The following is a 57,671-nucleotide window of genomic DNA, read 5'->3' on the forward strand; positions in this document are numbered from 1 at the left end:
TCCACACGCTCAAGGGCAGCTCGCGCATGGTCGGCCTCACCGACTTCGGCGACGCCGCCTGGTCGCTCGAACAGGTACTCAACACCTGGCTGGCCGACCAGCGCGCCGCCACGCCGGAACTGCTGTCGGCCACCGAACGCACGATGAAGGACTTCAGCCAGTGGGTCGAGGCCATTGCCTCGGGCTCCGCACACGGCTGGCAGTCGGCACCGTTCAGCCGCGTGGCCAACGCGCTGCTGGCCGGCGAGCCCGTGCCCCCGCCGGTGCGCGTGGCCGATGCGGAGGCCCTGGCGGTCGCCGCGCGCCACATCGCGGCCGAAGCGCCTCATTCCGCGCCAGCGCCGCTCGAGGTTGCGGCGCCGGTGGCGGCCCAGCTGCCGCCCCTGCAACTGCCCGATCTGCCGGACCTGTCGCTTACCTCGGAAACTCCCGCACCAACACCGGCTGCGGCGCCCGAGGTGCCATTCGAAACCGTGGCCTGGCAGGAACCCGGGAAGGCTGCCACGCCCGAGCCCGACGACGATTTCGCATCGACCGACTTCATCGATTTCGAAGCGAAGCAGACCACCGAGCCTGCAGCGCTGGAAGCCTTGCCGAGCGGCGAGGAGTTCGATTTCCTGGCGCCCCCTGCGAAGACACCAGCGGCCGCCGAACCGGAGCCGGCAGAGCCCGCTCCAGTCATCGAATCGATCGAGGCCACCGTGCCGACCACGGCCGGCCTGCCCGACCTGGACTGGGAGCCCGAGCCGCTGCCCGTGCAGGCTGCTGCCGTTGTTGCAGCCGAGCCCGAAGTCATCGAAGCCGCGGCACTGCCGCTGCACGAAGAAGAGCCGGAAGAGCCCGTCGCCGCACCCGAGCCGCAACCGGTGGCTGAAGCAGAGCCGGAGCCCGAGCCCGAACTGCCCGCCCCGGCGGTTGCCGAAGAAGTGCTCGTGCCCATCTTCGAAGCACCCCCCGTGCCCGAAGAGCCGCAGATCCTCGTTGCCGACAAAGCAACAGAAGCAGAAGCGCCCGAACCCGTCGTGGCCGCTGCGCCCGTCGCGCAGCAGGAAAGCGCCGAAGACCAGGTCAAGGTCATCGGCCCGCTGCGCATCGGCATCCAGCTCTACAACGTCTACCTCAACGAGGCCGACGAATGGTCGCGCCAGCTCGCCACCGACGTCGGCGAATGGGCGCTCGAATCGCACGAACGCCTGCCCGACTCGACCGTTGCGCTGGCCCACTCGCTGGCCGGCAGCTCGGCCACGGTCGGCTTCCACAGCCTGTCGGGCATGGCCCGCCTGTTCGAAGCCGCACTGCAGCATCTGCAGATGCAGGGCAGCGGCACGCGTGAGCAGGGCATGGTGCTGGTGGCCGCGGCCGACGAGCTGCGTCGCCTGCTGCACCAGTTCGCCGTCGGCTTCCTGCGTGATCCGGCCGAAGGCACGCTGCAGGCGCTGCGCGACATCGCCAATTCGCCGATGCCGACCGAAGTTGCCATGCGCGCCGAAGTCCGGCCGCAGCAGCAGGTGGTGGTCAGCGATTCCGTCGCCGACGTGGCGCTGGACGATTCCGAAGACGCCATCGACCTGGCCGACGCGGTCGACGTCGACCTGTTCCCGATCTTCGAGGAAGAGGCGGCCGAACTGCTGCCCCAGCTCGGCGAGGCGCTGCGCCAGTGGGCGCATCACCCCGACGACAGCGCGCCGCGCGCCTCGGTGCTGCGCACGCTGCACACGCTCAAGGGCAGCGCACGACTGGCCGGCGCCATGCGCCTTGGCGAGCGCGCGCACCGCATGGAGTCCGAGATCGAAGTCCTGGGCTCCCAGGGCGCGGAACGGGCCGACATCGAAAAGCTGCTGACGCGCCTCGACGCCCTGCAGGCCACCTTCGACGCGCTGCGCGCGGCCGACGATGCCACGCAGGTCGAGCTGGCCCAGATCGTGGCCGCGGCCACCGCGACCGCATCCGCCGCCCAGCTGCTGCAGGTGGCGCCCGAAGCCGGCGTGCCGGCGAACGACGAAACCGCCGCCCCCGTGGCGAGCCTGGAAGACGCAGAATCCGTCGCTGCCGCACCGGCCGCACCCACGACGCTGCAACCGCGCCCTGCGCCCGCACTGCTCACGCCCCTGCGTGCCGCAACGGGCCAGGCCGTACGCATCCGCACCCAGCTGCTCGACCGCCTGGTCGCGCAGACCGGCGAGGTCATCATCACGCGTTCGCGCCTGGAGGCCGAGCTGGGCCAGCTGCGCGGCTCGCTGTCCGACCTCACGGGCAACCTGGACCGCCTGCGCCAGCAGCTGCGCGACATCGAAGTGCAGGCCGAAAGCCAGATGCAGTCCCGCCTGGCGCAAGCCAAGGACTCGCAGCAGGGCTTCGACCCGCTGGAGTTCGACCGCTTCACCCGCGTGCAGGAACTCACGCGCATGATGGCCGAGTCGGTGAACGACGTGGCCACCGTGCAGCGCACGCTGCAAAAGACGGTGCAGGCGACGGAAGACGACCTCAGCGTGCAGGCACGCCAGACGCGCGAACTGCAGCGCGGCCTGCTGCGCACGCGCATGGTGGAGTTCGAAGGCATCTCCGACCGCCTCTACCGCGTGGTGCGCCAGGCCTCGAAGGACACCGGCAAGCAGGTGCGCCTGGATATCGTCGGCGGCTCCATCGAAATGGACCGCGGCGTACTGGACCGCATGACGCCCGCCTTCGAGCACTTGCTGCGCAACTGCGTGGCCCACGGCATCGAGGATTCGGCCGTGCGCGAAAAGGCCGGCAAGGACGCCAGCGGCCTGATCGTCATCGACCTGCACCATGAAGGCAACGACGTCTCGGTGAGCTTCCGCGACGACGGCGCCGGCCTCGACAACAAGCGCATCGCCGAGCGCGCCCGCGCCCTCGGCCTGCTCGGCCACGACCAGGAACTGTCGGCCGAAGAAGCCACCGAGCTGATCTTCAAGCCCGGCTTCTCGACGGCGGGCCAGGTCTCCGAACTGGCCGGCCGCGGCATCGGCATGGACGTGGTGCGCGCGCAGATCGCGGCGCTCGGCGGCCGCATCGAAACGCACAGCAACCCGGGCCAGGGCACCACCTTCAAGCTGGTGCTGCCGCTGACCACCGCTGTGACGCACGTGGTGATGCTGCGCGCGGGCGAGGTGTCGATCGGCGTGCCGTCGAACCTGGTGGAGCTGGTGCAGCGCGTGGGCGGAACCGACCTCGAGGCCGCCTACCTGCACAACAGCCATCCCTTCGGTCACGAACAGGTGCCGTTCTACTGGGCCGGCGCGCTGCTGCAGGCCTCGACCCGCAGCGAGCATGCGGGCGCCAAGAACAACACGATCGTGGTCGTGCGAAGCGCCGCGCAGCGCGTGGCCCTGCACGTGGACGAAGTGCTGGGCAACCAGGAAGTCGTGGTCAAGAACCTCGGCCCGCAGCTCGCGCGGCTGCCCGGCTTGGCCGGCATCTCGGTGCTGGCTTCGGGCGCGGTGGCGCTGATCTACAACCCGGTGGCGCTGGCCGCAGTGCACGGCGAACAGGCGCGCGAGCGCCAGGCCGCTGCGCTGGTGGCGCCGGCGCATGCCGCATCGGCCACGGCCGAGCAGGGTGGCGCACCGCAGGAGCCGTTGCCGGTGCTGGCCCCGGTGGCACCGCAGATTCCGCTGGTGCTGGTGGTGGACGACTCCATCACCGTGCGCCGCGTCACGCAGCGTCTGCTGCAGCGCGAAGGCTATCGCGTGTCGCTCGCGGCCGACGGCCTGCAGGCGCTCGAACGGCTGCAGCAGGAACGCCCGGCGGTGGTGCTGTCGGACATCGAGATGCCGCGCATGGACGGCTTCGACCTGGCCCGCAACATCCGCGCCGACGCCGCATTGGCCGAGCTGCCGATCATCATGATCACCTCGCGCATCGCTGAGAAGCACCGCGACTACGCGCGCACGCTGGGCGTGAACCACTACCTCGGCAAGCCGTACTCGGAAGAGGAACTGCTGCGCCTGGTGCGTGCGTACACGAGCGAGTCGACGACGCTGGCTGCCGCCGCCTGACGCGCGGTTTTCAGGCAGCGATAAAGAAAAGGGCCTTCGGGCCCTTTTCTTTTTCTATTTCTGCAGCGCCTTCGCCCGCGCCACTCCGTAGCGCTGCAGCGTCTTCTCGCGCGCTTCGGCGTGGTCCACCACCGGCTTCGGGTACGTCTCGCCGAGCTTGATGCCCGCCGCCTCCAGCTCCACCGGCGACGCCGTCCACGGCGCATGGATCGCCGCATTCGACAGCCCCGCCAGCTGTGGCAGGTAGCGGCGGATGAATTTGCCCTCGGGGTCGAAGCGCTCGCTCTGCGTCACTGGATTGAAGATGCGGAAGTAGGGCTGCGCGTCGCAGCCGCTCGAACTGGCCCACTGCCAGCCGCCGTTGTTCGACGCCAGCTCGAAGTCGTTCAGATGCAGCGCGAAGTAGGCCTCGCCGCGCCGCCAGTCCAGCCCCAGGTCTTTGCACAGGAAGCTCGCCACCACCATGCGCAGGCGGTTGTGCATGTAGCCGCTCTGGTTGATCTGCAGCATGGCTGCGTCCACCAGCGGGTAGCCGGTGCGGCCCTGGCACCAGGCGTCGAACAGCTGGTCGGCGTGCTTGCCATGGTGCCAGGCGATCTTGTCGTACTCGGGCCGGAAGCTCTTCGACTCGCCGCCCCTGTGCACGTGCGGAAAGTGAACCAGGATCTGGAAGTAGAACTCGCGCCAGATCAGCTCGCTCAGCCAGGTCGCCGCCCCGGCGTTGCCCTGCAGCGAGAGCTGGTGCGCCAGGCTGGCCATCTGACGGATCGACACCGTGCCGAAACGCAGGTGCACACCCATGTAACTGGGCCCGCGCACCGCAGGGAAGTCGCGCGCCTCGTGGTAGCGGTCGATGCGCTCGAAGAAATCCTCGAACAGCAGGCCCGCGCCGCGCGTGCCCGTGGGAATTTCCAGCGCCGAGAGGTTGCTCTTCTCGAAGCCGATCTCCCGCAGCGTCGGCACCGGCTCGCCATAGGCCTGCGGCGAGGGCGCCAGCGCGTCGGCGTGGCTGCGCACCGGGTACGACTTGAGGAAGAACGCATCGACCTTCGCCAGCCAGGCCCGCTTGTAGGGCGTGAACACCGTGTAAGGCTGGTCGGTCTTGGTCATGACCTCGTCGCGGTCGAAGACGGTGGAGTCTTTGTAGGTGTGGAAGGCCACGCCGGCATTGGCCAGCGCGCCGAACACCTTGGCGTCGCGCTCCAGCGCGTCGGGCTCGTCGTCGCGGTTGGCAAATACCGCCTGCACGCCGAGCTCGCGCGCCAGCGCCGGAATTTCCTGCACCGCCGCGGCGTGCCGCACGATCAGCCCGCCGCCCAGCGCGCGCAGCTCGGTCTCGAGCTCCACCAGCGATTCGCGGATGAATTCGACCCGGCGGTCGACCGTGGGCAGGGCGTCGAGGATGGCCTTGTCGAAGACGAAAACGCAGACCACCTGGCGGCAGGCCCGCAGCGCGCGATACAGGGCCGCGTTGTCGTCCACCCGGAGGTCCCGGCGGAACCACATGAGCCCTTTGGGATAGGTCTTGTCAACGGCCAGTAAAATCGGAGGCATATGGCCGCCGATTCTGCCCCGATGAACCTTACGCATCACTTTTTGATAGCGATGCCCGGGATGGAAGACAAAACTTTCAACCGCAGCGTCGTGTACCTCTGCGAACACAGCGAGCGCGGTGCGCTCGGCCTGGTAATCAACAAACCCAGCGACATCAACCTGAGGGTGCTGTTCGAGAAGATCGAGCTCCACCTGGCCCGCCCCGAGCTGGGCGAAGCTCCCGTCTTCCAGGGCGGCCCGGTGCAGACCGAACGCGGCTTCGTGCTGCACGAGCCGGTCTTCACCCAGGCCGAGAAGCCCGAGGAATCGGTCTACGCCTCGACCATGACCATCCCCGGCGGGCTCGAAATGACCACCTCCAAGGACGTGCTGGAGGCCCTGGCCACCGGCGCGGGCCCGCGCAAGGTGCTGGTTTCGCTGGGCTATGCGGCCTGGGGCGAAGGCCAGCTCGAATCGGAACTGGCCGAGAACAGCTGGCTCACCGTGGGCGCCGACCCGGCCGTGATCTTCGACACCCCCATCGAGCAGCGCTACGACAGGGCGCTGCTGCTGCTGGGCCTCGAAGCGTGGAAATTGTCGCCAGACGCCGGACACGCATGAGCGCAGCCGCCATGCCAGACGCTCCCGCTCCTACTGCTTCTTCTTCCGTTCCCGCTGCTGCCGTTCCCGTCCCAGCCCATTTCCAGACCTTCCTGGCCTTCGACTTCGGCCTGAAGCGCACGGGCGTGGCCAGCGGCAACCGGCTGCTGCAGACGGCCACCCCCCAGCCCACCATCAAGGCCGAGGGCGACGCCCGCTTCGCGCAGGTCGAGGCGCGTATCAAGGAATGGCAGCCCGACGCGCTGGTGATCGGCGTGCCCTACCACCCCGACGGCACCCCGCACGAGAACACCCGCCGCGCGCAGAAGTTCGCGCGCCAGCTGCGCGGCCGTTTCAACCTCCAGGTGTTCGAGGTCGACGAGCGCTACAGCACCACCGAGGCCCTGGCTTCGGGCGCGCGCGATGCCGATGCCGCCTCGGCCTGCATCATCCTGGAGCAATTCTTGAGGAGTCTCACGTGAGTTCAATTCCCGATGCCGAAGCGCTCTACACCAAGCTGCTTGCCGGCGTTAAGACGCTGATGCGCCCTGAAACCAGGCTGGTCGGCATCACCTCCGGCGGCGCCTGGCTGGTCGAGCGCCTGCAGAAAGACCTGGGCCTGAGCGGCGCCCCCGGCGTCATCTCGTCGGCCATGCACCGTGACGACTTCGCGCGCCGCGGCCTCTCGGCCAGCGCGCAGACCGTGCTGCCCTTCGACGTGAACGGCACCGACGTGCTGCTGCTCGACGACGTGCTCTACACCGGCCGCACCATCCGAGCGGTGCTCAACGAGCTGTTCGACTTCGGTCGCCCCGCCAGCGTGCGCCTCGCGGTGCTGGTGGACCGGGGCGGACGCGAACTGCCCGTGGCCGCCGACTTCGCCGCCACCACGCTCACGCTGCCGAACACCCAACTGCTTGCCCTGGCCCGCGCCGCAGACGGCGCCTTCAGCCTCAAGGTGGAGGAAAGCAAGTAATGCTCTACAAGCGAAATCCGCAGCTCAACAAGAACGGCGAGCTGATCCACCTGCTGTCGATCGAAGGCCTGCCCAAGGACATCGTCACGCACATCCTCGACACCGCCGCCAACTTCACGAGCGTGAGCGACCGCGAGGTGAAGAAGGTGCCTCTGCTGCGCGGCAAGAGCGTGTTCAACCTGTTCTTCGAGAACAGCACCCGCACCCGCACCACCTTCGAGATCGCGGCCAAGCGCCTCTCGGCCGATGTCATCAACCTCGACATCGCGCGCTCCTCGGCCACCAAGGGCGAATCGCTGCTCGACACCATCGCCAACCTGAGCGCGATGGCCGCCGACCTGTTCGTGGTGCGCCACAGCGAGTCGGGCGCGCCGTACCTGATCGCGCAGCACGTGGCGCCGCACGTGCACGTGGTGAACGCCGGCGACGGCCGCCACGCGCACCCGACGCAGGGGCTGCTCGACATGTACACGATCCGCCACTACAAGAAAGACTTCTCGAACCTCACGGTCGCCATCGTCGGCGACGTGCTGCATTCGCGTGTGGCGCGCTCCGACATCCATGCGCTCACCACGCTCGGCTGCGCAGAAGTGCGCGTGGTGGGCCCCAAGACGCTGGTGCCGAGCGACATGGCCGGCATGGGCGTGCGCGTGTGCCACACGCTCGAAGAGGGCATCAAGGACTGCGACGTCGTCATCATGCTGCGCCTGCAGAACGAGCGCATGAGCGGCGCGCTGCTGCCATCGTCGCAAGAGTTCTTCAAGACCTTCGGCCTTACGCCCGAGAAGCTGCAGCTGGCCAAGCCGGACGCCATCGTGATGCACCCGGGCCCGATCAACCGCGGCGTGGAGATCGACTCCGCCGTGGTCGACGGCAAGCAGAGCGTGATCCTCCCGCAGGTCACTTTCGGCATCGCCGTGCGCATGGCGGTGATGAGCATCGTGGCAGGTAACGAAGCATGAACACACTGATCACCAACGGCCGCGTCGTCGACCCCGCTTCGGGCACAGACAAGAAGGCCGACATCGCCATCGCCGACGGCAAGATCGCCGGCATCGGCAGCATCCCTGCCGGTTTCAAGGCCGAGCGCACCATCGATGCCGCGGGCTGCATCGTCACCCCCGGCCTCGTCGACCTTGCCGCGCGCCTGCGCGAGCCCGGCTACGAACACGAAGGCATGCTCGAAAGCGAAATGGCCGCGGCCATTGCCGGCGGCGTCACCAGTCTCGTGTGCCCGCCCGACACCGACCCCGTGCTCGACGAACCTGGCCTGGTCGAGATGCTCAAGTTCCGCGCCGAGAAGCTGCAGTGCGCGCGCCTGTTTCCGCTCGGCGCGCTCACGCGCAACCTCGCCGGCGGCGTGCTGACCGAGATGGCCGAACTCACCGAGGCCGGCTGCATCGGCTTCAGCCAGGCCGACGTGCCGCTGGCCGACACGCAGGTGCTGCAGCGCGCGCTGTCGTACGCCAGCACCTTCGGCTACACCGTGTGGCTGCGTCCGCAAGATCGCGACCTCGGCAAGGGCGTTGCGGCCAGCGGCCCGCTCGCCACGCGGCTCGGCCTCGCGGGCGTGCCCGTGTCGGCCGAGACGATCGCCATCTTCACCATCGTCGAGCTGATGAAGGCCACCGGCGCACGCGTGCACCTGTGCCGCATCTCCAGCGCCCGCGGCGTGGCGCTGGTGCGCGAAGCCAAGGCGCAGGGCCTGCCGCTCACCTGCGACGTCAGCATCAACTCGCTGCACCTGGTCGACACCGACATCGGCTACTTCGACAGCCGTGCACGCCTGAACCCGCCGCTGCGCCAGCAAGGCGACCGCGAGGCGCTTTCTGCCGCGCTGGCCGACGGCACCATCGACGCGCTGGTGTCCGACCACACGCCGGTCGAGGCCGACGCCAAGACGCTGCCCTTCGCCGAAAGCGAAGCTGGCGCGACCGGGCTCGAGCTGCTGCTGCCGCTCGCGCTGCAATGGGGCGAGCGCAGTGGCGCGGGTATGGCACGCGCCGTCGAGGTCATCACCTCTGCACCAGCGCGCCTGCTGGCCGCCGAAGACGCGGGCACCGGCATCGGTCGCCTGGTGGAAGGCGGCGTGGCCGACCTGTGCATTGCCGACCCCGGGCTCGAATGGCAGGTGCTGCCCGATGCGCTCAAGAGCCAGGGCAAGCACACGCCGTTCGCCGGCTATCCGATGCAGGGCCGCGCACGGCACACGCTTGTGGCGGGCCGGATCGTGCACGGCTGACAGACAGAAAGAAAGAACGACGCCCCGATGGTTCATTCGTTGAAAGCCTGCTGGCGCCTGCTGCACGCGGTGGGGCATGCGCTGGTCGGCTGGTGGACGATTCGCTTCACCTTTCCCAGCCTCGAGCAGGCAGAGCGCAATGCGCGCGTGCAGGCATGGTCGAAGCGCATGCTCGAGATCATGGGCATCACGCTCAAGGTGCAGGGCACGCCGCCGCCCGAGGGGCCGGTGCTGCTCATTTGCAATCACCTCTCGTGGCTCGACATCACCTGCCTCCATGCGGCGCGCCATGTGCGCTTCGTGTCGAAGTCGGACGTCAAGAACTGGCCTCTGATCGGCACGCTTTCCAACGGCTCCGGCACGCTCTACATCGAGCGCGAACGCCGCCGCGACGCACTGCGCGTGGTGCACCACATGACCGAGGCGCTGCGCAACGGCGACCTGATCGGCGTGTTTCCCGAAGGCACGACCAGCGACGGCCGCGGCCTGCTGCCGTTCCACGCCAACCTGCTGCAGGCGGCCATTTCTTCCGGCGCGCCGGTGCTGCCCGCCGCGCTGCGCTTTGCCGATGCCGCCACCGGCGAGACCAGCCAGGCCCCGCGCTACATCGACGACGACAGCCTCGCCGCCTCGCTGTGGAATACGCTGCGCGCGCCGCCGCTGCTGGCCATCGTGCGCTTCGGCGAGCCGCAGGACCCGCACGGCCGCGAGCGCCGCGCCTGGGCGCAGTCGCTGCACGAAGACGTGCAGCAGTTGCGCCGCGAAACACACTGAAGTCAAAAAAAAGCGCTCCTCGAGGGAGCGCTTAACGACGCAGGAATGCGCCGTGAGGAGGAACCGGGAGCCCTTCGGCAAATGCTGCCTGCCGAAGACCTTCAAGCCTCCACTTTGACCGCGTGCGCGGCCCGTGCCTGCGGGATAAGGCAGGCCGGGCGCGTGGGTGCTTGCCTACAGTCAGCCCAGCAGGCCGTGCAGGATGTTGGTGACCGGGCTCACGACGTGGTTCACCGTCTGCTCGACCTGGCTGGTGATCGGCGCCACCACTTCGGTCAGGCCCGAGCCGACGGCATGGCCCGCGCCTTCGACCACGCTGGCCACCGTGTCGACCACCGGCGCCACGACACCCGTGGCCCCTGCCAGGATGTCCGTTGCCGGAGCCGCGGCGTGGGAGACCGTGCTGCCCACGGTCTCGACTGCCGGAGCGACTGCGTCGCCCGCCGGCTGCAGGACGTTGGCCACGGCGCCGTCGCCGCCCAGCGCGCCGAGCAGACTGCCGACGAGACCGTCCGCGCCCAGCAGACCGCCGACCAGGCCGTCGCTGCCCAGGAGGTTGCCCACGATGCCGTCCTCGCCGAGAACACCACCGAGCAGGCCGCCACCGCTGCCACTGCCGCCGCCGAGTACGCCGCCAAGGAGGCCATCGTCACCCAGGACACCGCCCAGGAGACCGCCGTCGCCGCCGGTCACGCCGCCGAGCACGCCACCCAGCAGGCCATCGTCACCCGGGACACCGCCCAGGAGACCGCCGTCGCCGCCGGTCACACCGCCGAGTACGCCACCCAGCAGGCCGTCGTCACCCAAGACACCGCCAAGGAGGCCACCGTCCCCGCCGAGTACGCCGCCCAGCAGACCGCCTTCGCCCAAGACGCCACCGAGGAGGCCACCGTCGCCGCTGAGTACGCCACCCAACAGGCCGTCGTCACCAAGGACACCGCCGAGGAGACCACCGTCACCACCGAGTACGCCGCCCAGCAGACCGCCTTCGCCCAGGACACCGCCGAGGAGACCGCCGTCGCCGCCGAGCACTCCGCCCAGCAGGCCGCCATCACCCAGGACCCCGCCGAGGAGGCCGCCATCGCTGCCAAGCAGACCGCCCAACAGACCACCGTCACCCAGTACGCCACCGAGCAAGCCGCCGTCACCGCCCAGCAGGCTGCCGAGCGGGCCTTCGGCTCCGAGAAGGCCGTCGTCGGCCAGAACGCCACCCAGCAGGCCATCGTCACCGAGAAGGCCGCCCAGCAGGCCGTTATCGCCCAGCACGCCGCTGAGCAGGCCGCCATCTCCCCCGAGCAAACCGGCCAGGGGTGTCTCGCTCAGCAGGTCGCCGACCACGCCGTCGGGTCCGAGCAGGCTGTCGACCAGCCCGCCTTCGCCAAGCAGGCCGCCGGTGAGGCCTTCGCTGCCCAGCAAGCCGGCGAGCGAGCCGTCGCCGCCGAGCACGCCGCCCAACGGGCCATCGTCGCCGAGGAGGCCGTCAACACCGCCGAGCACGCCGCCAAGCAAGCCACCGTCACCGCCAAGCAGACCGCCCAGCAGGCCGTCGTCACCCAGCACGCCGCCAAGCAGGCCGCCGTCGCCGCCGAGCACACCGCCCAACAGGCCGTCGTCACCCAGCACGCCACCGAGCAAGCCGCTGTCACCGCCGAGCAGGCCACCCAGCAGGCCGTCGTCGCCAAGCACTCCGCCAAGCAAACCGCCGTCGCCGCCGAGCAGACCGCCCAGCAGGCCGTTATCACCCAGGACGCCACCGAGCAGACCGCCGTCACCGCCGAGCAGGCCGCCAAGGAGCCCGTCATCGCCAAGCAATTGCCCGATCAGACCGTCTTCGCCGAGCACGTTGCCCAGCAGGCTGCCGTCGCCCAGCAGGCCTTCGAGCACCTGCCCGACCACGCCGTCGGTGCCGACCAGTTCGTCCACGAGGCCGTCGATGCCAAGGCCGGTGGTCACGCCGCCGAGCAGGCCTTCGCTGCCGAGCACGTTTTCGAGGATGTTGCCCAACGCATCGGTCAGGTAGTCGACCTGGCCGATCAGCGACCCGACGAGCGCGTCAGTCAAGCCGTCGCCCAGCAGGCCGTCCACCACGGGGGTGAGCACGCCGCCGATGTTGACGGCCAGGTTGTCGACGGTGTTGTCCAGCGGATCGAACGCGTTCGGATCGTCGGGCCTGAACTCGTTGCCCGCGATCGGCGAAAGCACGTCGTCCAGCAGATCCGTGAGGCCGTCGGCTGCGGGCATCAGCGATGCCAATGTGCCGGATGAACTGGCGGCGACGCTTCTGGCCGCAGCGGCGCTGCCACCTCCGAGGCCGAGGACGTTGTCCAGGGAGCCGAGCAGATGGCCGGCGAGGCTGTCGCCTGGATCGAGCAAGTGGTCGGCGTCGGCGTCAGCGTCTGCGTCTGCGTCTGCATCCGCGTCTGCATCCGCGTCTGCATCCGCGTCGGCATCAGCGTCCGCATCTGCATCGGCGTCTGCATCCGCATCTGCATCCGCGTCAGCGTCAGCGTCAGCGTCACCGTCTGCATCCGCGTCGGCATCCGCATCCGCATCCGCATCTGCGTCGGCATCGCTGTCGCCAACGCCCGGAACGAAGAAAGGAACCGCGCCGCCGTCGCTGCCGCCGCCACCGCTCAGCGCGGCGCCGAGCGCGACGGCACCCAGTGCGCCGAGCGCGAATTCACCCAGCCCGATGCCGCTGCCGGCAGCGGTCTTCTTGCTCACCGCAAGCGCTGCGGCTTCCGCGTCGCTGTCGGGCGAAGTCACTTCCAGGTCGCCCGAGGCCACGTCCACATTCACTTGCTCGAGGCCGCTGGCCAGCTTGGTCGTGCTGATGGTGGCGTCGGTGCCGCCCGTGAAGACGCCGGACAGCGGCGCCTTGTTGGTGGCCGATCCGGGGAAGAGAACGTTGGCGTGGCCGTCCTGCGGAACGATCACGCGGTCGCCGGCCATCAGCGCCTGGCTGCCGTCGACGGGAATCGAGACGCCGTCGCGCATGAGGACCGTGCCGGGCGTGGCGTTCGACAGCGATCCGATGCCGGCCGGCGCCGCGGGCTGAACTGCGGCGGCGGTAGTGCCCATGGGGGCAATCGGCTTCACTGTCGCCTGGGCGATGACCACCGGCGCAGCACCGTTGTCGGCGCCTCCGGCGATCGAAGAAATCGATGCATTGGCATCCGTCATGGCAGTCTCCTCGGTGGTGGGACTTACTGACGGGGCAACTTGCGTGCCGCATTTTCGCGATGCATCGAGCGCGCAGGCGCCGAATGTGCAAGCTATTGATTCATATGAATTTTTTGCCGAATCAGTGCCGCGATGGAGATCGGCGAAAGCCCTTGGCTGAGCGCTCTTCGGCGCTTGTTACGTAGCGTTGTTACGCGCCGGGGTCGTAACGAGTGCTCGCGCAACGGCAGTCGCCGAAGGCTTCGGCAACGGGTATCTGAACAGGGGCCTGCTGGTGCCTTCGACAGGAATCGAACCTGTATCTGAGTCTTAGGAGGACCCCGTTCTATCCATTGAACTACGAAGACGGATTGAGGCGAGAGGAGAGGAGACCCCGCTGCGCGCCGCGATTTTATAGGCTTGGCGATGACAGGACGCGCAGGGCCCGCCAGCGCGGGCTAACCCGAATACGAAATCTGCGAAAAGTTGACCGCGATCAAGCAGGCGTGAATCAGTGGCGCGCACCATCGTGCCGGTCCGTATCTCTGCTCAGATCCAAGAACAAAAAAGAGCGAAACACTACACAGGAGACAACCTGATGAAGAAGATCGCTTCGCTCGTTCTGGGCCGTACGAAGGTCGTTGCCGCGGCCGTCCTGGCGCTGGCAGCCGCTACGCCCGCCCTCGCATGGGAACCCACCAAGCCGGTGGAGTTCGTGATTCCCGCCGGCACCGGCGGAGGCGCCGACCAGATGGGGCGCCTGCTGCAGGGCATCGTCATCAAATACAAGCTGATGAAGGAGCCGCTGATCGTCGTCAACAAGTCGGGCGGCGCGGGCGCCGAGGGCTTTCTGGCGGTGAAGGAAGCCAAGGGCGATCCGCACAAGATCGTCATCTCGCTGTCGAACCTGTTCACCACGCCGATGGCTACGGGCGTGCCTTTCAACTGGAAGGACATGACACCGGTCGCCATGCTGGCCCTCGACCAGTTCGTGCTGTGGACCAACGCGACCGAGCCCTACAAGAACGCCGGCGAGTACATCACCGCAGTGAAGACCGCGGGGCCGAGCAAGTTCAAGATGGCCGGCACGGGCTCGAAGCAGGAAGACCAGATCATCACGGTCGCGCTCGAGAAAGCGACCGGCACCAAGTTCATCTACGTGCCGTTCAAGGGCGGCGGCGAGGTGGCGGTGCAGCTGGTGGGCGGCCATGTGAATTCGACGGTGAACAACCCGATCGAGGCGGTGGCGCAGTGGCGCGCGGGCAAGCTGCGCGCGCTGTGCGTGTTCGACGACGAGCGCATGCCGTTCAAGGCCAAGGTCACGGACACGCAGTCGTGGAACGACATCCCCACCTGCAAGGAAGCGGGCGTGCCCACCAAGTACACGATGCTGCGCGGCATCTTCATGCCGCCCGGCGTGACGCCCGACCAGCTCGCGTTCTACAAGGACCTGCTGGTCAAGGTCGCCGCCACGCCGGAGTGGAAGGAGTACATGGAGAAGGGTGCCTTCAACCCGACCTTCATGACCGGCGACGCCTTCGCGAAATGGCTCACCGAGGCCGAGGCCACGCACCGCACGCTGATGGCTGACGCGGGCTTCCTCGCAAGCAACAAGTAGCCGACAGGTCGCGACGGCGGCGCACGCCGCGCGGCACCCGCAGAGTGCCGGCGGCCCGACGGACGGCGTGCGCGCCGCATCCGTCCCTTCCTTCTTTCTCACACACAACCACGATGGGGGCTCCATGGAGCACGACGAAACATCCGAGGGCCCGGCGCGTTCGGGCATCTCCACCCACCTGGTCGAAGCGGCGGTGGCATTGGCGCTGCTGGTGATCGGCCTGGTGGTGGTCTTCGAGGCGCGCAAGCTCGGCGCGGGCTGGACCAGCGACGGCCCCGGCGCGGGCTACTTCCCGTTCTTCATCGGCGTGATCATCACGATCTCGGGCGCCGGCATCCTCTACCAGGCACTGCTCGGCAAGAGCCGCAACACCGCGGTGTTCGTCGATTCGGTGCAGCTCAAGCGCGTGCTGTCGGTGCTGGTGCCGGCCACGGTCTACGTGCTGGCGATCACCTTCCTCGGCATCTACCTGGCATCGGCGATCTACATCGCGCTGTTCATGGTGGTGCTGGGCAAGTACGCGTGGCTCAAGAGCGTGCTTGCCGCGCTGGCGGTCAACACGCTGTTCTTCTTCATGTTCGAGGTCTGGTTCAAGGTGCCGCTGTTCAAGGGCACTCTCGATCCGCTTCGATTCCTCGGCTACTGAACCTACTCACGGAGCACAAGCGAAATGGAAGAAATCAGTGCCCTGATGCAGGGCTTTTCAGTGATCCTCACGCCGATGAACATCGGCCTGATGTTCGTCGGCATCATCCTCGGCGTGTTGATCGGGGTGCTGCCAGGCCTCGGCGGCGCCAACGGCGTGGCGATCCTGCTGCCGCTCACCTTCACGATGTCGCCGACCTCGGCCATCATCATGCTGTCGTGCATCTACTGGGGTGCGCTGTTCGGCGGGGCCATCACCTCGATCCTGTTCAACATACCGGGCGAGCCGTGGTCGGTGGCCACCACCTTCGACGGCTATCCGATGGCGCAGAACGGCCAGGCCGGCGCGGCACTCACGACAGCCTTCACATCGTCGTTCGTGGGCGCCTTTCTCGCGGTGGTGATGATCACCTTCCTCGCGCCGCTGGTCGCCAAGTTCGCGCTCAAGTTCGGTTCGCCCGAATTCTTCGCGGTGTACTTGCTGACCTTCTGCAGCTTCGTCGGCATGGGCAAGGGCTCGCCCTTCAAGATCCTGGCGTCGATGGCGCTGGGCTTCGCACTTGCGAGCGTGGGCATGGACACCGTCACCGGCCAGCTGCGCCTGACCTTCGGCCAGCCCGAGCTGATGCGCGGCTTCGACTTCCTGATTGCGGTGATCGGCCTGTTCGGCATCGGCGAAATTCTGCTGTCGATGGAAGAGGGCCTTAAGTTCTCCGGCAAGAGCGCGAAGATCGATCCCAAGGTGGTGTGGCAAACGTGGAAGCAGTTGCCCAAATACTGGGTGACCTCGATCCGCAGTTCGCTCATAGGCATCTGGATGGGCATCACGCCTGGCGGCGCAACGCCGGCCTCGTTCATGAGCTACGGACTTGCCAAGAAGATGTCGAAGAAGGGCGCCAAGTTCGGCACCGGCGAAATGGAAGGCGTGGTCGCACCCGAAACCGCCGCGCACGCCGCCGGCACCAGCGCACTGCTGCCCATGCTGGCGCTGGGCATTCCTGGTTCGCCTACCGCTGCCGTGCTGCTGGGTGGCCTGCTGATCTGGGGCCTGCAACCCGGGCCGCTGCTGTTCGTCGAGCAGAAAGACTTCGTCTGGGGCCTGATCGCCAGCATGTACCTCGGCAACATCGTCGGCCTGATCGTGGTGCTCAGCACCGTGCCGCTGTTCGCGTCGATCCTGCGTATTCCGTTCTCGATCATCGCGCCGGTGATCATCGTGATCTGCGCGATCGGCGCCTACACCGTGCACAACGCGATGCTCGACATCTGGTTCATGCTCGGCTTCGGCGTGATGGGCTATCTCTTCAAGAAGCTCGACTTTCCGCTCGCGCCGCTGGTGCTTGCGCTGGTGCTCGGCGACAAGGCCGAAGACTCCTTCCGCCAGGCCATGCTGGTGTCGCAGGGCGACGTGATGGTGATGTTCTCGAACCCGCTGGTCGGCGGCATCACCACGCTGGCGCTGGTGCTGCTGTTCTGGCCGCTGATCTCGAAGGCGCTGGCGCTGCTCAACAGAAAGCCGAAGAAGCCCGACGAGTTCGCGGTCGAACGGCCGGTGGACTGAAACACAACGAGGAGCCAAAGACATGCCTGTGATCGCACTGACCCAGGAGATGGGTTCCCTCGCGAAAGACGTTTCGCTGAAGCTCGCCGAAACGCTCGGCCTCGCCGTGATGCGACATGAAGTCATCGAGCACGTGGCAGACCGCATGCAGGTCTCCACGAGCCTGATCGGCCGGCTGCGCGGCGGCAAGGCCGGCCTGGTGGAGCGCCTGACCACCGACTCGCGCAGCGTGGCGCTCTACACGGCCGAGGAACTGTTCGCGTTGGCCGACCGTGGCAATGTGGTGCTGCGCGGCTGGGGTGCCACCTGCCTGCTGCGGCCGGTGCCGCACGTGGTGTGCGTGCGCATCACGCGCTCGCTGAAGAAGCGCGTCGAGTGGCTGATGAGCGACCTCGAAACCGACGACGCCGAATTTGCCGAAGCCGAGATCCGCCGCAGCGACCAGGCCCATGCCGCGCGCATGCACGCGCAGTTCGGCGTGACCTGGGGCGACCCGGTGCTCTACGACCTGGTGCTCAACACCGATCGCCTGTCGATCGAGAGTTGCGTCGAGCAGATCCGCCTGATGGTGAACCGGCCCGAGTTCGCAGAAACGCCGGCGTCGCGCGCGCTGCTTGCCAACATGGCGCTGGAAGCGCGTGTGCGCGCCGCGCTGAAGGAGCATGAGGCAACGCGCGACATCAACGTGACGATCACCGCGAACCAAGGCGAGGTGATGCTGCGCGGCATCGTGCTCAACAGCGATGAGCGGGCGCAGGCCGAGGCGGTTGCTGCGGAGGTGTCGGGAGTCAGTGGTGTCCACAACCAGCTCAGGTTGATGGCAAGCACGCGGCGCTTTGCTTCGGCGAAGCAGACGTGAGTTGGTTCGGGGCGCGCTCACGCCGACGGGGTACCTTGCTCCGCGAATGTCCCCCGGCCTGCGGCCTCCTCCTTTATTTCGCTGCGCAAGGCACCCCATCGACGTGATCGTTCAGCGCAGCGTTTGATCGGCCCGCACAACGACTGCGCCGATGTGCGAATGGCATCGGGTGCTCCCCGCAGCGAAATAAAGGAGGAGGCCGAAGGCCGGGGGACATTCGCGGAGGGGAGTACCCGGTGTCATTCGCACGCACCCCGAACAAACCCGAACGAACGAAAGAAGCTAAATCTTCCCGCGCTTCCTCAACCGACTAAGGGTTTCTGCTGAGAGATTCAGATACGAAGCCAGCTCCTTGCTCGGAATCCGGTCCTCGAGCTCCGGATGCTTTCGGATGAACCGATGCACGCGCCCTGCCGCATCGAGCAAATGCAGCGTGATCGTGTGCGCCATGATCTCGCTCATGCCCCGCATCACCAGGAACTCGAACAGTTCCTTCGTCTCCGCATGTCGGTTCAGAAAGGCGATCCATTCCTTCAGCGGAAGGCTCGCCACCCGCGCCTTCGTCACGCAGACGATGCCGTAGGGCGTGGGCGTGCCCAACCGCAGCGCGGCATAGCTCGTTTCCATGTCGTTCTCGTCGGCGAAGCGAAGGATCATTTCCTTGCCCTCCGGGTTGCTCACCACCCGCTTGAGGATGCCGTCGAGGATGAAGTATTGCTCCATCTCCCGCACGCCCTGATGCAACAGGAATTCGCCCTTGTTGCCGTCCACGATGACGAGATGGGTTTCCAGTTCGGCGCGGTCGGCTTCGCTCAGGTCCTTGAGAAGGATGTTCTGCCGGAGCTGGGCACGAATGATGTTTTTCTCCGGGTGGTTTTCCAACAACGTCATGGTCACCGTCTTGCTCGATTTTTTCGCTGCCGGCGCCATTCATCGGGGCGCGCCGTTTTCGGGAAAGTTGACCGAGGTCAACGGCCGAAAGCTTGAGCCCGAATCATAGTCTTGGCTCGGGCCTTGGCCATTCACCCATGCAGAAGGAGAGACATGTCTTCAGTCAGAACAGAGAAAGAGGCAACCACCACGCTGGACGATGCCCTCAAGCCCGTGAAAACCCGCGATGCCGATGGCGAACAAGTGGTTCGCGCCATCAAGAGCTTGACGGAAGACGCGCCGGCCGCCGAGACCATCGACGGCTTCCATCTTGTCATCGATGCGCTCAAGCTCAACGACATCGACACCATCTTCGGCCTGCCCGGCATCCCGATCACCGACCTCACGCGCATGGCCCAGGCCGAAGGCCTGCGCGTCATCTCGTTCCGCCACGAGCAGCACGCCGGCAACGCCGCAGCAGCAGCAGGCTTCCTCACGCAGAAGCCCGGCATCTGCCTGACCGTGTCGGCCCCCGGTTTTCTCAACGGCCTCACCGCGCTGGCCAACGCCACCACCAACTGCTTTCCGATGATCCTCATCAGCGGCTCCAGCGAGCGCGAGATCGTCGACCTGCAGCAAGGCGACTACGAGGAAATGGACCAGCTCGCCATCGCCAAGCCGCTGTGCAAGGCCGCCTTCCGCGTGCTGCATGCTGAAGACATCGGCGTGGGCATTGCGCGCGCCATCCGCGCTGCGCTGTCGGGCCGCCCGGGCGGTGTGTACCTCGACCTGCCCGCCAAGCTGTTCGCCCAGACCATGGACGCAGCGGCCGGCAAGAAGTCGCTCATCAAGGTCGTCGACCCCGCGCCGCGCCAGATCCCCGCGCCCGACGCCGTGAAGCGCGCGCTCGACCTGCTCAAGGGCGCAAAGCGCCCGCTGATCCTGCTCGGCAAGGGCGCCGCCTACGCACAGGCCGATGCCGACATCCGCGCATTCGTCGAGAAGACCGGCATTCCCTACCTGCCGATGTCGATGGCCAAGGGCCTGCTGCCCGACACCCATGTGCAGTCGGCCGCGGCCGCGCGCTCCTACGTGCTGCAGGAAGCCGACGTGGTGCTGCTGGTCGGCGCGCGCCTGAACTGGCTGCTCTCGCACGGCAAGGGCAAGACCTGGGCGCAGGAAAAGGGCGCCAAGCAATTCATCCAGATCGACATCGCGCCGACCGAGATCGACAGCAACGTCGCCATCGAAGCGCCCGTGATCGGCGACATCGGCTCCTGCGTTGCCGCGCTGCTGGCCGGCATCGATGCCAAGTGGGCCAAGCCGCCGGCCGAGTGGACCGGTGCCATTGCCGAGCGCAAGGACAAGAACCTGTCGAAGATGGCCGTCACGCTGGCCGCCCGGCCCTCGCCGATGAACTTCCACAGCGCGCTCAGCGTGATCCGCGACCAGGTGAAGGCGCGGCCCGATGCCATCGTCGTCAACGAAGGTGCCAACACGCTCGACTTCGCGCGCAGCATCGTCGACATGTACGAGCCGCGCAAGCGCCTCGACGTGGGCACCTGGGGGATCATGGGCATCGGCATGGGCTTCTCGGTGGCCGCGGCCGTGGTCACCGGCAAGCCGGTGATCGCCATCGAGGGCGACAGCGCCTTCGGCTTCAGCGGCATGGAGGTGGAAACCATCTGCCGCTACAACCTGCCCATCTGCGTCATCGTCTTCAACAACAACGGCGTCTACCGCGGCACCGACGTGAACGCCAGCGGCACACCCGACGTGGCGCCCACCGTGTTCGTCAAGAACGCGCGCTACGACAAGCTGATGGAAGCCTTCGGCGGCGTCGGCGTGCATGCCACCACTGCCGATGAACTCCAGAAGGCCCTGGCCGAGGCCGTCGCCTCGGGCCGGCCGACCCTGATCAATGCCGTCATCGACGAGACCGCGGGCACCGAAAGCGGCCGCATCACGAGCCTGAACCCCAGCACGGCGAAGAAGAAGTAACCCGAGTTCCATCATTCAAGGAGATATCCAAATGAGCAGCAGCAACAACAAACCACTCAGCGGCATCAAGATCATCGACTTCACGCACGTGCAAGCCGGTCCCGCCTGCACGCAGATGCTGGCCTGGTTCGGCGCGGACGTCATCAAAGTCGAGCGCCCGGGCGCCGGCGACGTCACGCGTTCGCAGCTGCGCGACATTCCCGATGTCGATGCGCTGTACTTCACCATGCTCAACAGCAACAAGCGCTCGCTGACGCTGGACACCAAGCAGCCCGAAGGCAAGGTCGTGCTGGAGAAGCTGATCCGCGAATCCGACGTGCTGGTCGAGAACTTCGGCCCAGGTGCGCTCGACCGCATGGGCTTCACCTGGGAACGCATCCAGGAACTCAACCCGAAGATGATCGTCGCCTCGGTCAAGGGCTTCAGCGACGGCCACCACTACGACGACCTGAAGGTGTACGAGAACGTCGCGCAGTGCGCAGGCGGTGCCGCATCGACCACCGGCTTCTGGGACGGCCCGCCCACCGTGAGCGCTGCCGCCCTTGGCGACAGCAACACCGGCATGCACCTGGCCATCGGCATCCTCACGGCCATCATCGGCCGCCAGCAGACCGGCAAGGGCCAGCGCGTGGCCTGCGCGATGCAGGACGCAGTGCTCAACCTGTGCCGCGTGAAGATGCGCGACCAGCTGCGCCTCGACAAACTTGGCTACCTGGAGGAATACCCGCAGTACCCGCACGGCACCTTCAGCGACGTGGTGCCGCGCGGCGGCAACGCCGGCGGCGGCGGCCAGCCGGGCTGGGTGCTCAAGTGCAAGGGCTGGGAGACCGACCCGAACGCCTACATCTACTTCACGGTGCAAGGCCATGCCTGGGCTCCGATCTGCGACGCCATCGGCAAGCCCGAGTGGAAGACCGACCCCGACTACACGACCCCGAAGGCACGCCAGCCGCACATCACCGACATCTTCGCGACCATCGAAGGCTGGCTGGCCGACAAGACCAAGTTCGAGGCGGTCGACATCCTGCGCAAGTTCGACATTCCCTGCGCGCCGGTGCTGACGATGAAGGAACTGCTGCACGACCCGTCGCTGCGCGCCAGCGGCTCCATCGTCGAAGTGCCGCACAAGGAGCGCGGCAGCTACTTCACCGTGGGCAGCCCCATCAAGTTCTCGGACCTCAAGCCCGAGATCACCGGCTCGCCGCTGCTTGGCGAGCACACCGACGAAGTGCTGGCGGAGCTGGGCTACAGCAAGGACCAGATCTCCAACCTGCGCGAAGCCAAGGCTGTGTAGGCCGGGTTCGCTGCGGGGGCTTCATCCCCTGCAGTGAACGACGACATGTAGACAGGTAGCGCCGGGAGGCACGTATGCAAACGAACCTGGATTTCAAGCAGCTCGTCGAAGGCGCCGGCGACGCGATCATGGTGTGCGATGCGGCAGGCGCGATCACACTGTGGAACCGCGCCTCCGAGCGCATCTTCGGCTTCACCGAAGCCGAGGCGCTCGGCAAGTCGCTCGACCTGATCATTCCCCAGCGCCAACGCCAGCGGCACTGGGACGGCTACAACAAGACGATGGAAACCGGCGTCACCAAGTACGGCGCCGACCTGCTGCGCGTACCGGCGCTGCACAAGGACGGGCACACGCTGTCGATCGCCTTCACGGTGTCGATGCTGTTCTCCGCCGATCACGAGGTCACGGGCATCGTTGCCATCGTTCGCGACGAGACCGCCCGCTTTGCCGAGGAGCGCAAATTGCGCGCCCGTCTGGTAGAAGTCGAAGCCACGATGATCAAAGAAGGAGACAGTCAATGAGCAAAGCACTCGAGGGCGTTCGAATCCTCGATTTCACCCATGTGCAGTCCGGCCCCACCTGCACCCAACTGCTGGCCTGGTTCGGCGCCGACGTCATCAAGGTCGAGCGTGCAGGCGAAGGCGACGCAACGCGCGGCCAGCTGCGCGACATTCCCGGTGCGGACAGCCTCTACTTCACGATGCTGAACCACAACAAGCGCTCGATCACGCTGGACACCAAGAAGCCCAAGGGCAAGGAAGTTCTCGACAGCCTGATCAAGACCTGCGACGTGCTGGTCGAGAACTTCGCGCCCGGCGCACTCGACCGCATGGGCATTACCTGGGCCCATATCCAGAAGCTCAACCCGCGCATGATCGTGGCTTCGGTCAAGGGCTTTGGCCCCGGCAAGTACGAGCACTGCAAGGTTTATGAGAACGTGGCCCAGTGCGCCGGCGGCGCGGCATCGACCACCGGTTTCGAGGACGGCCCGCCGCTCGTGACCGGCGCGCAGATCGGCGACAGCGGCACCGGCCTGCACCTGGCGCTCGGCATCCTCGCCGCGCTGTTCCAGCGCAACAGCACCGGGCGTGGCCAGCAGGTGCTCGCGCCCATGCAGGACGCCGTGCTCAACCTGTGCCGCGTGAAGATGCGCGACCAGCAGCGCCTGGAGCGCACCGGCACCATGCACGAGTACCCGCAGTACCCCGACGGCAAGTTCGGCGATGCGGTGCCGCGCGCCGGCAATGCATCGGGCGGCGGCCAGCCCGGTTCCATTCTCAAGTGCAAGGGCTGGGAGACCGACCCCAACGCATACATCTACTTCATCACGCAGGCGGCCGTGTGGCCGGCGGTGTGCAAGGTCATCGGCGAAGAGGGCTGGATCAACGACGAGGCCTACGCCACGCCGGCCGCGCGCCTGCTGCACCTGAAGCCGATCTTCGCGCGCATCGAGCAATGGACCATGACCAAGACCAAGTTCGAGGCCATGGACATCCTCAACGAGTACGACATTCCCTGCGGGCCGATCCTCTCGATGAAGGAGATCGCCGCGGACGAATCGCTGCGCGAGACCGGCACCATCGTCGAGGTCGACCACCCGGTGCGCGGCAAGTACCTGACGGTGGGCAACCCCATCAAGATGTCCGACAGCCCGACGGTGGTGACGCGTTCGCCGCTGCTCGGCGAACACACCGAGGAAGTGCTGCGGCAGCTCGGCTACGGCGCGGACGAGCTGGAGACATTGCGGGCCGAACGCGTGATCTGAGGCACGGCGGGCGCAGACCCGCCCGCCTGCCATCGTGAGTTGAAAGAAAAAGCGCTGCCCGCGGGTGGCGCGGAAGGCCCTTGGGCGCGTGGATTTGGCGCCTTCCATGCATAACTCATAGCGAATGGTTTTTATAAATTCATTTAATTTTTATTTATTATCCATCGACCCTACATTTTGAACTCGCCGGGATTTTTCATCCGATTCATCAATTCGGCATTCATTCAAGGAGAAGGTCATGGAAAACCATTCACCCATTCAGTACTGGCGCGACGAAATCGAGCGCAATGCCTATAACGCAGCATTCTTCGAATTGGGGCTGCGCTGGCATTGGGACGGCGAAACCTACGACCGCCTGATGGGCCTGAGCCAGAGCGCCAACGAGCGGATCGGCCACTACCTGAAGACCCATCAGCCGCATCTGCTGAAGGCTTACGACGCCGAATTCCTGGCCGAGGCAATCGAGCAGAAGAAGGAATTGCACAGAAAGCGGGAAATGGCTTCGTCGAGCTATTTCAATTGGGCGGAAAGCCACGGCGTCGAGCTCGGCGCCTGAAATTCCTTGCAAATAAACAGCCTGCTGCGACCATGAACATCCACGAATACCAGGGCAAGGACGTGTTGCGCCAATACGGCGTGGCGACACCCCGTGGATTCGTCTGCCGTTCGCCCGACGAGGCGGCAGACGCCGCCGCCCGTCTCGGTGGCCGGGCCTGGGTGGTCAAGGCGCAGATCCATGCGGGCGGCCGCGGCAAGGGCGGTGGCGTGAAGCCCGCGTGGTCCGTCGCCGAAGTGCGGCGGCACGCGGACCAGATGCTCGGCATGACGCTGAAAACACCGCAGACCGGCCCCGAAGGCCGCGTGGTGAAGCGGCTCCTGGTCGAGGAGAGCGTCGAGATCGACAAGGAGCTGTACCTCGGCTTCGTGGTCGACCGCAATTCACAGCGCGTGGCGCTGATGGCGTCGAGCGAAGGCGGCATGGACATCGAGGAGGTGGCCGCACGCACGCCCGAGAAGATCCACAAGCTCTTCATCGATCCGGACACCGGCCTGCGGATTGCCGATGCAGACGGCATCGCGCGCCGCATCGGCATCTCCGAGCGCTCGGTGGTGCAGGCGCGCGTGTTCATGCAGAACCTCTACCAGGCCTTCGATGGCAGCGACGCTTCGCTGGCCGAGATCAATCCGCTGGTGCTCACACGCGACGGCCGAGTGATTGCGCTCGACGCCAAGTTCGACTTCGACGCCAACGCGCTGTTCCGCCAGCCGGAGATTGCCGCGATGCGCGACTTCGACGAAGAAGATCCGGTGGAGGTCGAGGCCTCGAAGTTCGATCTTTCATACATCGCGCTCGACGGCGACATCGGCTGCCTGGTCAACGGCGCCGGCCTTGCGATGGCGACGATGGACGCAATCGAGCTCTACGGCGGTTCGCCCGCCAACTTCCTCGACGTGGGCGGCGGTGCAACGGCGGAGAAGGCGACCGAGGCCTTCAAGCTGATGCTGCGCAACCCGAAGCTCAAGGCAGTGCTCGTCAACATCTTCGGCGGCATCATGAAGTGCGACGTGATCGCGCACGGTGTCGTCACCGCAGCGCGAGAGACCGGCCTCACCGTGCCACTGATCGTGCGCATGAAGGGCACCAACGAGGACCTGGGAAGGACCATCCTCGCGCAGTCTGGACTGTCGATCATCAACACAGACGACATGGCCGAGGCTGCGCAGCGGGCCATTGGTGCGGCTCGGAACTGGATGCGCTAGGTATGAAAGCCTGCTCCCTCTTTCGCTGCGTCGTTTCGGGGTGCGCTCACGCCGACGGGGTACCTTGCTCCGCGAATGTCCCCCGGCCTTCGGCCTCCTCCTTTATTTCGCTGCGCAAGGCACCCCATCGGCGTGATCGTTCAGTGCGGTCGTTGATCGGCCAGGGCCAGAGCTGTGCACGCACCCCGAAGCCAAGCAACCCCAAGATGGAGCAAATGAAATGTCCATCCTGATCAACAAGCACACCCGCGTCATCACGCAGGGCATCACCGGCAAGACCGGCAGCTTCCACACACAGGCTTGCCTTGAATACGGCAACGGCAAACACTGCTTCGTCGCAGGTGTGAATCCGCTGAAAGCAGGCGGCTCGCTGGCCGGCATCCCGATCTTCGGCACCGTGCAAGAAGCAAAGGCCGAGACAGGCGCCACCGTCTCCGTGATCTACGTGCCGCCAGCCTTCGCCGCTGCAGCAATCGACGAAGCAGTCGATGCTGAACTCGACCTCGTCATCTGCATCACCGAAGGCATCCCGGTGCGCGACATGATCCGCACCCGCCACCGCATGCAGGGCCGCAAGACGTTGCTGCTCGGACCCAACTGCCCAGGGCTCATCACGCCCGGCGAAATCAAGATCGGCATCATGCCGGGCCACATCCACCAGCGCGGTCGCATCGGTGTCGTCTCGCGCTCGGGCACGCTGACCTACGAGGCCGCGAGCCAGCTCGCGAGCTTCGGCATCGGGCAGTCGACCGTGGTCGGCATCGGCGGCGACCCGGTCGGCGGACTGCGGCACATCGACGTGCTGAAGATGTTCAACGACGACCCGCGCACCGACGCCGTGATCATGGTCGGCGAGATCGGCGGCGATGCTGAAGAGGAGTGCGCGCGCTGGATTCGCGATCACATGCGCAAGCCCGTGGTCGGCTTCATCGCAGGCGCCAGCGCGCCGCCCGGCAAGCGCATGGGCCATGCGGGCGCCATCATTTCCGGCGGCCGTGGCACCGCCGAGGAAAAGCTCGCGGTGATGAAGGAATGCGGCATCCACGTGACGCGCAATCCGGCCGAGATGGGAAAGCTGCTCGCCTCGCTCGTCATCCCCGACTACCTCCCGTTCGACTGACTGACGGTAGGCCGCCCAGAATTTTCATCAATCCAGAAAGCAGATAACAACATGGAACAGCAGCAGAGGAAATGGGTCCGCTTCGAGCATGCCGGTGGCATCGGCTTCGGCACACTGGAAGGCGATGCCGTGCACGAGCGCCAGGGCGACATGTTCGGCAGCTCCGAGCTCACGGGCCGCGTGTTTGCGCTGGCCGGTTTGCAACTGCTCACGCCCACCGAGCCGACCAAGGTGATCGCGCTGTGGAACAACTTCCACGCATTGGGCGCGAAGCTGAGCCTGCCGGTGCCGGCCGAGCCGCTGTACCTGCTGAAGACGCCCAATTCATATCTCGCCCCCGGCGCACCCATCCGCAAGCCGCTGTGCGACGGCAAGGTGGTGTTCGAAGGCGAGCTCGGCATCGTGATCGGCAAGACCGCCACCGCCGTCTCCGAAGCCGATGCGCTCGATCACGTGTTCGGCTACACCTGCGCCAACGACGTGACAGTGGCCGACATCCTCAACCGCGACGCATCGTTTGCGCAATGGGTGCGCGCCAAGGGCTTCGACACCTTCTGCCCGATGGGCCCGGTGGTTGCCACCGGCCTCGATCCCGCAACGCTCACCGTGACCACGCTGCTCAACGGCGAGGTGCGACAGAACTACCCGATCAGCGACATGCGATTTTCGGTGCAGCAACTCGTGAGCCTCATCTCGCAGGACATGACGCTGCACCGCGGCGACGTGATCCTCTGCGGCACCTCGGTCGGCGTCGGCTCCATGAAGCCCGGCAGCCTCGTGGAGATCGAGATCGACGGCATCGGCAAGCTCAGCAACCGCTTCGGCTGACACATCGCCGAAGGGTCGCGCAACGAATTCAACTCTTGGGGATCGACATGAAGATTGCAATCATCGGCGCGGGCGCCATCGGCGGACTGGTCGGCGCAAAGCTCGCGCTGGCCGGCGAGGACGTGACGTTCATCGTGCGCGGCGCCAACCTCGATGCCATTGGCAAGAACGGCATCAAGCTGATCTCGGCCGAAGGCGAGGAGCAGGTGGCGCGCAACGTCAAGGCCACCGACCGCTATGACGAGGCCGGCCCGCAGGACATCGTCGTCCTCGCGATGAAGGCCCACCAGGTCGAGGCGGTGGCCAACGACGTGCCAAAGCTGTTCGGGCCCGAAACGGTGGTCGTGACGATGCAGAACGGCATCCCGTACTGGTACTTCCACCAGCACGGCGGCGCGCTCGCGGGCACGCCGGTGCGCAGCGTCGATCCTTCGGGGCTCGTTGCCACGAAGATCCCTGCGCAGCGCGTGATCGGCTGCGTGGTGTATCCGGCATCGGAGCTGATCGCGCCTGGCGTGGTCAAGCACATCGAAGGCGACCGCTTCCCGGTCGGCGAGCTCGATGGCTCGGCGAGCGAGCGTGTGAACCGTGTCTCTGCCTGCTTCACCGGCGCAGGCTTCAAGGCGCCCGTGCTCGACAACATCCGCTCGGAGATCTGGCTCAAGCTGTGGGGCAACCTGACCTTCAACCCGATCAGCAGCCTCTCGCATTCGACCCTGGTCGACATCTGCCAGTACCCGCCTTCGCGCGAACTTGCCGCCGCGATGATGCGCGAGGCCCAGGCCGTTGCGCACAAGCTCGGCATCGAGTTCCGCGTGACGCTCGAAAAGCGCATTGCGGGCGCGGAGAAGGTCGGCAAGCACAAGACCTCGATGCTGCAGGACGTGGAAGCAGGGCGCGCACCAGAGATCGATGCGCTGGTGGGTGCGGTGGTCGAGCTGGCCCGTCTCACCGAAACCCCGACGCCGCACATCGACACCGTCTACAGCCTGGTCAAGCTGCTCGCGCGCACCATGGAAGACCAGCGTGGCCGCGTCAAGCTCCATGAAATGACAGCAGCATGAGACGCACACGCAGCGCAAAGATCGTCGCCACGCTCGGCCCGGCCACCACCGACGAGCCGGCCATCCGCGCGCTGTTCGAGCGTGGCGTGGACGTGTTCCGGCTCAACTTCAGCCACGGCACGCAGCACGACCACGCGCGGCGTCTGGAGACCATCCGCCGCCTCGAGAAGGAATTCAACCGGCCCATCGGCATCCTGCTCGACCTGCAGGGGCCAAAGCTGCGGCTGGGCACTTTCGAAGGCGGCCGTGCGCAGCTCGACGCGGGCGCGCGCTTCCGGCTCGACATGGACAAGACCAGCGGCAGTGCACGCCGCGCGCCGCTGCCGCATCCGGAAATCTTCGCCGCGCTGCAGGACGGCACCGAGCTGCTGCTCGACGATGGCAAGCTGCGGCTGCGCGTGGACAGCCACGGCGCCGACTTCGCCGAGACAACGGTGCTGGTCGGCGGGCCGATCTCCGACCGCAAGGGCGTGAACGTGCCGAGCGTGCTGCTGCCGATCTCGCCGCTGACGCCGAAGGACCGCGACGACCTCGACTTCGGCCTGTCGATGGGCGTCGACTGGGTTGCGCTCTCGTTCGTGCAACGGCCGGAGGACATCGAGGAAGCGCGCGCCATCATCGGCACGCGCGCCTGGATCATGGCCAAGCTGGAGAAGCCCGCGGCCATCGAGCATCTGGATGCGATCGTCGCGCTGTGCGACGGCCTGATGGTGGCGCGCGGCGACCTCGGCGTGGAACTGCCGCCCGAGCAGGTGCCCGAGCTGCAGCGCCTGATCGTGCGCGCCTGCCGCAAGGGCGGCAAGCCGGTGGTGGTGGCGACGCAGATGCTCGAATCGATGATTGCTTCGCCGGTGCCCACGCGCGCCGAGGTGTCAGACGTTGCAACCGCCATCTACGACGGCGTCGATGCGGTGATGCTCTCGGCCGAATCGGCCTCGGGCAAGTACCCGCTCGAAGCGGTCGCGATGATGGACCGCATCATCGTGCGCGTGGAGGCCGATCCTTCCTACCGCGCGGGCATCGACGCCACGCACGATGCGGCGCTGTCGACCACGGCAGATGCTGTCTGCGCCTCGCTGCGCCAGGTGGCCGCGCTGCTCGCGCCGGCCGCCACCGTGACGTACACCTCCTCGGGCTTCACCAGCCTGCGCGCGGCGCGAGAGCGCCCGGCGGTACCGATATTGAGCCTCACGCCCGACACCGTCGCGGCGCGCCGCATGGCGATGGTCTGGGGCGTGCATGCGGTGCTGGTCGACGACGTGCACGACGTGGGCGAGATGATCGAATGCGCCTGCCGCACGGCACGCGCCGAGGGCTTCGCGAAGGCGGGCGACGACGTGGTGGTGGTCGCGGGCCTGCCCTTCGGGCAATCGGGCACCACCAACCTGCTGCACGTCGCGCGGATACCGGACTGAAGCGGACTGAGCGCGCGGCGCCAGCGCAGGCGTTGTCGCGCTGTACGATGCCGCTCGACTGCAGCCATCCTCTTTCCCGATGAAGCATGCGACCCTGCGCCAGTTGAAAGTCTTCGAGGCAGTGGCGCGGCTGCTGAGTTTTTCGCGCGCGGCCGAGGAGCTTCACCTCACGCAGCCCGCCGTCTCCACGCAGGTGCGCAAGCTCGAGGAGCACGCGGGCAATGCGTTGTTCGAGCAGTTCGGCAAGAAGATCTATCTCACGCCTGCGGGCACCGAGCTGCTGCAGATCAGCCGCGCGATCATCCAGCAGTTCGAAGCGGCCGAGAACGCGATGATGCAGTTCAAGGGCGTCTCGGGCGGCAAGCTCAACGTGGGTGTGATCAGCGCGGGCGACTACTTCTTTCCGCGCCTGCTGGTGGAGTTCGCGAGCCGGCACCAGGGCGTGACGTTGAACTTCACGGTGCACAACCGGGCGGGGCTGCTGACCCACATCGCAGAGAACCTCACGGACCTCGCGATCATGGTGCGGCCGCCGACCGACCTGGACACCGTCAACCAGCCCTTCGCGCCGCACCCTTACGTGATCGTCGCGGCACCGAGCCATCCGCTGGTGGGTGTGAAGAAGGTCCCGATGGCACGGCTGATGCGCGAGCCCTTCGTGGTGCGCGAGAAAGCATCGGACACCTGGCATTCGATGGAAGACGGCTTTGGCGGCGATCTGAGCGGCATCAACATCGCGATGGAGATCCGCAGCACCGAGACCATCAAGCAGGCGGTGATCGCGGGCATGGGCGTGAGCTTCGTGTCGGCCCACACGGTGAGCCAGGAGATGCGCGCGGGCAGTCTCTGCGTGCTCGACGTCGAAGGCTTTCCGCTGATGCTCAACTGGTACGTGGTGCACCGCCGAAGCAAGCGCCTGCCGCCGGTGGCGCAGGCCTTCAAGGACTTTCTGCTGAGCGACGGGCCGTCGCTGATCTCGCAGATCGTGCCGTTCGGGAACCACAAAGAAAAAGAGCGCGGCGAGTAACTCGCGCGCGCTCTTTGTGGGGGAGAGGTCCGGTGCGGCGGCTCAACGCTGCACGGCCGCCCTGCGGCGTTGCATCAGCGCGGCACGTGCGGCCTTGTAGAAGATCACGATGGGCATTGCGGCGAACAGTTCGCGCATTGCGTCGTTGGCGGTGGACGACGAGGCCGGGGTACGGAGGCTGCTGGAATTCAGTGTGGTGTGGCTCATTGAGGGCTCCAAAGGATTGAATCTAAAAGACCGAAGGGATTACCCTGAATTTTAGGGTTTACCCTAGACGAGAGCAAACGCCATTTTCGCGTTTCTTGACCTAGGTCAATTTTTTCGGAGGCAGACAGGTTCTTGCGTAGGCCTGGAACCCGTCTGCAGGAGCGCTTCCGGAGCACATGAGCGAGCGCGCAACGCGCATCGCAAATTCATGAAGGCCATCGCACTCGCCATCGAAAGTTCGCGCGAAGACTTCCGCGATTTTTTCTTCATCGCACCATGCTGCCGCAATGTCGCTGCAATGCCGTCGCATCGCGCGATGCACATCGCATGCAGCGCGATGCACGCATGCATCGCGGTGTGTTTCGAACGGCATCGACACACACAAAGCGCGCGTGCAACGAGGCCTCGTGCTAGGGATATCACGGGGGTCCCACGAGGGCGCGATTCGTGTGAACTTGACTGAGGTCAAGAGTTTTTGAGTCGCTCAGTCCGACAGTCATTCACGCGCAGAAAACTGGTGATCCCAATGCCGTGTAGCGATGCCAAGGAAACCTCGTCGCCTTTCGATGCGCACCGATCGCTCGACTGATTGCTCTGTATTCGCAGCCTGTCGGATTTAAACGAAAACACCAAGGACAACTCCATGACTCGGCCCACCTCCACAACCGCGGGTTCCAACCCCGCGATGTATCCCCCGTCCGAAACCTATGGCGCGACCGCGACGCGATCCGAGGCTTACCGATGGGGGCAGTTGCTGATCGGCATCGTCTGCATGGCGATGATCGCCAACCTGCAGTACGGATGGACGCTCTTCGTCAATCCGATCGCAGACAAGCACGGCTGGAGCCGCGCCGCGATCCAGGTCGCGTTCACCATCTTCGTGCTCACCGAGACATGGCTCGTGCCCATCGAAGGCTACCTGGTCGACCGCTTCGGCCCGCGTCCCGTGGTGCTGGTGGGCGGCGTGCTGTGCGGCCTGGGCTGGGTGCTCAACTCGGTGGCCGACTCGCTGCCGCTGCTGTACATCGCGGCGGCCGTTGGCGGCATTGGCGCCGGTGCTGTCTACGGCACCTGCGTGGGCAATGCGCTCAAGTGGTTCCCCGATCGCCGGGGGCTTGCAGCGGGCATGACCGCAGCGGGCTTCGGTGCTGGCTCGGCCCTCACGATCATTCCGATCTCCGCGATGATCAAGTCGAGCGGCTATGAATCTGCGTTTCTGTATTTTGGGATCGGGCAGGGACTCATTGTGTTCCTGCTCGCATGGATGCTGACCCGCGCGCCAAGCCACTCCAAGGCATCGAACAGCCGCAACGTGCAGCAGGCTGGCCGCGACTACGCGCCGTCCGAGGTGCTGCGCTCGCCCGTCTTCTGGGTGATGTACGCGATGTTCGTGATGGTGGCCGCCGGCGGCCTGATGGCCACGGCGCAGCTTGCGCCCATCGCCAAGGACTTCAAGATCATGGACGTGCCGGTCAACATCATGGGCCTGGTGCTGCCCGCGCTGACCTTCGCGCTCGCCATCGACCGCGTGCTCAACGGCCTCACGCGGCCCTTCTTCGGCTGGGTGTCCGACAAGATCGGTCGCGAGCAGACCATGTTCATCGCCTTTGCGATGGAGTCGGTCGGCATCCTGATGCTCTATCACTACGGCCAGAACCCGATCCTCTTCGTGATCCTGACCGGCATCGTGTTCTTCGCCTGGGGCGAGATCTACAGCCTGTTCCCGTCGACCTGCGCCGACACCTTCGGATCGAAGTACGCGGCGTCGAACGCAGGCATGCTCTACACCGCGAAGGGCACGGCCTCGCTGCTGGTGCCGCTGTCGAGCGTGCTCGCGGCTGCCACCGGCAGCTGGCAGGCGGTCTTCATCGTGGCCAGCGCGGTCAATGCGCTCGCGGCGCTGATGGCGTGGTTCGTGTTGCGGCCGATGCGCCGCAAGCACATCGAGGCGAGCCGCGTCGTCGAATAAATAGACCACCATCGGCTTTCCGTCAGCCGGTACCATCCGGCTTTCTTCCGCCCACGCAGCCCTGCCATGAAGATGGCAGGGCTTTTCGCCGATGCACAGGAGCCCGCAGTGACCATCTACCGACTTGACGCGCATGAACCGGTCATCGACGCCAGCGCCCGCGTGGCCGAGAGCGCCAGCGTGATCGGACAGGTCGTGCTCGCAGCCGGCAGCCGCGTCGGCGCGAATGCGGTGCTGCGCGGCGACAACGAGCCCATCACCATCGGCCGCGGCAGCCACGTGCAGGCCGGCGTGATGCTGCATGCCGACCCGGGCTATCCACTGACCATCGGCGACGACGTGACGGTGGAGCCGCACGTGATGCTCCATGGCTGCACCGTCGGCGACGGTGCCGTGGTCGGCGAGCACACCATCGCGCTCAACGGCTCGGTGGTCGGCCGTGCGTGCATCGTCGAGTCCGGCTCGCTGCTGACCGAGGGCAAGGTCTTTCCCGACCGCTCGCGCATCGCGGGCAGGCCCGCGAAGGTCACGGGCGAGGTCGACGACGCCGAGGCCGAGGCGCTTCTGCTCAGGGCGCGCGATAACGCCGGTCCCTTCGCCCGCTAGGGCCTTTCCGCACCCTCCCGAAACCCTGCCCGCCCGCAGGGTTTGTGCGCATTGGCACCGTGCTTGTTTCGGCGGAAATTGACTTGCGTCAAGGCCCCCGGCGCCCGATTCATCGACATTGATCCTCAAGCGGATGGCCGCGGGATTCACGTCGAATTTCATGACGTTGGTCCCGCGACAGAACCACGATGAAAACAGCTCCGCTTGCAAGCAGACAGCAATGCAGCAGCGGCGCCGGAAACGGACCAGATCGGACGGGATCATGAAACTACAACAAGCGCAGCAGGGGCACGAGGTACCGCATCCGGCCTCCGGCCCCACCGACAAGGAAGACGAACTCGCCGCCGTGCATCGCAGCCTGCTGCAGCATGCGGACGAACCAGGCGCGCTGCTGTCGATCCTGCACGACGTGCAGGACGCGCTGGGCTACATCCCCGCGCACACGGTGCCGGTGATTGCCGACGCGCTGAACCTCTCGCGTGCGGAGGTCCATGGTGTCGTCACCTACTACCACCACTTCCGTGCCGAGCCGGCTGGCCGGCACGTGATCCAGATCTGCCGCGCCGAGGCCTGCCAGGCGATGGGCGCCGACGCCTTGCTCGCCCACGCCGAACTGCGCCTGGGTTGCAATGCGCACGGCACCTCGAAAGATGGCGCCTTCACGCTGGAGCCCGCGTTCTGCCTCGGCCTGTGCGCCTCGTCGCCCGCGATGACGCTCGACGACCAGCCGCATGCGCGCATGACGGCCAAGAACTTCGATGCATTGGTCGCGCAGACCAGCGGAGGCCGAGCATGAGCACTATCACCGTCTACGTGCCGCGCGACTCGGCAGCGCTTGCAGCAGGGGCCGACCGCGTGGCCCGATGCATCGCGAAGGAAGCTGCGGCGCGCGGCCTCATGCTCGAACTCGTGCGCAACGGTTCGCGCGGCATGTTCTGGCTCGAACCGCTGGTCGAGGTGAACACACCGAGCGGCCGCATCGCCTACGGACCTGTGACGCCCGACGACGTGGCCGGCCTGTTCGATGCCGGCTTCCTCACCGGCGGCAAGCACCCGCTGGCTCTAGGCCTGACCGAAGACATTCCCTACCTGAAGAAGCAGGAGCGCCTGACCTTCGCGCGCATGGGCATTACCGACCCGGTGTCGCTGACCGACTACCAGGCCTACGAAGGCTTCGCTGGCCTGCGCCGCGCGCTGGCCCTCGCACCCGAGGAAATCGTGCAGCAGGTGCTCGACTCGGGCCTGCGCGGTCGCGGCGGCGCGGCCTTCCCGGCCGGCATCAAGTGGAAGACGGTGCTGGGCACGGCTGCGGCGCAGAAGTACATCGTCTGCAATGCCGACGAGGGCGACTCGGGCACCTACTCCGACCGCATGACGATGGAGGGCGACCCCTTCATGCTGATCGAGGGCATGACCATCGCCGGCCTCGCCACCGGCGCGACGCAGGGCTACATCTACGTGCGCTCTGAATACCCGCACGCGATAGCGACGCTGAACGAGGCCATCCGCATTGCCGAGGCAGCGGGCTTTCTCGGCGACAACATCCTGCGTTCAGGCAAGCGCTTCTCGCTCGCCGTGCGCAAGGGCGCGGGCTCGTATGTGTGCGGCGAGGAAACGGCGCTGCTCGAAAGCCTCGAAGGCAAGCGCGGCATCGTGCGCGCCAAGCCGCCGCTGCCGGCCATCGAGGGCCTGTTCGGGCAGCCCACGCTGATCAACAACGTCATCACGCTGGCCAGCGTGCCGCTGATCCTGGCGCGCGGCGCGGCCTTCTATCGCGACTACGGCGTGGGCCGTTCGCGCGGCACGCTGCCGATGCAGCTGGCCGGCAACATCAAGTACGGCGGCCTGGTGGAGAAGGCCTTCGGCGTCACGCTGCGCGAGTTGCTGTACGACTACGGCGGCGGCTCCGCCTCGGGCCGGCCGATCAAGGCGGTGCAGGTCGGCGGGCCGCTGGGCGCCTACCTGCCCGAATCGCAATGGGACCTGCCACTCGACTACGAGGCCTACGCGGCCGTCGGCGGCACGGTGGGCCATGGCGGCATCGTGGTGCACGACGACACGGCCGACCTGTCGAAGCTCGCGCGCTATGCCATGGAGTTCTGCGCACTCGAGTCGTGCGGCAAGTGCACGCCATGCCGCATCGGATCGACGCGCGGCGTCGAGGTCATCGACAAGATCCGCAACAACCAGAACCGTCCGCAGCAGGTGATCTTGCTGCGCGACCTGTGCAACACGATGGTCCACGGCTCGCTGTGCGCCATGGGCGGCATGACGCCGTTCCCGGTGCTCTCGGCACTCGACCACTTCCCGCAGGACTTCGGTCTCGTGGTTCCCGATCGCGAAGCTGCCTAGGCGGTTGCGGCGCAGCAGCAGGAGTAAGAAAGACATGTTGGACCATCTCAAGGAAACCGATTACGGCACCCCCAAGCGCGAATCCACGCGCGAGGTGACGCTGGAGATCGACGGCAACGAAGTGACGGTGCCCGCGGGCACTTCGCTGATGCGCGCGGCTGTGGATGCGGGCATCCAGGTGCCCAAGCTCTGCGCCACCGACAGCCTGGAGCCCTTCGGCTCGTGCCGGCTGTGCCTGGTCGAGATCGAAGGCCGCAAGGGCTTTCCGGCCTCTTGCACCACGCCTGCAGAAGCCGGCATGAAGGTGCGCACCCAGACGCCCAAGCTGCAGGACCTGCGCAAGGGCGTGATGGAGCTCTACATCTCCGACCATCCGCTGGATTGCCTCACCTGCTCGGCCAACGGCAATTGCGAGCTGCAGGACATGGCGGGCGTCACCGGCCTGCGCAACGTGCGTTACGGCTTCGACGGCGCCAATCACCTGAAGAGCGAGAAGGACGAGTCGAACCCGTACTTCAGCTACGACCCGTCGAAGTGCATCGTGTGCAACCGCTGCGTGCGCGCCTGCGAGGAAACGCAGGGCACCTTCGCGCTGACCATCAGCGGCCGCGGCTTCGAGTCGCGCGTGTCGCCGGGCCAGGACGAGGCCTTCATGGATTCGGAGTGCGTGAGCTGCGGTGCCTGCGTCGAAGCCTGCCCCACCGCCACCCTGCAGGAAAAGTCGGTGATCTGGCTCGGCCAGCCCGAGCACAGCGTGATCACCACCTGCGCCTACTGCGGCGTGGGCTGCGCCTTCAAGGCCGAGATGAAGGGCAATGAGGTCGTGCGCATGGTGCCGTGGAAAGACGGCAAGGCCAACGAGGGCCACTCCTGCGTCAAGGGCCGCTTCGCCTGGGGCTATGCGACGCACCAGGACCGCATGCTCAAGCCGATGATCCGCAAGAACATCACCGACCCGTGGCAGGAAGTGAGCTGGGACACCGCGCTCAACTATGCTGCGGGTGAGTTCAAGCGCCTGCAGGCCAAGTACGGCAAGGACTCCATCGGTGGCATCACCTCGTCGCGCTGCACCAACGAGGAAACCTACCTGGTCCAGAAGCTGGTGCGTGCCGCCTTCGGCAACAACAACGTCGACACCTGTGCACGCGTGTGCCACTCGCCCACGGGCTACGGCCTGAAGCAGACGCTGGGCGAATCGGCGGGTACGCAGACCTTTGCCTCGGTCGACAAGGCCGACGTCATCATGGTGATCGGTGCCAATCCGACCGACGGGCACCCGGTGTTCGCATCGCGCATGAAGAAGCGGCTGCGCCAGGGCGCGAAGCTGATCGTGGTCGATCCGCGCCGCATCGACATCGTGAAGTCGCCTCATGTAAAGGCTTCGCACCACCTGCAGCTCAAGCCCGGTACCAACGTGGCCGTGGTAACGGCGCTGGCCCACGTCATCGTCACCGAAGGGCTTATGGCCGACGACTTCGTGGCCGAGCGCTGCGACACGGTTTCGTTCAAGGAGTGGAAGTCGTACGTCGAGCAGCCCGAGCAATCGCCCGAAGCCACTGAAAAGGCGACCGGCGTGCCGGCGGCCGAGCTGCGCGCCGCTGCGCGTCTGTTCGCCACGGCCGGCAACGGCGCCATCTACTACGGCCTGGGCGTGACCGAACACAGCCAGGGCTCGACGACGGTGATGGGCATCGCCAACCTCGCGATGGTCACCGGCAACGTCGGGCGCGAAGGCGTGGGCGTCAACCCGCTGCGCGGCCAGAACAACGTGCAGGGTGCCTGCGACATGGGTTCGTTCCCGCACGAGCTGCCGGGCTACCGCCATGTGTCGGACAGCACCACGCGCGCCTCGTTCGAAGCCGCCTGGGGCGTGCAGATCAACCCCGAGCCGGGCCTGCGCATTCCCAACATGTTCGACGCCGCCATCGGCGGCAGCTTCAAGGGCCTGTACTGCGAAGGCGAGGACATCGTGCAGTCCGACCCGAACACGCAGCACGTGGCGGCCGCGATGATGGGCATGGAGTGCGTGGTGGTGCAGGACATGTTCCTCAACGAAACCGCCAAGTACGCGCACGTGTTCCTGCCGGGCTCCTCGTTCCTCGAGAAGGACGGCACCTTCACCAATGCCGAGCGCCGCATCTCGCGCGTTCGCAAGGTGATGCCGCCCAAGGCCGGCTATGCCGACTGGGAAGTGACCGTGAAGCTGGCGCAGGCCCTCGGCTATCCGATGGACTACAAGAGCCCCGAAGAGATCATGGACGAGATCGCCGCGCTGACGCCCACCTTCCACGGCGTGAGCTACAAGCGCATCGACGAGCTCGGCAGCATCCAGTGGCCCTGCAACGACGAGGCGCCCGACGGCACGCCCACGATGCACATCGACCACTTCGTGCGCGGCAAGGGCAAGTTCATCGTCACGCAGTACGTGGCGACGGATGAGAAGGTCACGCGCAAGTTCCCGCTGCTGCTGACCACCGGGCGCATCCTCTCGCAGTACAACGTGGGCGCGCAGACGCGCCGCACCGACAACAACCAGTGGCACAGCGAAGACCGGCTGGAGATCCATCCGCACGATGCCGAGGAACGCGGCGTGAGCGACGGCGACTGGGTGGGCATCCAGAGCCGCGCGGGCGAGACGGTGCTGCGCGCCACGGTGTCAGAGCGCATGCAGCCGGGCGTGGTGTACACCACCTTCCACTTTCCCGAGTCGGGCGCCAACGTCATCACCACCGACAACTCCGACTGGGCCACCAACTGCCCCGAATACAAGGTCACAGCCGTGCAGGTGATGCCGGTGATGCAGCCTTCGGCCTGGCAGCAGGAGTACAGTCGCTTCAACCAGACGCAACAGGACTTGCTTGCCGCCGCATCGGCGCAGCAAAGCGGCGAGACGGTACCGGCCAAGTGAGGATGCTCGCCGCATGAACCTGGTCACTGACGCCGTTCAGTTCTGCGAAGGCGCGCAGTTGCTGCCCGTGCGCGGAGTGCGCGGCGGCCGGCCATTCGACGTGCAGGACTGGGTGGCCGAGGAAGTGCCCGTGGCGCTCGAATACAACGGCATCTCGCACGCGGTGATGCTCGCGACGCCGCTCGACCTGGAAGACTTCGCGCTCGGCTTCTCGCTCAGCGAGGGCATCCTCGAAGCGGCGCACGAGCTTTACTCGGTGGAAGCCGAGCCGTCGGCGCTCGGCGTCACGGTGCATCTGCAGGTGTCGGGCGCGGCCTTTGCGCGCCTCAAGCTGCGCCGCCGCTCGATGGCCGGGCGCACCGGCTGCGGCCTGTGCGGCACCGAAAGCCTGACGCAGGTGTCGCGCGAACTGCCCGTGCTGAGCAGCGAGGGCGCCGCGCAGTTCGACCGCGAGGCTATCGGCCGTGCGATGTCGCAGCTGCCATCGCAGCAGACGCTGCAAGAGGCTACCGGTGCCGTGCACGCGGCCGCCTGGTGCTCGGCGGAAGGCGAAGTGATGTGGCTGCGCGAGGACGTGGGCCGCCACAACGCGCTCGACAAGCTGGTCGGCGCGCTCGCGGCCAATGATGTCGATGCTTCCACCGGCTTCATCGCAGTGACCAGCCGCGCGAGTTTCGAGATGGTGCAGAAGGCCGCGATGGCCGGCGCGCCGCTGCTCGCCGCGGTGTCGGCGCCGACCTCGTTCGCGGTGGCCACGGCGCAGCGCGCGGGCCTCACGCTGGTGGGCTTCGTGCGGCAGCAGGACCTGGGCGTCTACAGCCATCCGCAGCGGCTGCGCACGGCAGACCCGCAACGCGTGCGCTGACGCTTCATCAACAAACAACTCATTTTCTCGAAGGCCCCATGGAGCACGATCATTCGGCACAGCTGGTCAAGATGGCCAATCAGATCGGCACCTTCTTCCAGGCGCAATCGCCGAGCGACGCCGGCGCTGCCACGCAGGCGATTGCCGGGCACCTGAAGTCGTTCTGGGCGCCGAGCATGCGCATCCAGCTGATACGCGACTTCGACGCCGGCAAGACACCGCTGCTGATGCCTATCGTGGCATCAGCGATTCGCGGCCATCGGGCGACGCTGCTGCCTGCTGCGCCATGAGCAGCGACTCGTAGTACAGGCACAGCGGCATCGCGACGAACACCATGCCCGCGACGTAGATCACGAGGCTGGTGACCGGGAACTGCATCTCGTCCCAGTACGGTATGGAAGCCACCGCCGCGATGACGGCGATCAGCGTGATCACGCCGCGCAGCGTGCCGCGCATGAACGCGATGCGCGAGAGCCCCGGTGGGGCGTATATCCGAGGGCCTTGCGCAAAGCTCTGAAGGCCCTCGCCCTTGTCTCCATCTTTTTTCATCGTCGTCGCTCCTCGGTGAAGGCGAAGACGGTTCTTATCACGCGCGCAAGACGCGGGTCAAGGCCGAAGTCCGGCTACTGCGGGACAACCCGCGCTCAGTCGTACTTCACGGTGTAGATCAGGTCGAGCCCGCTCGTCTGCCCCGCCTGCCCGCGCAGCGTGAGCCGCGTCGTCAGGTCGTAGAAGATGAAGATCGTGCCGAATGTGCCGCCCAGGCTGCGTTCGTAGGTGAGGTAGAAATCTTTCGACAGCCGCTTGCCCAGCGTGACCGCCGACTCGCGCAGGTCGCCGCCGCTGCCCGGCCCCTTGAAGCCGAGTTCGTCCAGCCCGAAACGGCTGGCCAGGCTGCCGCCGCTGCCACTGCCGCCGATCTTGCCGAGCAGCGACAGCGCGGCCTGCTGCAGCAGCGCAGACTCGCCGCCGCTGGTGGCCGAAGCACGGCCCAGGATCACCCATGACAGCGTTTCGGCATCGGACAGCGCGGGCTCCGAATAGAGCTTTACGCGCGGCGATTGCGCGGTGCCGGTGATCTGCACGCCCGCGCGCTGCGACAGGTTCGGGCGGATCGCCAGGACGTCCAGCGCCGGGTTGTCGAACGGCCCGTTGAAACGCGCCACGCCGGTTTCCACGTCGAGCTGCTGGCCGTAGGCGCGGTACTGGCCTTTCACGGTCTTCACCTCGCCGGTGATGCGCGGCGGGGCATTCAGCCTCGTGCTGCGGATCTCCAGGTCGCCTTCGAGCCGCGTGGTGATGCCGCGGCCCTGCACCGCGAAGTCGTCGCCAAGGTCGAAGTTGATGACGATGTCCGGCGGCTTGGCGGTCTGCGGCTTGGCGGCCTGCGCGTCGGCCTGGGCGGATTCGCGCTGCGCCGTCTCGGTGGCCTCGCGGTCCTTGGCGGCGGAGCGCACGACGACGTCGCTGCCCAGGCTGGGCGCGGTCTCGTCGGGCAGGATGATGACGGCGCGGTCGGTCTTGAGCTTGCCGCGCACGTTGAACTGGCCGTTGTCGAGCCGGGCCTGCACATCGCCCGAGAGCGTGACCTGCCGGTCGGTGCGCACCAGCACGCGCAGCGCGCGCAACTGGCCCTGCAGGGCCATGCGGATGCCCGAGGCCGTGCCGCTGGCGGGGCCCCAGCTCAGGTCGCCGCTGGCCGAGAGCGTGCCGCCGTCGCTGCGGGCCTCGCTGGCCGAGGTGCTGCGGTTGCCGCTCTGGCCGGCGATGCGCGTGGAGCTGCCAGTGCCGCCCTTGAGCGTGAATTCGGTGATCTCGATGCGCTCGCCGCTGAGCGTGGCGCGCAGGCGGCCATCGCGCAGGTCCAGCCCTTCGACCGGTGCGCGCAGCGCGAGCTTGTCGGCGCCCAGCGTGCCGTTCCAGCGCGGCACGGCGCGGTTGCCCGACAGCGTGGCCCCGGCGTCGAGCGTGCCGGCAATGCGCCAGCCCGGCGGCGCGAGCATCGACCACACGCCGAGGTTCGGCAGCGCGGCCTTGATGGTGCCGCCCAGCGGTGCGTCGGGCGCCCACTGCCAGCCGCCGGCGCGCTGCTGCACGCGGGTGTTGATGTCGGCGTCGATCTTGCCGGCGCGTTCGCTGTCCCACGCGAGCACAGCGTGCACCGCGTCGCCTTCGGCATCGAGCCGCAGTTCGGCCTGGCGCAGGCCGGCCGGCGTGCTGGGCGCGTCGCCGTTCCCGGAGGAGGAGTTCATCGTGCGTTCGCTCGCAGTGCCCGTTCCGGTGCTGGTGATGCGCGTGACGAGCGCGGCCTCGCCGGCCTGCACGCGGATGTCGCCGCTCTGGCGCCCGATGCGGGCCTTGGCGCGCAGCGTGTCGCCGGCGTCGATGTCCCAGTCGCCGTTGAACATCAAGTCGCCGCTGATGCCGTATTCGCCCAGCGTGGTATTGGCGCCGAACGCGCCGGCCCAGGCCATCGGCAGGCCCTGCAGCTGGCCCTTCGACTGCACGCGGAACACGCGGTTGGGCGCCGCGCCGCTCTGGCTGAAGCGCAGCGGCTGCCAGTCGATGCGCACGGTGCCGGGCACCGGGCCGCGCAAGGTGGCCGCGGCGGCGGACGCTTCGACGTCGAGGCGGGGTGCATTGCCGCTGGTGGTGCGGATGGTTGCCGTGACTTCGCGGCTCAGCTCCAGCACCCACGGGTCGCCGGGGCGGGCGCTGTCCTGTGCCTGCAGCTTCAGGCTGGCCAGCGCCGCGCGCCATTGGCCGGCGCCGGCGATGCCGCCGCTGGCGCGGGTGTCGATGTTGAACTTCTGCGTGCCGGTGGCGGCTTCGCCCTTCAGCGTGAGCGAGGCCTGTGCGAGGCTGCCTTCGAGATCGGCGCGCAGGTCGCGCAGTTGCACTGCGGTTGTCGTGCCGCCGGGCGTGGCCGAGGGCAGGCTCAGGTCGAGCCGCGGCACGCCGAGCACGGCCTTGAGGCTGGGCTCGGCGCCGCGCTGCGCGGGTGCGTTGGCGTTCTGCAGCCGGCGCTGGATGGTCTGCCAGCCGCCTTGCCAGCTGGCGTCGAGCTTCGCCGAGCCCTTTGCGCTGGCGTTCGCGAATACGCCGGACAGTCCCGGCAGGCTTTGCACCCAGCGCTGTACGACGTCGGCATCGTCGATGCTGACCTTGATGTCGCCGCCACCCGCAGACGGCGCAATGCGGCCATTGACCTGCGCGCTGCCGCCCGGCAGCACGAGGTTGAGCTTGCCGCTTGCCGCCTGCTCGGCCACGCGCACCTGCAGCCGGCCATCGACGCTGGCGCGCTGGGCCTCGATGCGCAGCGTGCGCAGGTCGAGCACCTGGTCTTTCCATTGGCCCTGGGCCAGCGCGCGGTCGAGCGCGAAGCCTGGCAGGGCCTTGCTGCCGGCGCCGCGGCCTTCGGCACGCAGCGCAGCGTCGAAGGTGATGGTGCTTTCCTTCTGTTCGGCCTTGATCTGGCCGCTGACGGGCGCACCCGAGAGTTCGGTGTACAGCGCGCCGGGCCGCACGCCGCGCACGGTGGCCTGCGCCTGCCAGGGCGACGGCGCGGGGCTCCACTTGCCGGCCGCGTCGATGCGTCCTCCGCCCGCGCGCACGGTGGCCTCGGGAACGCTCCAGCTCGTGCCATCGAAGCCGACCTTGGCCTGCACCTGTTCGAGCGGCAGTTTCTCTTTGTCCCACGGGCCGGGCACGGCGTTGCGGATGTCGGCCGAGGCCTTCCATGCGGCGGGGCCGGTGTCGGCGTCGGGCTGCAGTTCGACCGTGCCGGTGAGCTGCGTCTGGGGCGCGCCGGGCCACAGGCTCGACGCATCGACGTTGCGCAGGTCGGCCTTCGCGTCGATCACCGGCTGGGGCAGCCAGGGCGCGATCTGTGCCTGCAGGCTGGCTTCCATCGGCGCATCGGCGTTTTCTTCGGCCGGCTTCAACTCGGCCGCTACCTGCAGCCGCGCGGCGGTGCCGGCGAGCGTGCCCTTCACGGTGGCGGTGGCCAGCACGTCGATGTTGTGGTCCTCGGCCAGCGGCGCCTTCACGCGGCCGTCGAGCGATGCATCAATCGCCATGGGCGCGGGGCCTTGCAGCTTCACGCGGGTGCTGTAGTGGCCGTCGGCGATGTCCACGCCCTTGACCTCCAGCACGTGCTCGGCGGCCTTGTAGCTGTAGCTGCCCGAGAGGTTGAGCGCCTGCAGCGCGGGCGGGCCGGCCCAGCGCACTTCGTCGATGCGGAAGGGCAGCTCGACCTCGATCGGCAGCGCGAGCTGTTCGAGCGGCTCGGTGGGCTTGTCGCTGGGCGGGCCGCGCTTTTCGATGAGCACCTGCTTGGCATGCACCTCGCCCAGCTGCACCTTGCGTTGCAGCAGCGGCGCGAGCTGCCAGCCGATGGTGGCCTCGTTCACCTCGACGGCGATGCTTTCGCTCTGGTACTTGAGCCAGCCGATGTGGCCGCCGGTGCGCAACGAGCCGCTCACGTCGCGGCTTTCGAGCGTCTGCCCGGCCGGCAGTCGCTGCGCCGCCTGCGCGATCGCGAATGCGAGCGAGGTGTTCGAGCCCAGCCACCACCACGCACCCGCGACCAGCAGCACCACGGCGAGCAGCAGCCCGGCCACGGTCCAGGCCAGGGCGCGCATTGCCCGGCGCGCGCGCGAGCGGCGGGGGGCGAGGGGCGTTGGCTTGGGGTCTGCGTCGGTCTGCATCGAAAAAATCAGAAGGTGAAGCCGAGGCGGAAGTGCAGGCGGAATTTCTTCGAGTCCACGCCGTAGGCCAGGTCGGCCTGCACCGGCCCCACGGGGCTGCGCCAGCGCGCGCCCACGCCCACGCCCACCTTGGGCTTGAGCTCGCCGGGCTTGTCGGCCACGGCGCCAGCATCGGCGAACACCACGCTCTCCCATTCGGTGAGCTTGCCGTTGTAGACGAAGGGGCGCTGCCACTCCACGCTGGCCACGCCGAGGTAGCGGCCCGCAACGGTCTGGCCGTCGGCGCGCACGGTGCCGATCTGCTTGTAGCTGTAGCCGCGCACGGTGGTGTCGCCGCCGGTCAGGAACATCAGCGTGGACGGGATCTGCGCGCTGTCTTTGGCCGACACCGCGCCAGCCTCCACGCGCAGCTGCAGGCGGCTGCGGCGCGCGCGTGCTTCCTTGTCGTCGGCCGAGCCCAGCGGCAGTACGCCGAGCCAGCGCGCGTAGGTGCGCGTGAAGGGCGTCTGCTCGCCGGTGAGCGTGTAGCCCGCGGCCACTTCGAGCGCGAGGCCGAAGCCGCGCGAGGGCGACGCGTTGTCGTCGAAATAGCGGCCGGTCCAGCCCCAGTTGGCCGTCACGGCAGAGGCCGAGGGCGGTGCGTTGATGCCGCGGTTCTGCGCATAGTCGTACTGCAGGAAGTAGCTGCGGTCGATGTGGTCGCCCGACTTGCTGCGCCCGCCTCGCAGGCGTCCGCTGTCGACCACGTAGCTGCCCGATTGCTCGCTCTTCAGTTCGGCGCCCGAGAACCATTGCCAGCCCCGGTCGTCGGGAATCGCCTTCCACTCGGTGCCGAGCGACTTGATGTCGTTGTCGACCGACAGCCGCGAGACGGAGCGCCAGCCCAGCAGCGGAATCTGGTTGTGGATGTGGTCGATCGACAGGCGCGGGCCGTTGTCGGTGGTGAAGCCCACGCCCATCACCACCTTCTGCAGCGGTGCCTCGCGCAGCTGCGCGATCACCGGCGCGGCCAGCGGGTTGCCGCTCTCGGTATCGAGCGTGAGGAACACCGAGTCGTAGTAGCCGCTGCTGGCCAGGCGCTGCTGGGCATCGAGCAGCTTCTGCTGGTCGTAGTCGGTGCCGCTGGGCAGGCGGGCGATGCGGCGCGCGCCGTCGGGGTCGTAGCGCTGGATGCCGTGCAGCATGAGCGGGCCGAACTTGTAGGCCGGGCCTGACTGGTAGGTGACGCTGAGGCGGGCCTCGCTGCGGTCGGCGTCCACTTCGGCGCGGCTGATCTCGATGCTGCCGGTGGGAAAGCGCTTGGCCGTCAGGCTGCGCAGCGCGGTGGTCTTGGCATCGTCCCAGGCCTGCTGGGTGAAGGGTTGGCCGGCGCGCAGGGCCCAGTTGGTGCGGATCGAATCGCGCTGCGCCTCGGCGGTTGCGTCGTTTGCGATCGGGCCGCCGTAGCTGATCTGCACGTTGCTCACCTTGGTGCTCTCGCCGGGCGAGACGGTGATGACGATTTCGCGCGGGGCCTTGGTGCTTTCGGGTGTCTCGTTGAGTTCGAGCGTCAGCGTGGGCGAGAAGTAGCCCATGGTGCCGAGCAGCTCGCGTGCATTGGCTTCGGCGGCCACCATGAGGCGGGAGATTTCGGTGGCGCCGAGGTCGTCGAGCTCGCGGTAGCGCTGGATCTCGAGGTGCAGCTTGAGGTAGTCGCGCACGGCCTCGGGGCCGCGCACGTCGACGGTGAAGGCGTCGCGCTTGTCGGCTTTTTTCTTGTCGTCGTCCTTGCCGTCGTCAGTGGCGGCAGTGCTGTCGGCAGCACCGCTGCGCACGAGGCCGGCCGCGGGCTTGTTGTCTTCGGGCGCCTCTTTCTTCGGCAGCAGGCTGCAGCCTTGCAAGAGCAGGACGCCGGAAAAAAGCAAAGCCGGCCACCATGCCGGCGAAGAAACTGAAACCACCCTGACCATGGGCGGATTCTGACAGCAAGATTCGCCGGTTCCCGAAGCGTCCGGATACAGATGGCTTCGTCCTACTTGGACAGCATGCGCATCGCGTCTTCGAGGCCTCGCAGGGTCAGGGGGTACATGCGGTTCGACATGAGCTGCTGCATCACCGCGATGCTCTGGCGGTACTGCCACACGCCCTGCGGCTCGGGGTTGATCCACGCGAACTTCGGAAAGGTGTGCGTCAGGCGCTGGATCCACTCGGCGCCGGCCTCTTCGTTGTTGTATTCGACGCTGCCGCCGGGCTGCAATATCTCGTAGGGGCTCATGGTCGCGTCGCCGACGAAGATGAGCTTGTAGTCCTTGTTGTACTTGCGCAGGATGTCCCAGGTGGCGAACTTCTCGGAGAAGCGGCGCTTGTTGTTCTTCCACATGAAGTCGTACACGCAGTTGTGGAAGTAGAAGAATTCGAGGTGCTTGAACTCGGTCTTCACGGCCGAGAACAGCTCTTCCACGCGCTGGATGTGCTCGTCCATCGTGCCGCCCACGTCCATCAGCAGCAGCACCTTGACGTTGTTGTGGCGCTCGGGCCGCATCTTGATGTCGAGGTAGCCGGCATTGGCCGCGGTCGAGTGGATGGTGTCGTCGAGGTCCAGTTCTTCGTCGTGGCCTTCGCGCGCGAACTTGCGCAGCCGGCGCAGCGCAACCTTGATGTTGCGCGTGCCAAGCTCCTGCGTGTCGTCGTAGTCCTTGTAGGCGCGCTGGTCCCACACCTTCACTGCGCTCTTGTTCTTGCCCGCGCCGCCGATGCGGATGCCCTGCGGGTTGTAGCCGCCGTTGCCGAAGGGCGAGGTGCCGCCGGTGCCGATCCACTTGCTGCCGCCCTCGTGGCGCTCCTTCTGCTCCTCGAAGCGCTTCTTGAGCGTTTCCATGAGCTCGTCCCAGCCCATCTTCTCGATCTTGGCTTTTTCCTCGGCGGTGAACTCGCGTTCGAGCGTTTTCTTGAGCCAGTCGAGCGGCACTTCCTTCGTGAAGTCGGTCAGCATCTCCACGCCCTTGAAGTAGGCGGCGAAGGCGCGGTCGAATTTGTCGTAGTGCTTCTCGTCCTTCACGAGCGCGGTGCGCGAGAGGTAGTAGAAGTCGTCGATGCCGTAGGCACCGTCGGAGTTGGGCCCCACCACGTCGGCCTGCAGGGCCTCGAGCAGCGTGAGGTATTCCTTGACCGACACCGGCAGCTTGGCCGAGCGCAGGGTGTAGAAGAAGTCGATGAGCATCGGGGCGCTCCTTGTGTTTCAGCCGCGCGGCTTGTCGAGCAGGTACAGCAGCTGGGCCTTCACTTCGGGCCATTCGCCCGCGCGCAGGCTGTACATGACGGTGTCGCGGATGGTGCCGTCGCGGCGCATCACGTGGCCGCGGATCACGCCGTCTTTCTTCGCGCCCAGGCGCTCGATGGCGCGCTGCGAGGCGAAGTTGAAGTTGTCGGTGCGCCAGCCCACGGTGTTGCAGCCGAGTGCGTCGAAGGCATGCGTGAGCATCAGCAGCTTGCAGGTGGTGTTGACGTGCGTGCGCTGGCAGCGCGCGGCGTACCACGTGTAGCCGATCTCCACGCGCTTCACGCCCGGCAGGATGTCGTGGAAGCTGGTGCTGCCGAGCACGGTGCCGGTGACCTCGTCGGTCACTGCGAAGGCGAAGCGGTCGGCGGTCTTCAGCGCGGTCTCGATGTAGGCGCGCGTGTCCTGCGGCTCGGGCACTGAGGTGACGCGCAGCTTCCACAGTTCGCCGTCGGCGGCTGCGGCGCGCAGGCCTTCTTCATGAGCCGGCGACAGCGGCACCAGCGCGATGCCGCGGGCCTTCAGCGTGACGGGTTCGACGAACGCCATTTCAGACTCTCTTGTGTTTTCAGCCTTTGGGATCGCCATACTTGCGCACGTACCAGGCGCGCGCCAGTTGCACCCCGCCACCGCCGCCCAGGCCGATCAGCAGGATCCCGAAGATTTCCTTGTTGCCGTAGCCGGCGGCGCCGAAGGCATCGAGGCCCAGCAGCAGCCCCAACCCGCGGCCGAACAGCGCACCCAGCACGAACAGCACTGCCTGGGCAATGCCCAGCTTCATCAGCTGCCCCGTGGGATGCGGCGTCTGGCTCATGGACTCAGCGGTTGTTGCGTTGCATGAAGACGAGCTTCTCGAACAGCGTCACGTCCTGTTCGTTCTTGAGCAGCGCGCCCACCAGCGGCGGCACGGCGACCTTGTCGTCCTTGCTCTGCAGCGCTTCGAGCGGAATGTCTTCGGCCACCAGCAGCTTGAGCCAGTCGAGCAGCTCGGAGGTCGAGGGCTTCTTCTTCAGGCCGGGCAGGTTGCGCACGTCGTAGAAGGTCTTCATCGCGGCCGTGAGCAGCTCTTGCTTCAGGCCAGGGAAGTGCACGGCGACGATGTGCTTCATCGTCTCGGCATCGGGGAACTTGATGTAGTGGAAGAAGCAGCGGCGCAGGAAGGCGTCGGGCAGTTCCTTCTCGTTGTTCGAGGTGATGAACACCACGGGGCGGTGCTTGGCGCGGATGAGTTCGCGCGTCTCGTAGCAATAGAACTCCATGCGGTCGATTTCGCGCAGCAGGTCGTTCGGGAATTCGATGTCGGCCTTGTCGATCTCGTCGATGAGCAATGCCACCGGCTGGTCGGCCGTGAAGGCCTGCCAGAGCACGCCCTTGATGATGTAGTTCTGGATGTCCTTGACGCGCTCGCCGCCGTCGACGTCCTTCAGTTGCGAGTCGCGCAGGCGGCTCACGGCGTCGTATTCATACAGGCCCTGCTGCGCCTTGGTGGTCGACTTGATGTGCCACTGCAGCAGCGGCAGGCCGAGCGATTGGGCCACTTCCTCGGCCAGCATGGTCTTGCCCGTGCCGGGCTCGCCCTTGACGAGCAGCGGGCGCTTGAGAGTGATGGCCGCATTGACCGCGAGCATCAGGTCCTGCGTGGCGACGTAATTGTCTGAGCCCTGGAATTTCATGAGTGAGATGAGTGAGACGGAGGCTGGGGTGGAGAAAAGAACACACTCGACACGCGTTGTGCAGCCTCAGGGTTGGCCTGCACAGGGTTCCAGGGGACCCCTGCATATAATCGAATGTTGATTCGAAAAACTGTACTCTCCACGAGATTGTGCGCGCAAAATGAACAAGTTGTTGACCACGATGTTTGCCCTTGCTGTCGCTTGCGTGACGGTCTCGGCTGAAGCCCAGCAAGTCACTGGCAAGGCCCAGGACGGAGCAAAGAAGGTTGCGATGTGCGTGGGCTGCCACGGCATCATTGGCTATCAGGCCAGCTTCCCGGAGATCCACAAGGTGCCGATGATCGCCGGCCAGAGCGCCACGTACATCACGGCCGCGCTCACCGCGTACAAGGGCGGCGACCGCAAGCATCCCACCATGCGTGCCATTGCCGACACGCTCACCGATCAGGACATCGCCGACCTCGCTGCCTATTACAGCCAGTTGGGTCTGAAGGACGGCAGTGCACCGCCGGCCACGCTGGCCAAGGCCACGCCCTCGAACGTCGAGGCGCTCATCACCCGCAACGCCGACAACAACTGCACCAAGTGCCACGGCGCCAACTTCAACACGCCGAACGACGGCACCGTGCCCAAGCTGGCCGGCCAGCATGCCGACTACCTGTTCGTCGCGCTCAAGTCGTACCGCGTGAAGAACAACCCGCACCTCGGCCGCTCGAATGCGGTGATGGGCCAGCAGGTCGAAGACAAGAAGTTCACCAACGCCGAGCTCAAGACGCTGGCCAGCTACATCAGCTCGCTGCCCGGCGAACTGAAGACGGTGCCCGAATCGCGCATTCACCACGGCGCCGAATAAGCGCTTCGCTAATAACAAAAAAGCCCGCTGCGAGCGGGCTTTTTTGCGTTCGGGATTTCCCTGAGATCAGACGTCGAAGAAGGCAGTCTCGTCAGTGCCCTGCATGCGGATGTCGAAGCGATACGTCACTGCGCCGCCTTGCTCCACGCGCTCGGCGATCAGCGTGTGGCGGCGATCGGCCGGCACGCTCTGCAGCACTGCGTCTTTCGCGTTGGCTTCGGCTTCGTCGCTGAAGTACACGCGCGTGAACGCATGCAGCAGCAGGCCGCGCATCAGCACGATCACGTTGATGTGCGGTGCTTCGCCGGGCGATTCAGCGCCGGGCTTCACGGTGTGGAACACGAAGCGGTTGCCTTCGGTGGTGCCCGTGCCGACGCGGCCGAAGGCGCGAAAGCCCATGGCGCGTGCCTCGTCGGGCGTCTGCGGATAGCGGCCTTCGCCGTCGGGCTGGCTGATCTCGACCAGCGCGTCGTTGATCGGGTTGCCGTCGCCGTCGATCACCCGGCCTTCGAGGCGGATGCGCTGGCCGCTGGCCTTGTCGAGCGCCAGCACGGCGTCGAAGGGCTGGTCGAAGTCGTAGCCGTACTGCGTGGCGGTGAGGCCGTAGGCGAAGTAGGGGCCCACGGTTTGCGAGGGGGTCTGGCCGAAGTCGGCTTCCTGTGCGGTCATCAACATGGTGTGTGTCTCCTGGCTCAGCGGTTCTCGAAAGGCGTTTCGTCTGCACCGCGCAGCACGATGTCGAACTGGTAGCCCAGTGCGTAGCCCTCTTCGGTGATGTCGAGGCTGAAATCGGCGATGAGCCGGTTGCGGTAGCGCTCGGGCGTGCCGGTGATCATCGGGTCGTACTGCATCAGCGGGTCGCCGGGGAAGTACATCTGCGTGACCAGGCGGCTCGCGAAGCTCTGGCCGAACAGCGACAGGTGGATGTGCTGCGGGCGCCATGCGTTCGGGTGATTGCCCCAGGGGTAGGCGCCGGGCTTGATGGTGAGGAAGCGGTAGCGGCCTTCGCTGTCGGTCAGGCAGCGGCCCGCGCCCAGGAAGTTGGGGTCCAGCGGCGCGTCGTGCTGGTCGACCTTGTGCACATAGCGGCCGGCGGCATTGGCCTGCCACAGCTCGACCAGCGTGTTGGCCACCGGGCGGCGGCGCTCGTCGAGCACCTGGCCGGTGAGGATCATGCGTTCGCCCAGCGGTTCGCCGTTGCGGCGCGCGTTGCGCGTGAGGTCGTTGTCGAACTCGCCGATGCTGTCGTGGCCGTACACCGGCTGCTGCAGTTCGCCGAGCGAGGCCTTCAGCGGAATCAACGGCTTCTGCGGGCCGCGCTTCACGGTCGACTTGTAGCCGGGGTAGACATAACTGGGGTGGGCTTCCCAGTCGCGCGGGGTGAGGATGGGCGAGGGGCCCTTGGTCTTGGTCAACATGTACGTTGTCTCCTGTCGTGGGACGAATCCGGAAGCCGCCACTTTAGAAGCGGCATCCGATGATGTAAATTGAAGATTGCTCCGTTCTCAATAACCAGAAGGCATTGAAAGACTCCGCCGATCTTCGCCAGGACTTCGTGCGCAATGTGCAGTTGCGGCACCTGCGCTGCCTCGTTGCCGTAGCGCAGGAGCGCCACCTCGCGCGCGCGGCCGAACGGCTGGCGCTGAGCCAGCCGGCCGTGTCGAAGACGCTCTCCGAGCTGGAGTCCATCGTCGGCACGCGGCTGGTCGAGCGCAGCAAGGCCGGCCGGCGCGGCGTGCAGGGCCTCACGGCCGCCGGCGAGCAACTGCTCGCGCATGCGCTGCGCGTGCTCGAAGCGCTCGACGCCAGCGCGCAGGCCGTGGCGCCGGCGGCTGGCGGGCGCATCGAGCGCTTGCGCATCGGCGCGCTGCCGAGCGTGGCGCCGGCCCTGCTGCCGATGGCGCTGGCACGGCTGCGCGACAGCCGGCCTTCGGTGCAGATCGTGGTGAAGAGCGCCGCCAACCCCACGCTGCTCGACGAGCTGCGCGCCGGCGAGCTCGACCTGGTGGTCGGCCGCATGAGCGATCCGCGCCTGATGGGCGGCCTGAGCTTCGAGCTGCTGTACACCGAGCCGCTGGTGTTCGCCGTGCGCGCGGGCCATCCGCTGGCGCTGAAGGCGGCGTCGGTGCAGGCGGTGCTGGCTTATCCGCTGGTGGTGTACGGCGAGGGCACGATCCCGCGCCACAACACCGAGAGCTTCCTGTCGGCGCGCGGCCTCGTGTTGCCGGCCAACGCATTGCAGACGCTCGACGTGGCGGTGGCGCGCGCGCTGGTGGCGGTGTCCGATGCGGTATGGATCACGCCGCTGGGCGCCGCGCGCGGCGAGCTGGCGGACGGTCGCCTCGTGCGGTTGCGCATCGAGACAGCTGGCACCGAAGAGCCGGTCGGGCTGCTGCGGCGCAGCGATGCCGAGCCTTCGGCGCTGCGCGGCGCCATGGCAGCGCTGCTGCGCGAGGCTGCGAAGCAGCAGGGCGCGGTGCCGCAGCGGCCCCGGAAAACCTCTCGCGGCTAACTGGCTAGTCTTTCGTGGCCCTGCGCTGTACGCAGGCCACGTAGCCCTCGCCATCCGGCGGCCGGCCCGCGCGCTGGCTCTCCCACATCATCTGGCCCAGGCAGTCCATCGCCTCGTGATGCGCATGCAGCAGCGAGCCGCGGCGCGCTGCCAGCAGCTCGACGGCCTGGCGGATGCCGCGCGGCTGGTCGATGGAGCACTGCTCGCTGATCGACAGATGCATCGACAGATGAAGGAACGGGTTCTCGCGCCCGTTCGATCCGTCGTACACCCGCGCCACCGCCGCGTCGGCATCGACAAGGTCCTCGTGGTACTCGGGGTGCTCGTCGATCCAGCCGGCCGCGATGGTCTCTAGCGCTTCCATCGGCAGGCCCTGCCGGTGCTTGGCGTACACGTCGCAGAAGAAGCGGCGCACGTCTTCCTGGGAGGGATTGAACATATATAGATAGAGCAGAAGAAAAAGAGGGATGGGAGCCGTGTGTGGGGGCCGTGTTTGCGAGCCGTTTCGCAGGCGGCTTCGGGAGCTTGGGATGTGTCGGATGTTCCGGGTACAGGGCGTTACATCGTTACGTAACGAATCGCCAAATGACCTTCTTACGAGCTGTTTCCATACCCCGGTGGAAACCCCCGCTTAAAGAAAAATCTCCATACAAATCAACAGGTTGCATTGCTCTGGACCGCTTTGGCATGGGGCGCGAAAAAAGCGGCACGCTAGTTGCCCCTTAGTAGGCATCTTTTGTCACAGAGGCTGCCATGACCGCTCAACAAGCATCGACCAATTCGACCGAAGGACTTGCCGCCGCTGGCGTCGCTCCTGTGGTCATTGCCCAGGCCACCGTCACTCCGCTGGGCGCTCCTGCCTCGCTGAGCTCGGCGGCGCCCGCCGCAGCTGCTGGCCCGTCCAGCATCGGCACATTATCGAATGCCACGCCGGGTGTCGCAGTGATGCGCGACGGTGTCAGCATTCCCGTCGATGGCAATCAGACTCTGATGGCCGGCGACCGCGTGATCGTTCCGCAAGACGGCCACGCCAATGTTCTCTTCCCCGGATCGGCCACCAACAAGGCCCCGCTGGCCGGTGTGTTCACCGGCGGCACCGACGCCACCATCGGCTCGACCAAGCTGCCGGGCGGCCTCGAACAAGTGAATGTGGATGTCGCCTCGGGCGACCTGCAAGTGACCCCGCCGGACAGCGACGCAGATGCCGCTGCCCTGGCCGTGACCAAGAAGCTCGCTGCCGGCAGCGGCATCGGGCTGGGTGAATTCGCTCTCGGCGCCCTGGGCGCCGCAGCGCTTGGCGCCGCCCTCAGCGGCGGTGGCGGCGGCAGCGACAGCGTTGTTCCGCTGCTCGTCGGCTCGGGCAATCCGACCACGCCCACCACGCCGGGCGACTCCGACGCGGATGCCGACTCGGATGCAGATGCCGACGCCGACGCGGATGCGGACGGTGATGCAGATGCAGATGCCGATGCCGATGCAGATGCCGATGCCGATGCCGACGCCGACGCCGACGCCGACGCCGACGCTGATGCCGATGCCGATGCCGATGCCGACGCCGACGCCGACGCCGACGCTGATGCCGATGCCGATGCCGATGCCGATGCAGATGCCGATGCCGATGCCGATGCAGATGCCGATGCCGATGCCGATGCCGATGCAGATGCCGATGCCGATGCAGATGCCGATGCCGATGCAGATGCCGATGCCGATGCCGATGCCGATGCCGATGCCGATGCAGATGCAGATGCAGATGCAGATGCAGATGCAGATGCCGACGCAGACGCAGACGCAGACGCAGACGCAGACGCAGACGCAGACGCAGACCACCTCCTCGATCCAGGCGACGGCGCCGTCGGTCACGTCACCGACAGCCTCGGCAATGCGCTCGGCCTTGGCGACTCGCTCACGCCGGTCAACAACGTGGTCGACGGCCTGACCGACACGCTCGACGACGTGCTCGCTCCGGTGCTCGGCAGCGAGTTCACGCCGAACGATCCCAACCAGTTCGACCCTATCGACAACACCGTCGGCAGCGTGACCGGCCTGCTGGGCGACTCCCTGAGCCCGACGCTCGACAACCTGCTGGGCGAGGGCGCCACGACCGCCATCCTCGGCACGGTGCTGGGCCAGGTCGACTACCTGACCGACGCGCTGGACAACGGCCTGACCAACCTGATCGGTGACCACGGCATCATCAGCGGCCTGACCGACGCCCTCGGCCTCGGCGGCCTCACCGACCAGCTGGTGGGCGACGACGGCCTCCTGGGCGGCGTGCTCGGCAACGTGCTCGGCGACGGCAGCCTGGTGTCAGGCCTTCTGGCTGACGATGGCCTTGTCGGTGGCCTGCTCGGCGAAGACGGCCTCGTCGGCGGCCTGCTGGCTGAAGACGGCGCCGTGGGCGGCCTGCTCGGCAATGTGCTGGGCAGCGACGGTCTCGTGGGCGGCCTGCTTGGCGACGGCGCGGTGGGCAGCCTGACCGGCGGCCTGCTGGGTGACGAGGGCCTGCTGGGTGGCCTGCTCGGCGATGGCAGCGCACTGGGCGGTGTTCTGGGCGACGACGGCCTCGTGGGCGGTCTGCTCGGCGGCGACGGCGCCCTCTCGGGTCTGCTGGGCAGCAGCGGCCTCACCGGCGAGCTGCTGGGCCACGGTGGCCTGGTCGACAGCCTGCTCGGCCAGGACGGCGCGATCTCCGGCCTCATCTCCGACAGCCCGCTGGGTGGCCTGCTCGGTGGCGAAGGCGGTCTCCTGGGCGGCGCGCTCGACGGCCTGCTCGCTGACGACGGTCTGGTCGGCGGCTTGCTGGGTGACGATGGCCTCGTCGGCGGTCTGCTCGGCGGCGATGGACTCCTGGGCGGCGTGCTGGGCGGCGACGGCCTGCTGGGCGGTGTGCTCGGCGACGACGGCCTGCTCGGCGGCGTGCTGGGCGACGATGGTCTGGTGGGTGGCCTGCTCGGTGGCGATGGCCTTCTGGGCGGCGTGCTGGGCGATGACGGTCTGGTCGGCGGCCTGCTGGGCGGCGACGGCATCGTGGGCGGCCTGCTCGGTGACGACGGTCTGGTGGGTGGTTTGCTGGGCGACGATGGCCTCCTGGGCGGCGTGCTCGGCGGCGACGGCCTCGCTGGCGGCCTGCTCGGGCCGGATGGCCTGGTTGGCGGCCTGCTTGGCGAAGACGGTCCGGTCGGTGGCCTGCTGGGTGATGACGGCCTGCTTGGCGGTCTGCTCGGCGATGTGCTGGGTGGCATCGGCGGTGGCGGCACCCCGGGCACCGGCGCGGCGCTGCTCGACCCGGCCGACGGCGTGCTCGGCAACCTGGCCGACGGCCTGAACACCGGCCTGCTGGGCGGGCTCGGCCTGGGCAACGTACTCGGGCCGGTTGTCGGCGTCGCGGACGGCCTGACCGACACGGTCGACGGCCTGCTGGGCCCGGTGCTCGGCACCAGCTTCACGGAGAACGACCCCAACGTGCTCGACCCGGTCGACGGCCTCGTTGGCCAGGTTGCGGGCGGCGTGAGCGGCCTGCTGAGCCCGCTGACAGATCAACTGCTCGGCGCGAACACGACGGCCGCGTTGCTGAACGGTGTCACGGCTCAAGTCGACTACCTGACGGACGGTGTGGCCAACCTGCTGGGGGGCGATGGCCTGCTCGGCGGCGTCTTGGGTGACGACGGCCTGTTGGGTGGCGTCCTCGGCGGTGACGGCGGCCTCCTTGGTGGCGTCCTGGGTGATGACGGCCTGTTGGGTGGCGTCCTCGGCGGTGACGGCGGCCTCCTTGGCGGCGTCCTGGGTGATGACGGCCTGTTGGGCGGCGTACTCGGCGGCGACGGCGGCCTCCTTGGCGGCGTCCTGGGTGACGACGGCCTGCTGGGCGGCGTACTCGGCGGCGACGGTGGTCTGCTCGGCGGTGTTCTGGGTGACGACGGCTTGCTGGGCGGTGTGCTCGGCGGCGACGGTGGCCTCCTTGGCGGTGTCCTGGGCGACGACGGCCTGCTGGGTGGCGTACTCGGCGGCGACGGCGGCCTCCTTGGCGGTGTCCTGGGTGACGACGGTCTGCTGGGCGGCGTGCTCGGCGGCGACGGTGGTCTCCTCGGTGGTGTCCTGGGCGATGACGGTCTGCTGGGTGGTGTGCTCGGCGGCGACGGCCTGCTGGGTGGCGTACTCGGCGGCGTGACCGGTGGCGACGGCGGCCTGCTCGGCGGCATCCTCGGTGACGACGGTCTGCTGGGTGGCGTACTCGGCGGCGTGACCGGTGGCGACGGCGGCCTGCTCGGCGGCATCCTCGGTGACGACGGTCTGCTGGGCGGCGTACTCGGCGGTGTGACCGGTGGCGACGGCGGCCTGCTCGGCGGCATCCTCGGTGACGACGGCCTGCTGGGCGGCGTACTCGGCGGTGTGACCGGTGGCGACACCGGTGGCCTGCTCGGCGGCATCCTCGGCGACGACGGCCTGGTGGGTGGCCTGCTTGGCGGCGTGACCGGTGGCGACGCCGGTGGCCTGCTCGGCGGTGTGCTCGGCAACGACGGCCTGGTAGGCGGTCTGCTCGGCAACGACGGCCTCGTCGGCAGCCTCCTGGGTCAGGACGGTCTGGTGGGTGGCCTGCTCGGCGGCCTGACCGGCGCCGACAGCCCGG

46 protein-coding genes and 1 tRNA gene (2 of these 47 only partly in view) are annotated in these 57,671 nt (G+C 67.0%); 32 read left to right on the plus strand and 15 right to left on the minus strand.

Features of this window, described 5'->3' with window-relative positions:
• Positions 1-4,019: the 3' portion of a hybrid sensor histidine kinase/response regulator gene (locus tag BLW48_RS21660; RefSeq protein ID WP_093177412.1), read on the plus strand. Its footprint begins 2,113 nt before the window's first position; 4,019 of the gene's 6,132 nt are visible here — the last part of the coding sequence; the start codon falls outside the window, past its left edge; the stop codon is at positions 4,017-4,019.
• A 54-nt stretch (positions 4,020-4,073) separates the two neighbouring features.
• Here the strand turns inward: BLW48_RS21660 and BLW48_RS21665 are convergent, their stop codons facing one another.
• Complete coding sequence (locus BLW48_RS21665; protein WP_093177413.1) at positions 4,074-5,573, minus strand: cryptochrome/photolyase family protein; 1,500 nt, start codon at positions 5,571-5,573, stop codon at positions 4,074-4,076.
• Between BLW48_RS21665 and BLW48_RS21670 the strand changes: the two genes are divergently transcribed.
• From BLW48_RS21670 to BLW48_RS21695, 6 genes are read left to right on the plus strand one after another with little or no spacing between them, the layout of a single operon-like run.
• Positions 5,574-6,173, plus strand: coding sequence for a YqgE/AlgH family protein (locus BLW48_RS21670; RefSeq protein ID WP_093056627.1), 600 nt, complete (start codon positions 5,574-5,576; stop codon positions 6,171-6,173).
• 11 nt (positions 6,174-6,184) lie between these two features.
• Entirely contained in the window at positions 6,185-6,634 is a 450-nt protein-coding gene (gene ruvX / locus BLW48_RS21675; protein WP_093177589.1) for a Holliday junction resolvase RuvX, read from the plus strand.
• The gene (gene pyrR / locus BLW48_RS21680) at positions 6,631-7,128 is read left to right on the plus strand and encodes a bifunctional pyr operon transcriptional regulator/uracil phosphoribosyltransferase PyrR (protein WP_093056626.1); all 498 of its coding nucleotides are present in this window, start codon (positions 6,631-6,633) and stop codon (positions 7,126-7,128) included. Before ruvX ends, pyrR begins: the two co-directional genes overlap by 4 nt.
• Complete coding sequence (locus tag BLW48_RS21685; protein ID WP_093056625.1) at positions 7,128-8,090, plus strand: aspartate carbamoyltransferase catalytic subunit; 963 nt, start codon at positions 7,128-7,130, stop codon at positions 8,088-8,090. Before pyrR ends, BLW48_RS21685 begins: the two co-directional genes overlap by 1 nt.
• Positions 8,087-9,370, plus strand: coding sequence for a dihydroorotase (locus tag BLW48_RS21690; RefSeq protein WP_093177415.1), 1,284 nt, complete (start codon positions 8,087-8,089; stop codon positions 9,368-9,370). Before BLW48_RS21685 ends, BLW48_RS21690 begins: the two co-directional genes overlap by 4 nt.
• Before the next feature lie 27 nt (positions 9,371-9,397).
• Positions 9,398-10,144, plus strand: a complete 747-nt coding sequence (locus BLW48_RS21695; RefSeq protein WP_093177416.1) for a lysophospholipid acyltransferase family protein — start codon at positions 9,398-9,400, stop codon at positions 10,142-10,144.
• A gap of 180 nt (positions 10,145-10,324) precedes the next feature.
• On the opposite strand, the gene BLW48_RS21700 is transcribed toward BLW48_RS21695, so the two are convergent.
• On the minus strand, positions 10,325-13,327 hold the full coding sequence (locus BLW48_RS21700; protein ID WP_093177418.1) for a hypothetical protein: 3,003 nt from the start codon (positions 13,325-13,327) through the stop codon (positions 10,325-10,327).
• A 272-nt stretch (positions 13,328-13,599) separates the two neighbouring features.
• Positions 13,600-13,674, minus strand: a tRNA-Arg gene (locus BLW48_RS21705).
• Between the two features lie 230 nt (positions 13,675-13,904).
• Between BLW48_RS21705 and BLW48_RS21710 the strand changes: the two genes are divergently transcribed.
• From BLW48_RS21710 to BLW48_RS21725, 4 genes are all read left to right on the plus strand, one after another.
• Positions 13,905-14,924 (plus strand): Bug family tripartite tricarboxylate transporter substrate binding protein, encoded by a 1,020-nt coding sequence (locus tag BLW48_RS21710; protein ID WP_093057507.1) that lies wholly within the window; start codon positions 13,905-13,907, stop codon positions 14,922-14,924.
• Between the two features lie 124 nt (positions 14,925-15,048).
• On the plus strand, positions 15,049-15,570 hold the full coding sequence (locus BLW48_RS21715; RefSeq protein WP_093177419.1) for a tripartite tricarboxylate transporter TctB family protein: 522 nt from the start codon (positions 15,049-15,051) through the stop codon (positions 15,568-15,570).
• A gap of 24 nt (positions 15,571-15,594) precedes the next feature.
• Positions 15,595-17,130 carry a tripartite tricarboxylate transporter permease gene (locus BLW48_RS21720; RefSeq protein WP_093057509.1) on the plus strand — a complete coding sequence of 512 codons (1,536 nt, stop codon included), beginning with the start codon at positions 15,595-15,597 and terminating at the stop codon, positions 17,128-17,130.
• Positions 17,131-17,152: 22 nt separating this feature from the next.
• Positions 17,153-17,989: a cytidylate kinase family protein gene (locus BLW48_RS21725; protein WP_093177421.1), complete on the plus strand. Its 837-nt coding sequence runs from the start codon at positions 17,153-17,155 to the stop codon at positions 17,987-17,989.
• A 282-nt stretch (positions 17,990-18,271) separates the two neighbouring features.
• Here BLW48_RS21725 and BLW48_RS21730 read toward each other — a convergent pair whose 3' ends face one another.
• Complete coding sequence (locus tag BLW48_RS21730; RefSeq protein ID WP_093057638.1) at positions 18,272-18,880, minus strand: Crp/Fnr family transcriptional regulator; 609 nt, start codon at positions 18,878-18,880, stop codon at positions 18,272-18,274.
• 153 nt (positions 18,881-19,033) lie between these two features.
• Here BLW48_RS21730 and oxc point away from each other — a divergent pair, with 153 nt between their 5' ends.
• The 11 genes from oxc to BLW48_RS21785 all read left to right on the plus strand — a co-directional run bounded on the left by oxc (position 19,034) and on the right by BLW48_RS21785 (position 31,134).
• The gene (gene oxc, locus BLW48_RS21735; protein WP_093177422.1) at positions 19,034-20,860 is read left to right on the plus strand and encodes an oxalyl-CoA decarboxylase; all 1,827 of its coding nucleotides are present in this window, start codon (positions 19,034-19,036) and stop codon (positions 20,858-20,860) included.
• Between the two features lie 31 nt (positions 20,861-20,891).
• Complete coding sequence (gene frc, locus BLW48_RS21740; RefSeq protein ID WP_093177424.1) at positions 20,892-22,154, plus strand: formyl-CoA transferase; 1,263 nt, start codon at positions 20,892-20,894, stop codon at positions 22,152-22,154.
• Between the two features lie 74 nt (positions 22,155-22,228).
• Positions 22,229-22,675, plus strand: a complete 447-nt coding sequence (locus BLW48_RS21745; RefSeq protein ID WP_093079768.1) for a PAS domain-containing protein — start codon at positions 22,229-22,231, stop codon at positions 22,673-22,675.
• The gene (frc, locus tag BLW48_RS21750; RefSeq protein ID WP_093057514.1) at positions 22,672-23,919 is read left to right on the plus strand and encodes a formyl-CoA transferase; all 1,248 of its coding nucleotides are present in this window, start codon (positions 22,672-22,674) and stop codon (positions 23,917-23,919) included. The genes BLW48_RS21745 and frc (BLW48_RS21750) overlap by 4 nt, the downstream gene beginning before the upstream one ends.
• A 238-nt stretch (positions 23,920-24,157) precedes the next feature.
• Entirely contained in the window at positions 24,158-24,475 is a 318-nt protein-coding gene (locus tag BLW48_RS21755; RefSeq protein ID WP_093057515.1) for an HAD family hydrolase, read from the plus strand.
• Positions 24,476-24,507: 32 nt separating this feature from the next.
• Complete coding sequence (gene sucC, locus BLW48_RS21760; RefSeq protein ID WP_093177425.1) at positions 24,508-25,680, plus strand: ADP-forming succinate--CoA ligase subunit beta; 1,173 nt, start codon at positions 24,508-24,510, stop codon at positions 25,678-25,680.
• A 220-nt stretch (positions 25,681-25,900) separates the two neighbouring features.
• On the plus strand, positions 25,901-26,800 hold the full coding sequence (gene sucD, locus BLW48_RS21765; RefSeq protein WP_093177427.1) for a succinate--CoA ligase subunit alpha: 900 nt from the start codon (positions 25,901-25,903) through the stop codon (positions 26,798-26,800).
• Positions 26,801-26,851: 51 nt separating this feature from the next.
• Positions 26,852-27,628, plus strand: coding sequence for a fumarylacetoacetate hydrolase family protein (locus BLW48_RS21770; RefSeq protein WP_093177428.1), 777 nt, complete (start codon positions 26,852-26,854; stop codon positions 27,626-27,628).
• Positions 27,629-27,675: 47 nt separating this feature from the next.
• Positions 27,676-28,692 carry a 2-dehydropantoate 2-reductase gene (locus BLW48_RS21775; RefSeq protein ID WP_093177591.1) on the plus strand — a complete coding sequence of 339 codons (1,017 nt, stop codon included), beginning with the start codon at positions 27,676-27,678 and terminating at the stop codon, positions 28,690-28,692.
• Entirely contained in the window at positions 28,689-30,107 is a 1,419-nt protein-coding gene (gene pyk / locus BLW48_RS21780; protein WP_093057520.1) for a pyruvate kinase, read from the plus strand. The genes BLW48_RS21775 and pyk overlap by 4 nt, the downstream gene beginning before the upstream one ends.
• A 79-nt stretch (positions 30,108-30,186) precedes the next feature.
• Positions 30,187-31,134: a LysR family transcriptional regulator gene (locus BLW48_RS21785; protein ID WP_093177430.1), complete on the plus strand. Its 948-nt coding sequence runs from the start codon at positions 30,187-30,189 to the stop codon at positions 31,132-31,134.
• A gap of 42 nt (positions 31,135-31,176) precedes the next feature.
• Here the strand turns inward: BLW48_RS21785 and BLW48_RS35445 are convergent, their stop codons facing one another.
• The gene (locus tag BLW48_RS35445) at positions 31,177-31,341 is read right to left on the minus strand and encodes a hypothetical protein (RefSeq protein ID WP_176928890.1); all 165 of its coding nucleotides are present in this window, start codon (positions 31,339-31,341) and stop codon (positions 31,177-31,179) included.
• Between the two features lie 685 nt (positions 31,342-32,026).
• On the opposite strand from BLW48_RS35445, the gene oxlT reads away from it, so the two are divergent.
• From oxlT to BLW48_RS21820, 7 genes are all read left to right on the plus strand, one after another.
• Positions 32,027-33,310: an oxalate/formate MFS antiporter gene (oxlT, locus tag BLW48_RS21790; RefSeq protein WP_371127396.1), complete on the plus strand. Its 1,284-nt coding sequence runs from the start codon at positions 32,027-32,029 to the stop codon at positions 33,308-33,310.
• 66 nt (positions 33,311-33,376) lie between these two features.
• A complete protein-coding gene (locus BLW48_RS21795; RefSeq protein ID WP_256330859.1) occupies positions 33,377-33,916 on the plus strand; it encodes a gamma carbonic anhydrase family protein in 540 nt (179 codons plus the stop codon).
• Positions 33,917-34,178: 262 nt separating this feature from the next.
• Positions 34,179-34,712, plus strand: a complete 534-nt coding sequence (locus BLW48_RS21800; RefSeq protein WP_093177431.1) for a formate dehydrogenase subunit gamma — start codon at positions 34,179-34,181, stop codon at positions 34,710-34,712.
• Positions 34,709-36,268 (plus strand): formate dehydrogenase beta subunit, encoded by a 1,560-nt coding sequence (locus BLW48_RS21805; RefSeq protein WP_093177433.1) that lies wholly within the window; start codon positions 34,709-34,711, stop codon positions 36,266-36,268. The genes BLW48_RS21800 and BLW48_RS21805 overlap by 4 nt, the downstream gene beginning before the upstream one ends.
• 34 nt (positions 36,269-36,302) lie before the next feature.
• Positions 36,303-39,176 carry a formate dehydrogenase subunit alpha gene (gene fdhF, locus BLW48_RS21810; RefSeq protein WP_093177435.1) on the plus strand — a complete coding sequence of 958 codons (2,874 nt, stop codon included), beginning with the start codon at positions 36,303-36,305 and terminating at the stop codon, positions 39,174-39,176.
• A gap of 13 nt (positions 39,177-39,189) precedes the next feature.
• Positions 39,190-40,041 (plus strand): formate dehydrogenase accessory sulfurtransferase FdhD, encoded by an 852-nt coding sequence (gene fdhD, locus BLW48_RS21815; protein ID WP_093177436.1) that lies wholly within the window; start codon positions 39,190-39,192, stop codon positions 40,039-40,041.
• Between the two features lie 38 nt (positions 40,042-40,079).
• Positions 40,080-40,331 carry a formate dehydrogenase subunit delta gene (locus BLW48_RS21820; protein ID WP_093057526.1) on the plus strand — a complete coding sequence of 84 codons (252 nt, stop codon included), beginning with the start codon at positions 40,080-40,082 and terminating at the stop codon, positions 40,329-40,331.
• Here BLW48_RS21820 and BLW48_RS21825 read toward each other — a convergent pair.
• The 7 genes from BLW48_RS21825 to BLW48_RS21855 form a co-directional block, all read right to left on the minus strand.
• Positions 40,273-40,590 carry a hypothetical protein gene (locus BLW48_RS21825; RefSeq protein ID WP_093079742.1) on the minus strand — a complete coding sequence of 106 codons (318 nt, stop codon included), beginning with the start codon at positions 40,588-40,590 and terminating at the stop codon, positions 40,273-40,275. The two genes, BLW48_RS21820 and BLW48_RS21825, sit on opposite strands and share 59 nt — an antisense overlap.
• 95 nt (positions 40,591-40,685) lie before the next feature.
• Entirely contained in the window at positions 40,686-44,750 is a 4,065-nt protein-coding gene (locus BLW48_RS21830) for a translocation/assembly module TamB domain-containing protein (protein WP_093177438.1), read from the minus strand.
• Between the two features lie 8 nt (positions 44,751-44,758).
• Positions 44,759-46,699, minus strand: a complete 1,941-nt coding sequence (locus tag BLW48_RS21835) for an autotransporter assembly complex protein TamA (protein WP_093177439.1) — start codon at positions 46,697-46,699, stop codon at positions 44,759-44,761.
• A 62-nt stretch (positions 46,700-46,761) separates the two neighbouring features.
• On the minus strand, positions 46,762-47,949 hold the full coding sequence (locus tag BLW48_RS21840; protein WP_093057530.1) for a vWA domain-containing protein: 1,188 nt from the start codon (positions 47,947-47,949) through the stop codon (positions 46,762-46,764).
• An 18-nt stretch (positions 47,950-47,967) separates the two neighbouring features.
• Positions 47,968-48,555 carry a GNAT family N-acetyltransferase gene (locus tag BLW48_RS21845; protein ID WP_093177441.1) on the minus strand — a complete coding sequence of 196 codons (588 nt, stop codon included), beginning with the start codon at positions 48,553-48,555 and terminating at the stop codon, positions 47,968-47,970.
• Between the two features lie 19 nt (positions 48,556-48,574).
• Positions 48,575-48,820 carry a hypothetical protein gene (locus BLW48_RS21850; protein ID WP_093177442.1) on the minus strand — a complete coding sequence of 82 codons (246 nt, stop codon included), beginning with the start codon at positions 48,818-48,820 and terminating at the stop codon, positions 48,575-48,577.
• A 4-nt stretch (positions 48,821-48,824) separates the two neighbouring features.
• Positions 48,825-49,679 carry an AAA family ATPase gene (locus BLW48_RS21855; RefSeq protein WP_093057534.1) on the minus strand — a complete coding sequence of 285 codons (855 nt, stop codon included), beginning with the start codon at positions 49,677-49,679 and terminating at the stop codon, positions 48,825-48,827.
• A gap of 160 nt (positions 49,680-49,839) precedes the next feature.
• Between BLW48_RS21855 and BLW48_RS21860 the strand changes: the two genes are divergently transcribed.
• The gene (locus BLW48_RS21860; RefSeq protein ID WP_093057535.1) at positions 49,840-50,532 is read left to right on the plus strand and encodes a c-type cytochrome; all 693 of its coding nucleotides are present in this window, start codon (positions 49,840-49,842) and stop codon (positions 50,530-50,532) included.
• Positions 50,533-50,598: 66 nt separating this feature from the next.
• Here the strand turns inward: BLW48_RS21860 and pcaG are convergent, their stop codons facing one another.
• Both pcaG and pcaH read right to left on the minus strand, forming a co-directional pair.
• Positions 50,599-51,207: a protocatechuate 3,4-dioxygenase subunit alpha gene (pcaG, locus tag BLW48_RS21865; RefSeq protein WP_093177444.1), complete on the minus strand. Its 609-nt coding sequence runs from the start codon at positions 51,205-51,207 to the stop codon at positions 50,599-50,601.
• 17 nt (positions 51,208-51,224) lie between these two features.
• Positions 51,225-51,950 carry a protocatechuate 3,4-dioxygenase subunit beta gene (pcaH, locus tag BLW48_RS21870; RefSeq protein ID WP_093057537.1) on the minus strand — a complete coding sequence of 242 codons (726 nt, stop codon included), beginning with the start codon at positions 51,948-51,950 and terminating at the stop codon, positions 51,225-51,227.
• Between the two features lie 104 nt (positions 51,951-52,054).
• Between pcaH and BLW48_RS21875 the strand changes: the two genes are divergently transcribed.
• Positions 52,055-53,044 (plus strand): LysR substrate-binding domain-containing protein, encoded by a 990-nt coding sequence (locus tag BLW48_RS21875; RefSeq protein WP_093177445.1) that lies wholly within the window; start codon positions 52,055-52,057, stop codon positions 53,042-53,044.
• 4 nt (positions 53,045-53,048) lie between these two features.
• Here the strand turns inward: BLW48_RS21875 and BLW48_RS21880 are convergent, their stop codons facing one another.
• Complete coding sequence (locus tag BLW48_RS21880) at positions 53,049-53,483, minus strand: DUF1841 family protein (protein ID WP_093057539.1); 435 nt, start codon at positions 53,481-53,483, stop codon at positions 53,049-53,051.
• A gap of 314 nt (positions 53,484-53,797) precedes the next feature.
• On the opposite strand from BLW48_RS21880, the gene BLW48_RS35450 reads away from it, so the two are divergent.
• Positions 53,798-57,671: the 5' portion of a hypothetical protein gene (locus BLW48_RS35450; protein WP_177142382.1), read on the plus strand. 293 nt of this gene lie beyond the right edge of the window; 3,874 of the gene's 4,167 nt are visible here — the first part of the coding sequence; its start codon is at positions 53,798-53,800; its stop codon lies off the right edge, out of view.

Source organism: Variovorax sp. YR266 (assembly GCF_900107295.1).
Classification (GTDB): domain Bacteria; phylum Pseudomonadota; class Gammaproteobacteria; order Burkholderiales; family Burkholderiaceae_C; genus Variovorax.

Excerpts from the sequence above, each read along its gene's own strand:
- BLW48_RS21665 (WP_093177413.1), bottom strand. The coding sequence starts at position 5,573 with ATGCCTCCGATTTTACTGGCCGTTGACAAGACCTATCCCAAAGGGCTC.
- BLW48_RS21670 (WP_093056627.1), top strand. The coding sequence starts at position 5,574 with ATGGCCGCCGATTCTGCCCCGATGAACCTTACGCATCACTTTTTGATA.
- ruvX (WP_093177589.1), top strand. The coding sequence starts at position 6,185 with ATGCCAGACGCTCCCGCTCCTACTGCTTCTTCTTCCGTTCCCGCTGCT.
- BLW48_RS21685 (WP_093056625.1), top strand. The coding sequence starts at position 7,128 with ATGCTCTACAAGCGAAATCCGCAGCTCAACAAGAACGGCGAGCTGATC.
- BLW48_RS21690 (WP_093177415.1), top strand. The coding sequence starts at position 8,087 with ATGAACACACTGATCACCAACGGCCGCGTCGTCGACCCCGCTTCGGGC.
- BLW48_RS21695 (WP_093177416.1), top strand. The coding sequence starts at position 9,398 with ATGGTTCATTCGTTGAAAGCCTGCTGGCGCCTGCTGCACGCGGTGGGG.
- BLW48_RS21700 (WP_093177418.1), bottom strand. The coding sequence starts at position 13,327 with ATGACGGATGCCAATGCATCGATTTCTTCGATCGCCGGAGGCGCCGAC.
- BLW48_RS21710 (WP_093057507.1), top strand. The coding sequence starts at position 13,905 with ATGAAGAAGATCGCTTCGCTCGTTCTGGGCCGTACGAAGGTCGTTGCC.
- BLW48_RS21715 (WP_093177419.1), top strand. The coding sequence starts at position 15,049 with ATGGAGCACGACGAAACATCCGAGGGCCCGGCGCGTTCGGGCATCTCC.
- BLW48_RS21720 (WP_093057509.1), top strand. The coding sequence starts at position 15,595 with ATGGAAGAAATCAGTGCCCTGATGCAGGGCTTTTCAGTGATCCTCACG.
- BLW48_RS21725 (WP_093177421.1), top strand. The coding sequence starts at position 17,153 with ATGCCTGTGATCGCACTGACCCAGGAGATGGGTTCCCTCGCGAAAGAC.
- BLW48_RS21730 (WP_093057638.1), bottom strand. The coding sequence starts at position 18,880 with ATGACGTTGTTGGAAAACCACCCGGAGAAAAACATCATTCGTGCCCAG.
- oxc (WP_093177422.1), top strand. The coding sequence starts at position 19,034 with ATGTCTTCAGTCAGAACAGAGAAAGAGGCAACCACCACGCTGGACGAT.
- frc (WP_093177424.1), top strand. The coding sequence starts at position 20,892 with ATGAGCAGCAGCAACAACAAACCACTCAGCGGCATCAAGATCATCGAC.
- BLW48_RS21745 (WP_093079768.1), top strand. The coding sequence starts at position 22,229 with ATGCAAACGAACCTGGATTTCAAGCAGCTCGTCGAAGGCGCCGGCGAC.
- frc (WP_093057514.1), top strand. The coding sequence starts at position 22,672 with ATGAGCAAAGCACTCGAGGGCGTTCGAATCCTCGATTTCACCCATGTG.
- BLW48_RS21755 (WP_093057515.1), top strand. The coding sequence starts at position 24,158 with ATGGAAAACCATTCACCCATTCAGTACTGGCGCGACGAAATCGAGCGC.
- sucC (WP_093177425.1), top strand. The coding sequence starts at position 24,508 with ATGAACATCCACGAATACCAGGGCAAGGACGTGTTGCGCCAATACGGC.
- sucD (WP_093177427.1), top strand. The coding sequence starts at position 25,901 with ATGTCCATCCTGATCAACAAGCACACCCGCGTCATCACGCAGGGCATC.
- BLW48_RS21770 (WP_093177428.1), top strand. The coding sequence starts at position 26,852 with ATGGAACAGCAGCAGAGGAAATGGGTCCGCTTCGAGCATGCCGGTGGC.
- BLW48_RS21775 (WP_093177591.1), top strand. The coding sequence starts at position 27,676 with ATGAAGATTGCAATCATCGGCGCGGGCGCCATCGGCGGACTGGTCGGC.
- pyk (WP_093057520.1), top strand. The coding sequence starts at position 28,689 with ATGAGACGCACACGCAGCGCAAAGATCGTCGCCACGCTCGGCCCGGCC.
- BLW48_RS21785 (WP_093177430.1), top strand. The coding sequence starts at position 30,187 with ATGAAGCATGCGACCCTGCGCCAGTTGAAAGTCTTCGAGGCAGTGGCG.
- BLW48_RS35445 (WP_176928890.1), bottom strand. The coding sequence starts at position 31,341 with ATGAGCCACACCACACTGAATTCCAGCAGCCTCCGTACCCCGGCCTCG.
- oxlT (WP_371127396.1), top strand. The coding sequence starts at position 32,027 with ATGTATCCCCCGTCCGAAACCTATGGCGCGACCGCGACGCGATCCGAG.
- BLW48_RS21795 (WP_256330859.1), top strand. The coding sequence starts at position 33,377 with ATGAAGATGGCAGGGCTTTTCGCCGATGCACAGGAGCCCGCAGTGACC.
- BLW48_RS21800 (WP_093177431.1), top strand. The coding sequence starts at position 34,179 with ATGAAACTACAACAAGCGCAGCAGGGGCACGAGGTACCGCATCCGGCC.
- BLW48_RS21805 (WP_093177433.1), top strand. The coding sequence starts at position 34,709 with ATGAGCACTATCACCGTCTACGTGCCGCGCGACTCGGCAGCGCTTGCA.
- fdhF (WP_093177435.1), top strand. The coding sequence starts at position 36,303 with ATGTTGGACCATCTCAAGGAAACCGATTACGGCACCCCCAAGCGCGAA.
- fdhD (WP_093177436.1), top strand. The coding sequence starts at position 39,190 with ATGAACCTGGTCACTGACGCCGTTCAGTTCTGCGAAGGCGCGCAGTTG.
- BLW48_RS21820 (WP_093057526.1), top strand. The coding sequence starts at position 40,080 with ATGGAGCACGATCATTCGGCACAGCTGGTCAAGATGGCCAATCAGATC.
- BLW48_RS21825 (WP_093079742.1), bottom strand. The coding sequence starts at position 40,590 with ATGAAAAAAGATGGAGACAAGGGCGAGGGCCTTCAGAGCTTTGCGCAA.
- BLW48_RS21830 (WP_093177438.1), bottom strand. The coding sequence starts at position 44,750 with ATGCAGACCGACGCAGACCCCAAGCCAACGCCCCTCGCCCCCCGCCGC.
- BLW48_RS21835 (WP_093177439.1), bottom strand. The coding sequence starts at position 46,699 with ATGGTCAGGGTGGTTTCAGTTTCTTCGCCGGCATGGTGGCCGGCTTTG.
- BLW48_RS21840 (WP_093057530.1), bottom strand. The coding sequence starts at position 47,949 with ATGCTCATCGACTTCTTCTACACCCTGCGCTCGGCCAAGCTGCCGGTG.
- BLW48_RS21845 (WP_093177441.1), bottom strand. The coding sequence starts at position 48,555 with ATGGCGTTCGTCGAACCCGTCACGCTGAAGGCCCGCGGCATCGCGCTG.
- BLW48_RS21850 (WP_093177442.1), bottom strand. The coding sequence starts at position 48,820 with ATGAGCCAGACGCCGCATCCCACGGGGCAGCTGATGAAGCTGGGCATT.
- BLW48_RS21855 (WP_093057534.1), bottom strand. The coding sequence starts at position 49,679 with ATGAAATTCCAGGGCTCAGACAATTACGTCGCCACGCAGGACCTGATG.
- BLW48_RS21860 (WP_093057535.1), top strand. The coding sequence starts at position 49,840 with ATGAACAAGTTGTTGACCACGATGTTTGCCCTTGCTGTCGCTTGCGTG.
- pcaG (WP_093177444.1), bottom strand. The coding sequence starts at position 51,207 with ATGTTGATGACCGCACAGGAAGCCGACTTCGGCCAGACCCCCTCGCAA.
- pcaH (WP_093057537.1), bottom strand. The coding sequence starts at position 51,950 with ATGTTGACCAAGACCAAGGGCCCCTCGCCCATCCTCACCCCGCGCGAC.
- BLW48_RS21880 (WP_093057539.1), bottom strand. The coding sequence starts at position 53,483 with ATGTTCAATCCCTCCCAGGAAGACGTGCGCCGCTTCTTCTGCGACGTG.